Source organism: Marinomonas sp. HM11-D, assembly GCF_057626615.1.
Genome location: NZ_JBMMKT010000001.1, coordinates 1 through 57,671 on the forward strand (window position 1 = coordinate 1; position 57,671 = coordinate 57,671).

Here is a 57,671-nt window from a genome sequence, read left to right on the forward strand (position 1 = left end):
GCTGGTGCTGCCGTGTCCACTGTTACGCTCAACGCAGACGATGCCGTGGAGATATTGCCCGCGGCATCGGTCGCTTTGGCGGTCAGCGTATGAGTGCCATCCGCTAAGGTCGATGTGGTGATTGACCAGCTGCCACTACCATCGGCGGTCGTGCTGCCCAGAACCGTAGTGCCATCGGTATCGTACAGTGTGACACTGCTGTTGGCTTCCGCGGTGCCACTGATCGAAGGTGTGGTACTGCTAGTGAGGTTGTCAGAAGACGACTCTCCTGAGTCATTAGCAGAGGCCAAATCTAACGTCAGTGGGGCCGCTGGTGCTGCCGTGTCCACTGTCACGCTCAACGCAGACGAGGCTGTTGAGATATTGCCCGCGGCATCGGTCGTTTTGGCGGTCAACGTATGATCGCCATCCGCTAAGGTTGATGCGGTGATTGACCAGTTGCCTTGAGCATCGGCGGTCGTGCTGCCCAGAACCGTCGTGCCATCGGTATCGTACAGGGTCACAGTCGCATTGGCTTCTGCGGTGCCAGTTAAGGTTGGCGTATCGTCTTTGGTTAGATCATCCGTACTGGAGAAACCGTAGTCGGAGCTTTCCTTTAGGTCTAGAGTAGACGGAGCATCAGGGGATTGGCTATCAACTGTGGCATTATTTGTGCCATTAGTTGTAGTTGGGTTGCTAGCATTGTCGGTAGCCGTTACAGAAACATTGGCTGTGGTTGAGCTAATGCTACCTGCAACAATTGTGTAGGTTGCGGTCCAAGATCCGCTGCTATTACTAGCGGCTACGGCACTGCTACCGCCAAAGTCAGAGAAATCAACCGTGACAGAGGAAATTGTGTCACTGTTATTGTCGCCACTCGCAGTATTATCCCAAGTCGCAGTGACCGTATCGCCGATTTTAAAGGCTCCATTTGTACCTGTACCACCAGAGATACTGATGTGGTTTGCACTGACCGTCGGCGCGATGTCATCACTCACTGTAATCGTGAAGACTTCTTCATAAGTCTCACTGCCATCGTTGGTTTGCACACGTACGCTATAGCTGCCTTCGTTTAGTGTGCTGGCATCTTTTGCTTGTAGTGAGCTGCCACTGATACTGAAGGATGCGTTGTCTGTATCGCCTGTACCCGCTACGAGAGTGTAAGTGAAGCTACTGGAGTCCACATCGGTCGAGGACAGGGGACCAATCACCGCATTGGTGCCAGCGCTTTGGGCGACAGTCGTGCCGGATAAGCTAATATCGCTTGGCGCATCATTTACAGCGCTAAGGCTAACAACCGAAGCATTAGAAAGCGTCGCTGTTGCTACGCCGTTATTAGCTGTGCCGCCATTATCTGTTAGCGTGGTTAACGTGATAGTGCGGTTATTGGTATCGCTCGGATTCTCAGAGGTATTTTTGTACTTCAGTCCATCAATATAGCTTTGCCAATTAGTGCTAGAGTCCGTTTTGGTCAGTGTTACAGTGGCTGTGTTATTGCTCACTACAACCGAGTAGCCAACCGTGTTGGCAGACGTGGTTCCTGTATTAGCATCCGTCAGAGCGATAGTGTTACCATCGACCAGCAGTGATTCATCACTCCCATCTGTAACGTTGCTTACCGTTAACGTCATACCGGTAATATTTTGGCCGGATTCAATGGTATTGATAGCGGTACTGCTAAATAACGCTACTGCGCTACCGCCTTCGGTAAAGGTTGGCGTAGCAGTCGTGGTGGTTAAAGTAGGCGTATCATTTGTCGCTGAAATGGTCAGTGTGCCGGTTAAGGTATCGGTTAATGCACCGATGTCGGTGTCGGCATTGGCTTTATCATTAAAGGTTGCAGTAACCGTTCTATTGCCGGCGGTCGGATTGTCATTGCCATACATTACATAAGCAATCACCTCCATGACTGCTTCGATATCTGATTGACTCGCCGAGGTGTTAAATGTGATGGCAAGGTCAGTCATCCAGCCGCCACTAACGCTACCGATAGCCTCTCCTGAGACGCTGATGACTGCGGTATTCGGATCGTAAGTAACACTTCCGAGTGCAACTGGGAGTGAAATCAAATCACCTGTTTGATAGGAATTCAGTCCGACGGTTAATGTAGCGCCATTAAAATCTGTACTGGTATCACCATCTGTCAACGTTGGGTTATTAAAGAGGTAGACGGTGTCACCACTATAAATATTTGCCCCTGTTTGGGTGTTTTCAGTCCAAGTAGCATTGATAGTTCCGCCTAGCACTGGTGCGTCGTTTTGCGGTGTGATGGTGATATTAAAGGTTTGTCCAGTCAGCACTGCTATACTGTCTTCTCCTCCGTCCGCAAGACTAAAGCCAAAACTATCCAAAGTGGTTTCGCTGCCATCGTGCAGATATTTAACCTTGTTATCATTGATATCTTGCTGAGTGAAGGTGTCATCTTGTGCTAGCGCCTCGCCAGTATCAACTTCACCATCACTGTCAGCATCTAAGAATAGTTGGCCATAGCTAGGTGCGGTGGTAACTGTATAAGTGAGGCCAGCTCCTTCATCATCAGGATCGCCTTCATTTAATGCGGTATTGGCAATGGTCACCACCGCGCCTTCATTGACGGTGATACCGCCATTGGTCGCCACGGTTGGAGCATCGTTCACAGCCGTAATGTCAAGGTTAATCACAGGGTTACTGGCTAAACTGCCGCCGTTACCATCGCTCGCACTAATCGTGATGGTTGCCGCATCCTCACCATTAACGTTTGCTGCACCGGTATATTGGATATTGGTGGCCGTATTAAGGTAAGTATTAATATCTCCTGCCTTACCGACAAGGGTGATGACAGTGTTGCTTACCAAGGTTGCTGTGACGCCAGAGCCAGTCGTAGTACCATCAGCTGGCGTAGAGAAGGTGCCTGCAGACGCGGTTAGGGTAACTGTTAAGGTATCATTGTTGGTATCGGCAAAGGTAATGGCTGATAAATCAATATTGCTAGCCGTGTCTTCGGTAACCGCGATATCTGAAGGTGTACCAGAGACTTCGGGGGCCGCGTTTGCAAACACTAAATTGTCATAAACAAAGTTATCAACCGCAATATAGTTCTGTGTGCCTGATGTGACGAATTCAACCGTATCAATGTCGGTTGTCGCGAAGCCGGTTCCAGTCAGATCAATACGCTGCCAAGCTCCGCCTGTGGCAATTGGACTTTGACCATAATCGAAAGACGTAACCGTTGCCGTTACTACCTGTTGACCATTTAATTTACCGATCACGGTGATGGATTGACCTGCAGCTAAGACATGCTTGCCATCATCATTTGACGGCCAAACATCAAACATTAAGGCTTTAAATGTATAGCCCGAGGGCGCGGCAATACCGCCGATATTGGAGCTGCTCGCTGCCGAGCCAGTATTGTCAAAGTAGACGTTTGAGTTCCCAGTCTGTCCGGCTAAGTTAGAGCCATAATTGTCAAACTTCTGTGCCTTCATTGAGCCTGTTAGGCTGAAGGTCTGGCTTGATGAGGTGAAGCTCGTGGCGTTATGTGCGCTATCTTCAAAACGATAAGTAGCACCCGTACCATCATTTGTCAGATTGACCGTCACGGTTGCTGTGCTTGTATTATTGCTACTGCCACCGTCGTTCGCTTGAACCGTTAGTGAATAGCTGGTGGTGCCACTTTCGTAATCCAGATCACCAGTATCATTAACCCTAATCACACCAGTTGTCGAATTGATAGCAAAGGGTAAATTGCCATCTTTATCGGCGTCAGTATTACCTGCAGTAATCGAATAAGTGAGTCCCGTGTCAGTGCTGCCACTGTCGCCATTATTTGCGTCGACATCGAATACTGTTGCGTTATTGGCAATGTTCTCACTAATAGACACTGACTCAGAGGAATCGGAAAGGCTACCTTCAAAGACTGGTGGATTATTGGCAGGCGCTGCGGTAGTAATATCTAATTTAGTGTAGGAGCTTTGTAAATTAGGTGTTGTTTCATCATCTTCTGCCACCACATAAATATCGTATTCGGTATTACTGCTTAAACCACTGATATTGAAAGTGTGGGAAAAACTGCCGGAGGAAACAGATTGAGAGCCTGAGGCTACAACTGTCGCACTCCGTCCACCGCCCATATCGTAGTCCACTCCCGCTTTAATTTGCTCTGGAGAGGGAGCAAAGGCATTATTGGCGACAACGATATAGTAAAGCGTACCAGCTTCATCGATATCAGTGGTTAAATCCAGCGTCGTAGTGGAAATATTTGAGGTGGATGGTGTGCTATCAAAAGTTGGAGGTGTAATGTCAGACGACGAAACTGCTGCAGAAAAGTCCAGATTATCAACAACTAAGAAACTGTAGTTGTTGGTATCGGAGTTGGTAAAGCGGATCTCGTCAATATCTTGCCAATCACTACCAAAGGTAAGTGAGCCTCCTCGTTCAATTCCACTATACCCAGCGTCTTTTTTTAAATATGAGATTGAACCAGATGAGTCACTCGATGAAAAGTCAACATTCTCACTTACAATAAGTTGCCCATCTTTATAACCGGATACAGTATAGGATGTAGCCGCTGGTTGAGGCGTATGGATACCCGCATCGGCTTCCATTGAAACAAGTTTAAACTCTTCCCCTGCCACCGATTTTATTCTGAAATCTGCCGCACCTGGCGACATTACGCCAAGAACTGAGGGTGCTCCGTTAGTGTTGGTACCGAACATTAATACATTATCGGTATTAGAATCTTGGATAACGTAGTAATTGTTTAAATTGACCTGCGTAGCATTTACTATGGTAATAGCTGTTCCCCTGCCATTGCTTTGATCGAACTGCAAATCGCTAATAGTCGTAGTGTTTGCTAGGACCTGCGGGCTACTTATGCTGTTAAAGTCTTGATCTGTAGGTTCTAACAATACGTTATTGAAGCCGTTAGCTTTTATAGCAACAACAGTCTCGTCACCTGTCGATTGCTCCAACACCCAATCCCCACCAAGGCTCTCAGCTCCCGTTAAATCCTCCGAAGCAGCAATATCCGCACCTGTCATTTGAGCCAGCTTGCCAATAAAATCCACACCGGTTTGATCGGCGGCCACATTACAGCCATACAGCAAGATATCGCCATCTTCTGATAGTGATGCGCCAATCTGGGCCAGTTGCGTTTGGTATTGGCTTAGCGTTTCTGTCGAAAGTGTTGCACTGCCCAGTTGCTGAGCGCCATTAGCACCATGGCCCAATACATGAATCGCTTCATAATTGTTATGGGTTGCTGCCCATTCTGACATGACTTGTACACCATCTTGGTCTGGGCCGACTAAAACCACCTCCATGCCCTCAGGCAACCCATCAATTAGGGTTTGGTAGTCCGGTAGACTGGTGTCGATAAAGGCAACTTGCGTGGCACTAGGGATGACGGTGTTATCCGAAACAGACATGGAGCGATATCCTTATAAGATCAACCAATTATATTGAAAGAGATTGCGAGATTAGAGTCTAAGATAAATGTATAAAACCTGTCAGTGATTCTCTAGTATCTGTGTTCAATGTGGAAATATTTTTTAGTTCAGAAGTGTAACTATGTCTTCAATCTATCTGCCCAATGAGCCAAGCATTGCCAACCCTGAGCTACAAGAACGATTAACACAGTTTTACCTAGAGCCTGTAGTAGAAGAGCTTGAAGCGCTGTTCTTGATGGTGCGGCGCAAAATCGATCCTCATTTGGAGTCATTAAGACCGTTGAAATTAGGTAAACCCTATCCATTAGGTCAATGCCTAGAGATTTCGCAAGCCTTTGCGAAAACATTAGCTCAGTTGGACAAGGATGAGCTGAGTTCAGAGCCCTTACAGAAGGCTTTTTCTGCGCTACAAGAGTTTATAAAGTCAGGTGGTGAGTTGCGCCAAGTATGGGGCGATTTACGTGGCGAGTACTTTCAAAATGCCTTTATCTTGGGGAGTTGGTATGTAGATGTGGCCAACGATACGGTGAATCCGAATAAGCTCTCGGTTGAGATTTTGCCATTTTCGGAGTCTGGACTAAGGCCGATTCAAAATTTTGCCCACTTTGCGGTGATTGCGAAGCGCTATTGGAAAGCGGTATGTTTGCCGAATCTGACTTACCCAGAGTTAGCACCGTTTTTCCCATTGATTGTCTTGCAACCCAATGCTGCGCCTCAGTTACATGGCATGTTTGACTACATGATTGCCTTAACCATGCGCAGTGAATTTCGTATGAGTGAAGAGGCGCTTAAAGCATTGCCATTTCCTGATCACCTATTCCGAGCCTTGGCATCACAGCGGGGGGCTGATATTGAAACGGCTAGAAAGTTATCGCTGACAGCCTGTGCTCAAGCCAGAGCGCTTGGGCATCATACTTCTGACAACTCTCGCTACCAAGCTATAAGAAAGGCTCTTATAACCAATCAAGGGCTAAAAAGATTATCCGTTCACTGGAAAGGATAATTGCGTTTGTGGCGTGATTCTTATCGCGGCATAATAGTGACTGATTTTTAGTAGGGTTAAGGAGTTTGAACCATGCCAAACTGGCAAGCACTAAGTAAAGAGAAACATGCGCAGGCTGGTTGGGTATCACCCACTGGTTATCCACAAGCTAAGTCTGATGCAATCGCTCCTTTGCTGGTAGCTGAGTTAAGTCATGCATTAGCATATTACGCTATTGCCTTTGCACCATCTGATCATGGTGGTTTCCGTCTAAACGTATTGCAGTCTCTTGAAAGTGGAACCAATCTATTTATGAATGCTGCTAACCAGTGGATGGTGCCTTATGTACCAGCAGTATACCGCAGTTACCCGTTCAATATGATGCAGACTTCAGAGGGAAACCATCTGTTAGCAGTGGATCTTGATGCGCCTTTCTTTCATGAACAGTCTGAAAGCGGAGATCAAGCCGTTATAAATGAAGATGGGCAAGCCAGTGATTCATTAAAACCATTGATTAACTTTATGCAGCAACGCTTAGCGCAGCAGCAACAAACAGATATTCTCGTGGCTCAATTATCGGAGAAAGGTCTGATCGAAGAGTGGCCAATTGAATTAAAAGTGGGGCCTGCTGAAGAGGATGTGCGTCAGCTCAATGGTTTGTTCCGAATTAATGAGCGAAAACTGCAGGAATTACCCGAATCTGATCTTAGCGAATTAGCTAAATCGGGCGCCTTATCCATTGCCTATGCACAGTTGTTCTCTCAAGCTCGTTTGAAAGAGATGCAAGCACGCTTTATTCAGTTTAAGCAGCAAATACAAGTTGCAGCCCCAGTGGAGCAAGTGGATCTAGATAAGCTATTTGACGGCGAGTCTGATAGCGATGTCTTTTCCTTCTAACCTAGTCTTGGGATTTAATACCGGAGTGGTCAGAGACCTACTCCGGTATTACAACAAACCAGACTTCTTAATACCTTGCTAAGCTAGCTCGACAATCACTTCAGCAGACACTCCCACTGGCTCAATTTGCATACTGCTCATATCCGTGCTGGTAAGGCCTAGGCTGGTAAACAAGTCAGAGTAAATGCTCCAGTCGATGTTTTCCAATTGACTAACAATCATTTGAATATCCGTAACCGTGAGGCCAAACATGGCTAACGTTTCAGTGTAGACCGACCAATCAATAGCGCTGAAGTCGATGCTAGCTAATGCGTCATCTAAGTATTCGTCCAAGTTGTCTAGGTATTCGTCAACATCATCCCAAATCCAAGCTGAGCGATCGAATGTGGCATCAAAATCTGTGCCTGCAACGGCTTCATACCAATCTTCAAAGTCAGTCAGCCAGCTACTATCTGTGGCTAAAGAGTTCGCAATTTCTTGAATATTTTGCGCCCAAGCATCCCAGTCAAAGTTCATTAGCATCAGAGATAACTCATCACCGAATGTGCTCCAATCAAAGTTCTCAATGCTCGATTGGTATTCGGTCAGGATTTGATCCCAATCCTGTGAGGCAAAGGAAGTCGTATCTAGAGTCAAAATACTATCTAGATCGAAGCTGATGAGATCATCGGAAGAGTCATCTTCATTTGATGAATCATCAAGAGCGGGGGTATCTGTTGAGGTGTTAAAGCCTTGAACTGAAAAGAAAGATCTAACGGCCTCACCATCAATGCTGTCATCGCCGTAAATCTCGGCCAGCATGGCAAACGAAATATTATACTGGGCTGCGACGTTATAAATCGTTTGTGGTGTACCAATGTTGTCAATTAGAAACTGTCTGGCTTCACTTAAGCTAATGCCGTATTGCTGAAGTAGTTCTTGTGCTGTCATATCTATCTCCTTGCTTAAATAACGCAATAATTTAAAGGAAGTATAATAAATATGTATGAAATTTGAACAAGATTATTTTTTGGATATAAAAAAAAGCCAATCCAGATCATCTGGATTGGCTTTGAGTAGAGGGTTTTATCTCGTGCTTACAGCGTTTTAGCGGTAAACAGCTGATCAAAGCGATCTAATGTGTCGTCGTTTAGATGGCCTGTTTCAAGCAATAGATTCAGATCAGCTAGTAGGTAATCAGTAAGCGTTTTGGCAAACTCTAAGCGAACATCATACAAATCGGTACGAGCTTCCAGTACATCCACTTGACTACCTAGGCTCAAGTCAGCTTGACGTTCAGCCGCTTCTAGGTAAGCTTGGCTTGATTTACGTGACTCTTCAATAGCTTGTAGACGCTTATGGAAAGAGTTCAGTTGCGAATAGGCTAGCTTTACCGCCTGCTGCTTATCCGACAGAATCTTCTCATAGCGTACTTGAGCAGCATTGTAACTCTCTTCTGCTTGTCGTGCTCTGGCTGAGGTTCTACCGCCTGAGTAAATTGGCACTTCTAGGTTCAAAGAGGCAATGTAGCGAGAGCTTTCTACGTAAACGTCGTCTGAATTACGGTCGAGGTAAGTCAGTTGGAAGTTTAGAGTAGGGAGATGCTGAGCAGTTCCGGCTTCCGCTTCCAACTCTTTTGCCCTAACATTAGACATTTCAGCAAGCACTTGAGCATTATCTGCAACTTGTTGTAGCCATTGATCGCGTTCACCAGCCAGCAGATTAGGCAGTACTTGGTGACTGTTCTTCACCCAGTTCTCAGGTAGCTCAATGGTTTCACCGGTAATGTTTTCAAGAGCCGTTTTGGCATCATCTAGTTGGCTTTGGGCCTGTAATAAGTCACTTTTTGCCACATCTCTGCTTGAGCGCGCGCGTAGCACATTAAGACGATCGCCCACCCCTAGCTCATTCATACGTGTGGTTTGATCAAGTTTTAGCTGCAGTGACTCAAGTTTTTCCTGGGTGATGTAAACACGTTGGGCGGCTTGAAGTGCTTTCAGATACGCTTCGCTCACTCGGTAGATTAGTTCTTGCTCCGCACGGGTGTAGGTAAAGCTTGATTGACGCACTGTTTCCTTGGAACTGCTGTAAGCTTTCCATGCACCGACATTAATTAGGCTTTGTTGCACACTTAATTGAAAAGAGTAGTCATCTTGCGTTGCTTCAGTACGTTCTATATTTGGGTCATTAGCTTGTCCAGATAAAACTTGCTCTGGGTTTCGGACGTAGTAATCATCCACATCAGAATAGCGATAGGTTGACGTCAGGCTGACATTTGGCAGTAAGTTGGCACGACTGATATCGTCGGTTTCTTGTTCTGCTTTAAACGTGTGGTAAGCATACTTAAGCTCAGGGTCGTGCTGTTTCGCTAAATTTAAAGCGCCGCTAAAGCCTAGAGTATTGGTGTCTGCTAATGGTGTCACCTGCTCCTCAGCCATGGTGGCTGAGGTCAGACTTGAGCTGATGAGTGCAGCTAATAACTGTGGGGCAAAAGGAATTCGCATCTATTTCTCCGTTAGACTGCGTGCAAAGCTATCTGCAAGTGGCTTCACTATGTAGCTCATAAAGGTACGGTCACCGCGGCGAATCATTACTTCAGCCGGCATCCCTGGAATTAGCACCATATCGTCAGACATGTCTGTGCGACCTTGGTCAGTAATTTTAATTCGAGCTAAGTAGTACGGCGGCTCGTTACCTTGTTCTGCTTGAAGGCGGTCTGCAGAGACGTTAATGACTTCTCCCTGAATTACTTTAGTGGTGCGAGAGTTAAACGCAGAGAAGCGAATGTCAGCTAATTGGCCAATATGTACATCGTTAATGTCATTGGTCATAACACGGCTTTCAACGACAAAGCTGTCTTCCACTGGTACTAGATCCATTAGCGGGCGACCTGCATTAGCCACACTGCCAATGGTGTGGATTTTCATATCGACAATAGTGCCGTCTTCTGGAGCACGAACAATTGAACGCTCAACACGGTCCTGCGCTACTTGGTACTTTTCTAGAATATCGAAGTAGTTAGCTTGAGTTTGCTTAACTCGGTCACCCACATCTTTTAGGAAGTCTTGTTTGCGTGTGGCAATTTGATATTCCGTTTCAGTGTTTTGGATTTTCAAACGCGCCATATCTGACTTCAGCTTGTTGATGTCATTTTGAGTCGAGATAATCGAACGGTTCAACTCACGAGCACGGTTGTTATCACCTAAGCCTTCATTGTATAGGGTGGTGTAGGCTTGCTCTTCTTCTCTTAACAAATCGAGCTGTTTACCTAATCCCGAAATCTGTGCTTCCATGCCTTTGATTTGTTCATCGGTTTGTTCTAGACGAGTCTCAAGGGAATCGGCTTCTTGGCGATAAGCTGAGATACGTGCGTCTAGAAGATTCTGTTGCTGTTTAAGTGTGTCTGCAACATCCTGGTCTTGCTGAGCGGCTTGAAGTAAATCATCGGAAAACGTGAGTTCGTCAGTCAGTGCTTGCTCCGCATTTAGACGCTCTAATTCTGCTTTTGCAATCTGCAATCGCTTATAGCTATTTTCCAATTGCGCTTGGAATTGAGTGTTTTCCAACTGAATTAAAGGATCGCCAGCTTTCACGTGGTCGCCGTTACGTACGAAGATCTGATCAACAATGCCACCTTCAAAGTGTTGGATACTTTTACGGTAGGTATCGACCACGACTTCTCCTTGTGCGATCAAGGCACTGTTAAGTGGTGCTGTGGTTGCCCATAGAGCAAATGTACCCAGTGTGAGTAATAAAAAGAGTAAGCCAAATTTGATGTAGCGACCGTCGTTTGCGTCCACATCGACGTCGTCGATTACTGGTTGACTAGGTTCTTCTCGGCTAGGCTTTTCGCGCTTTACTTCAGAAGCTGGCTTTTTAACGGTCTCGATTTTCGCAAGAACCTGCCCAGTCTGAGCAGTACTTTGCTCGCTGTCTTTATCTGTTTGCTTTGTCATAATCGTGTCCAAAATCAGTGCGTAATGTTCAAAAATAAAAAGTGATGATTAAGCTCTAAGAGCCGTTTGTTCTTGCGCTTTTTGCTGCATTAATTTCTGCATCACTTCTTCTTTAGGTCCGAACATTTGCATTTGGCCTTCTTTAAGAACCATTAACTTATCGATGCTCTTAAGAATCGAAGTACGGTGACTAATCACAAAAGTGGTCACATTTTCTTGTTTTAAGATTTGCATGGTGTCACCCAGTGCTTTTTCACCTAGCTCATCCAAGTTTGAGTTCGGCTCATCTAACACTACGACCTTAGGCTCACCATAAAGTGCACGAGCAAGACCAATGCGTTGACGTTGACCACCAGACAATGCGCCAGAATCGTTACCGATACGGGTATCGTAAGCGTCTGGTAGCTGTAGGATCATTTCATGGACGCCGGCTTTCTTCGCTGCTGTAACGACTTTGTCCGCATCAAGATTGCCAAAGCGGGCAATGTTCTCGCTCACCGTGCCATCGAACAACTCAATGTCCTGAGGTAGGTAGCCAATGTAGGGGCCGATTTCATCACGGTTATAGTGTTGAACTTCTGCACCATCAATTCGTAAAGTGCCATTCATAGTCGGCCAAATACCAAGAATTGCTTTAGCTAAAGTCGATTTACCAGCAGCACTTGGACCAATGATGCCGACCAAGTCTCCTGGTTGAACGTTAAAGTTCACGCCTTTCAAAGTAGGTGTACGGCTGTTTGGCGGACCTACAAATAGGTTGACTGCTGTCAGTTGGCCTTCTGGCTTAGGCAGGCTCATATTGCGGTCTTCTTGCGGAAAGGCATTCAATAACTCTTGTAAACGAGTGCGTGCCGTACGCGCGTTGTTAAAGCCGGACCAGCTATTGATTAGCAAATCAAGCGGTGCCAGCGCACGACCCATAAGAATTGAGCCTGCGATCATCATACCTGGGGACATCTCATTAATAACAACGTAGTAAGCACCGAGGCCAAGAATCGCCGATTGGAAGATCATACGTAGCACTTTAGATAAGTTCGCAAACACGCCGGCTTTATCACTGGCTTCTGTTTGTTTATTCAAGAAGGATTTATGTTGTTTGCTCCAGCGCCCCATGATGCCTGGAAGCATACCCATTGCATGCAATACTTCAGAGTTACGAAGATTGCTTGATGCAAGGTTTTGCGCCTTCATGTTTTCGCCATTGGCCTCTGTCAGCGCTTTCTTAGTTAGCTTTTCATTAAGAATTGCAATGCAGAAAAGGATGGCACCAGCACCTAGTGCAAACCAGCCAAATGCTGGATGGAATAGGAATAAGATACCGATGTAGATTGGGAACCATGGAGCATCGAAAAATGCGAACAGACCATTCCCCGTCAGAAACTGTCGAATACTCGTTAGGTCGCTTAGGGGTTGAGCGGTACGGCGATTTGGCATTTTAACGCCCGCTTCAAACATAGCACCGTATACGCGGTGGCTTAGGAATTGATCGATTTGATTAGACACTCGAACCAGAATTCGAGATCGAACCCATTCCAAAACCCCGAGAACGGAGAACAAGAATACCATAATAAGCGTCAAGAAAAACAGTGTTTCAAGACTTCGTGAGGCCACAACGCGGTCATATACTTGTAGCATATAAAACGGAGCTGTTAGCATGAGAATGTTGATGAACAAGCTAAAGAAGCCTGCGGCCATAAAGCCACGTTTACTCGCCTTGAGTGCACTTCCTAGATCATCTATCACGTTTGACTTCTTCATAAATTTTTCGATCTTCTGATGCTGTTAAAGTTGGTTGCCGCAACAATCCTTATGTTGCGCCTTGTTTAATGCGAACATTTATTGATATTGCAACCCCAGTTTGAAAATTAAGCTTACCAAAGTGGTTTACTGAGAATGTGATTCTACTCACTTATCAAGCTCATCGGGTTAGCTAACCTATAGGCTTGTGATTTTTCTCCTTATTTATTCAATTTAACAAATTATCACTTTCTGTAATGTAACGGGATTTGTGTTAAATTAGCGCGAAATTTTATGGTTAATCTTGATTTAGAGGGGGCTATGGCGACACTAACCGTTGAAGGGAAGCAGTATGAGGTTGATTCATTGTCGGACGAAGCCAAGGCTTTGATGAACTCTGTAAGTTTCACTGATAGTAAAATTGCACAACTTGAGTCTGAACTTGCTATGGCTCGAACTGCCCGCAATGCCTATGTTCAGCAACTATTGATGGTGCTCCCTCAAAATGAGCACCCCATCAAAAAGGTGGCAACACGTAAATCTACAGCTACAACCAAATCCACTCCTAAAAAGACAGCAGCGACTCGTTCGCGAAAAAAAGCAGACTCTTAATGTCTTCTAGGGCGCTCGAATTGGATACTAAATCATTATGATTGAGCATGTTGTTCAAACCATTTCGTTGAGTTTTTCGGTCGTTGAAGACCGCTTGGAGCTGCGTTGCAAATCTGGTACACAGTCCTATCAGTTGTGGCTAACACAAAGAATGTGGCAGCAATTAACACCAGCCATCATTAAGTGGTTGGTAGATTCTGGTGTAGGTGCTCCTCATACGAAGGACTTTATTCAAGATTCCTTTTCTGAAAATAGGGCTGAGCCAGTTGAGTTACCTGAATCAGGTCATTTGGGCAACTCTATAGAAGATGAAGTTGAGGGCGACTCTTCTGAGATTGAGAGTCTAGATATCACAACAAAGTGGGTTCTGGAGCCTTGGTTATGTACAACGGCGAACTTACAGATGTCAGATCAAGCGATTCGTATTCGATTTGAGTCGGATCGTAGTCAGCATGTATTTATTTTTACTATGTCTGCGCTTGAGGCTTGCCACTTTTTACTGGCCCAAAGAAATGCCCTAAAAGATGCAGGATGGTATTTCGAGTGGCCTACTTGGCTATCGGACAGCGCAGGGCTTATTAGTAAGTCCGTTGAGACATCTTTGCACTGAGTACTGTTAATAGATATTAAATTGGATTTAACGCCTGAAAGTAGGTTAAAGAATATATGAAGTTATTAATTACAGGTGGCGCGGGCTTTATCGGAAGCGCAGTAGTGCGTCATGTCTTAGCAAACACAACCCATGAAGTAGTAAATCTAGATAAGTTAACCTATGCCGGTAACTTAGATTCTATTCCAGCGGAACTCACGCAATCTCGCTATGCCTTTGAGCAAGTAGATATCTGTGATGCATCAGAGTTAAAGCGAGTGTTCGCTGAACATCAACCTGATGCCGTGATGCACTTAGCCGCTGAGAGTCATGTGGATCGCTCTATCGATGGCCCGGGTGATTTTATTCAGACCAATATTGTTGGGACTTACACTTTATTAGAAGCGGCGCGTGGCTATTGGTCTCAGTTAGCGGAAGACAAGAAGTCAGCGTTTCGTTTTCACCATATTTCCACTGACGAAGTGTATGGAGATTTGCCGCATCCAGATGAATTTGACGGCGAAGCTAGTGAACTTCCGATGTTCACCGAAACGACCTCTTATGCGCCAAGTTCACCTTATTCCGCTAGTAAAGCCAGCTCTGACCATCTAGTTCGCGCGTGGCTACGAACCTATGGTTTCCCAACCATTGTGACCAACTGTTCCAATAACTATGGCCCGTACCATTTTCCCGAAAAACTGATCCCACATATGATTTTGAATGCCTTGGCAGGTAAGTCATTACCTGTGTATGGCGATGGCTCACAAATTCGTGATTGGCTGTATGTGGAAGATCATGCTCGCGCGTTAGTAAAAGTGGTGACCGAAGGTGTGGTGGGGGAAACCTACAATATTGGTGGTCACAACGAAAAGCGTAATATTGAAGTGGTACATACCCTGTGTGATTTGCTAGAAGAACTAGTACCACAAAAACCAGCCGGTGTGGCAGCGTATCGTGATTTGATTACCTATGTAAAAGATCGTCCTGGACACGATGTGCGTTATGCCATTGATGCCAGCAAAATTGCTGATGAACTAGGCTGGCAGCCAGAAGAAACCTTTACTTCAGGCATGCGTAAAACGGTGGAATGGTATTTAGCTAACGAAGCTTGGTGGCAGCGCGTTCTAAACGGCGCTTACAAACTAGATCGTTTAGGTGGACAGGAATCTTAATATGGCAAAGCGCAAAGGGATTATTTTGGCGGGGGGTAGCGGTACACGTTTGCACCCATTGACGCTGGGTTGCTCTAAGCAGCTGATGCCGGTGTACGATAAGCCGATGATTTATTACCCGTTATCGGTACTTATGCTGGCGGGTATTCGTGAAATTTTGATCATCACCACACCGGAAGACCAAGCTAGTTTTCAAAAGCTTTTAGGCGATGGTAGTTACTTTGGCATTGAGTTGACTTACGCGGTTCAGCCTTCACCAGATGGCTTGGCGCAAGCCTTTATCATCGGTGAAGACTTTATCGGTCATGACAATGTTGCCCTAGTGCTAGGGGATAATATTTTCTTCGGTCAGCACTTCTCAGATGAGCTGAAAAAGGCCTCTGCTCAAGAGTCTGGTGCAACGGTCTTTGGTTACCATGTTAACGACCCTGAGCGTTTTGGTGTGGTTGAGTTTGATCAAGATGGACGCGTGCTTAGTATTGAAGAAAAACCAGAAAAACCACGTTCTAATTATGCGGTAACGGGTTTGTACTTTTATGATAATGATGTGGTTGAAATCGCTAAGCAGATTAAACCGTCTGATCGTGGTGAATTAGAGATTACCGATGTCAATAAGGCGTACCTAGAGCGTGGCGATCTGCATACGTCCTTATTGGGGCGTGGCTTTGCTTGGTTGGATACGGGTACCCATGATTCCTTGCTAGAAGCAGGGCAGTTCGTGCAAACCGTTGAGCATCGCCAAGGTCTGAAAATTGCCTGTCTTGAAGAAATTGCTTACCGCCAGAAGTGGATTAGCAAACAGCAGTTGCAAGAAGCGGGACATAATTTGCGTAAAACAGGTTATGGCCAATATCTTTTAAAAGTCGCAGATGGTTACCAATAAGAAACTCTAAGGTTAGCGTTACATGAATGTTATTAAAACGAATATTGCGGATGTGGTGATCATCGAGCCAAAGGTGTTTGGTGATGAGCGCGGCTTTTTCTTAGAAACCTTTCAAGCTGAACGTTACCAAGAGCTCGCGGGCATTGATCTGCCATTTGTCCAAGACAACCACTCGCGCTCTTCTAAGGGGGTTTTGCGTGGTCTGCATTTCCAAAAAACTAAGCCACAGGGCAAGCTAGTACGAGTGGTGCGTGGTGAAGTGTTTGATGTCGCCGTCGATATTCGTAAAGACTCACCGACCTATGGTCAATGGGCGGGTGTGCTACTCAATGAAGACAATAAACGCCAGTTTTGGGTGCCACCTGGTTTGGCGCACGGCTTTGTGGTGTTGTCCGATGTGGCCGATTTTGAATACAAGTGCACCGACTATTACGACCCAACGGATGAAGGTTGCTTGATTTGGAACGATCCAACGGTCGCCATTGAGTGGCCAGAAGGCATCGAGCCACAACTATCCGATAAAGATAAGCTTGGCTTAACACTGGCTGAATTAGCGGCGGGTGTGTAATGCGCATACTTTTAACCGGTAAGAACGGTCAGCTGGGGCGTTGTTTTCAAGATGCCGCAGCGAACTCAAAGCATCAACTGTTTGCCTTTGATTCTGCTGAGCTAGATATCGCTTCTACACAGCAAGTATCTGCTATCTTCGCAGAGGTAAAGCCAGATATCGTGGTCAATGCGGCTGCTTATACGGCCGTGGATAAAGCCGAGACGGAGAGTGAAACTGCCTATGCGGTGAATGAACTGGGCGTTAAGCACCTTGCTCAAGCTGCGGAATCCTTGGCCATTCCCGTGATTCATGTCTCGACCGATTATGTTTTTGACGGATTGGCGGTTGAACCCTATAAGCCGAGTGACGACACGGCACCGCAAGGTGTCTATGGCGAGTCAAAACTAGCCGGTGAGAAAGCTTTGGCAGACGTTGCAACCCGTTATCTTGTGCTGCGTACCGCGTGGGTCTTCAGTGAATACGGTAATAACTTTGTGAAAACTATGTTGCGTTTGGCTTCTGAGCGTGATGCTTTAAGTGTGGTAGCGGATCAGTATGGTTGCCCAACCTATGCTGGGGACTTGGCGCAGGCGATCCTGTCTTTATGCGATCAATTTGATCAAACTGGCGAGTTGGCTTGGGGCATACACCATTATTGTGGTGATCTGCCAACTAGCTGGCATGGCTTTGCGCGCACGATTTTTACCAAAGGTCAGCAACATGGTTTACTAAACGCCTCACCTAAGTTGACGGCGATTAGTTCTGAGCAATACCCGACCCCAGCTAAACGCCCAGAGTATTCAGTACTGGATACCAGTACTCTAGCTGAGCTAGGAGTGCCGCCATCACACTGGCTAAAAGCGCTCGATACCGTGATGGGTAAGTTGCAGAATAATGCCTAAAACGCCACACATTGCCGTATTGTTAGCCGCCTATCAAGGTGCGCAATGGATCGAAGAGCAGGTGCAGAGCATCTTGCGACAGCAAGATGTTCAGATTGAGCTGTTTATTAGTGTCGATGCCTGTGATTCCAGTGTCGAAGATGATGGCACCTTAGCTTGGTGCCAAGCGCTTTGTGCTCAGCACTCGAATGTGAGCTTACTGCCTTATGGTGAGCGTTTTGGTGGGGCTGGGGCGAACTTCTTTCGTTTGATCAAAGAGGTAGACCTGAACGGCTTTGATGCCATGGCCTTCGCTGATCAGGATGATATTTGGCTACCGCAAAAGCTAGCACGCGCTTGGCAGTTTATCGGTAGCGGACAGTATCAGGTGTATTCCTCGAATGTAATGGCTTTTTGGCCAGATGGTCGCGAGCAGTTGATTAAAAAGTCCTTTGCGCAAAAGCGCTTAGACCATTTTTTTGAAGCGGCTGGCCCTGGCTGTACCTATGTCTTTAGTCGGTCAGCCGCCTTGTCATTACAAAACTGTGTCAGAAGTGCAGGGGATAAGCTCTCAGAGGTTGCGCTACATGATTGGTTTGCTTACGCCTATTGTCGTGAGCAAGGCTTTGCTTGGTTTATTGATGAGCAGGCTTGGATGCGTTATCGCCAACATGCCAACAATCAGGTTGGCGTCAATGAAGGCTGGCGTGCTTATGCTAAACGGATCAAACAGGTGGCGAATAAAAGCTATCGCCAACAAGTGATGGCGATTGTTGAGTTGGTTAACCCCAGTTTAGCGATGCCAATGTCGAACTTGTCCTTCCGTCTTACTCATATTTTGCAATTACGTAGGCGGCCAAGAGACCGTTTGGCGTTGCTAGTCATGTTTATTTTGTGTATCTATTAGTGTTCTGAAAACTGTATATATTTTTGATCTAGGTATTTGGTTAGTTGATGAAAAAGAGTCATGTTAAGCGATATCAAGATCGTAGAGTGCCTTTCACCTATGCGTTGGTAGACCTATGCACGCCTGCCATTCTTTTACTTCTGTCTTTTGCGTTATTTAGTCGAGGGCAGTGGGGCGATGAATATAACTGGATGATGCTACTGAGTGGTGTCTTCTATGCCACTTGTATCGGCGTCCAAGGCGGTTACAGCCGTTATAATCACCGTTCTTTTTCGGATAGATTGGCCATTACCTTTAAGACGTGGTTTTTTAACGTCTTTTTCCTGTTAGTGTTGCTGTTTATCTATCTGCCAGAGCTCGATTTTGATCGAGTGGTAGTGGCTATATGGGTGATTTTTACCCCCTTCTTTGCTATGGCCATTAAGCTGGCTATTCATCATTATTCCCGTCGCTATGCTCAGACCAAGATCCAAGTGGCAGTGTTAGGTCGCCATTACGAGTTTAATGAGTTTGAGTATGCCATGTTGGAGCAGCAGGGTATTGAGCTGACGTACTTTAGCTTAAATGATAGCCAAGATATTGAGTCTAGTATCATGAAGCTGTCTCCTGACTATCTTCTGTTGAACCTTGAAACGCCAGCCACCAATCAGCTGATTAAGGAACTGACTCACCTAGACCTTAAGGGCATCCGCTTAATTGTCTTGCACCGCTTTATGGAGACCTTCCTGCGCAAGTGCTACATCCCCTATGACGGTGAAGACTTAAGCTATTTAGAGAAGGTACGTCCATATACCCTTAGAAATCTTATTTTAAAGCGTGCTATTGATTGGCTTGCGGTGCTTTGTATTGGTGTTATTTGCTTGCCGTTAATTCTGTACGCCATGCTTAAAGTGCGCCTACAGTCCCCTGGAAGTGTACTGTTTCGTCAGAGTCGAGTGGGGCTGGCTGGAGAAAACTTTATTGCTTTGAAGTTCCGCAGTATGCACGAGAATGCTCATTTTAATCCCTACACGCAAAAGGAAGATCCGCGTATCTTTCCGTTTGGTCATGTGATGCGTAAGTTTCGCATTGATGAATTACCGCAGCTATGGAATGTGGTGCGTGGCGAAATGCATCTAGTGGGCCCGCGCACAGAATGGGATATCTTGGTTGAAAACTATGAGAAAGAGATCCCCTATTACCATGAACGACATCTCGTCCGTCCAGGTATTTCGGGGTGGGCGCAAGTTTGCTACCCCTATGGCGCGAACCTAGAAGATGCTCGTCAAAAGCTAATGTATGATCTTTATTACATTAAGCATTGGAGCGTTTGGCTAGAGTTGGAAACGCTCCTGCGAACCGTGGTAGTCGTCTTAGGGCGAAAGGGCCTATAACGCTATGTTTTCAACGCTTGGTTTTCTGCCCATCTAACCGCGGCCCAGAAAAACAAGATAAAGAAGATAAACACCATGATGCCAATGTTGTGGCTGAACATGGACTGAGTGAGAGCAAAGTCCATGTAGCTCATTGGGACCAAAGCGCCTGCTAAGGCGTACGCTTTGACATTCCAATTATTAGAATATTGCCTTGCTTTACTAATAAACAGTTTGAGGGGAACTAGGTAGAGCAAGATCAAGATCGCTAAACCAACTACGCCTTTTAGTGCCATCGTATTAAAGAACTCGTTGTGTAAATGGTCAAACTGAGTGGCTTCTAGACTCATGAGGCCTTGTTTCGCTAACTCTGCTTTCAGTGGACGACTGCCGTATTCCCCTACACCTAACATCGGTGCCTCAGAAAATAAATAGATCGCGCCTTTCCACATTTCAAAACGAAGTCCAACGGATGTATTGGTTTCACCTAAGAGGTAAAGCTGAATATCATCAACCGCTTTTGCAAAGCGAGCTTGAATCCCTGTTTGTGGAAGAGCGATTACAGAAGTGGCTCCGATCAAACCGACCAAGATAATGGCGCTAAGTTGCTTTCTGCCAATTAGATCCTTTGCCTGAATCAGGATGAATAAACCGATCAGAGGCACGGCAATCCAACCACCTCGGGAACCCGATAAGATAGATCCCGCGATACCACACAGAACGCCAGCTAACCCTAGAGCCAGCATAAACTTTTGTTTGTTCTGGTAAAAGTAAAAGCACGCCACGGCATTGATTAGGCCAAGGAGCATGCTGGTGTCACCGAACATAATGGCATTGGTATAGACCTGAGCTCTCGGTTCACCCTGAACAAAGACCTCGTAAGCTGCCAGAGAGGCCGCAGCTATAGCGCCAATGATAGAACTGTAAAAGATCAAAGGGGCTTTGGGCATTTTGCATTTGAGTAGCAGTAACAGTACTGGAAGCGCCAGAAGGAATCTTGAAGGGCGATCCAGCTCTCTAGTATGCCAACCGTCTAGATAAACAAAGCCAACACTGCTGATAGCGTAGAGGGCAAAGATGCCCATTAATAAGGCATCTTGCTTAGTAAGCGTTAGTCCCTGTTTACGAAGTAGGAAAGAGAACATCACGGCTAGTAAAAAAAGACTAAGCGTTGTATGAGATATGCCACTTGGGACAGAGAGCGCTAAGGCAAAGGTTGCCGCAGCTAACAGCCAGACAAAATAAGAGAAATAGCGATATAAGGAATTGCTGGAAGAGTTCAAGGTAAGGCCCATAACATAAAGTGTGCGCGTTAGGGTAAACCAGCTTGTCAAAGTGTTCCAGAGCCACCTAGCAAGACGTGGCTAGAGTGTGCCTTTCTAAGGGCTTTCCGCTGCATCCTTGCAGCTCGATATCATCCTGAAGAAAAAAGATAGGGCTCCCATCCTGGGAGCAAAAGTCATCCATGACTTCCTATCTTTCAAGGAGGGACAAAGGCAGTGTTTCTTCCTGAAACCATCATTGTCCTTAATGATCTGCCTTATGCCAGGCAAGATTCCTATCCTAGGAACTAGCGTTATCCCTAACGTCCTACCTTGAAAGTGACTATATCTGCTGCTGTTTAAAAAAACATCAATGAAGTTTTGTAATACTGTCATATGTCAAAAAATAAGGAAGAAAGGCTGTTTTTAGTCATGTCACAGCTTTTATTGGCCTGATTTAAGCTATCTGACTCATAGTAAATGCGTACTTCATTGGCATTACCAGAGGCTCGGATGTGCAAAATATCGCCGTTATTCAGCGTTGCTCGCACCCCATCGAGAGTATTAAGAGAGACTATTTGAGGCAGTGGCTTTAAGTAGATCTCCTGCAGAAGGGCATGCCAATTAGCTGGATCAATAAGCGTTTGCAGTCCCAGCAGGCATGCCGCAAGGTCGATGTTCTGGATGCGATTACTGGCGCTATAGCGTTTGGGTAATGTTTCTAGCAATGAACTCACTGTCTGTCTTTGCAGGGTAAACAGCACACTTAAGATCGGTAATAGAGCATCCCGGGTGGGGAGGGCTTTGAGCAAATGAGTGTCTGTACCCAGCAATACCCCGCCATTGGCTTCAAAGCCTAGACTTATCTCTTGCGCGCTGACTGGTGGCATGGCTTGGATCACAAAGGGCGAACCAATTTTCGTTCTGACGACGTTGGCGCTTGGGATGAACAGCTCCAGGCCGCTATTACTATTAATCGGTGTTGCAATGTGTGTCGCCTGCAGGAATTGGCAGGTCAGCATTCCGACCTGATCGCCACGCAGCCATTGGCCGGTTTCGTCTGCGATCAATGGCCGATCGCCATCGCCATCCGTCGTAACAATAGCATCTAGTTGGAATCTTTCTGCCCATTCACGAGCCAATGCTTGTTCCGTTTCGCCTACCGCTTCGGTATCGAGCGCAACAAAATGATTGGTTCGCCCAAGCTCAATGACCTCAGCGCCAAATGTTTGCAGTATGTCTGTCAGTAGATCGCGCGCGACGCTGCTATGTTGGTAAACACCGATGCGTTTGCCTGCTAGGTTAAGCTCAGCAAAGGCTTTCAAGTAACGCTCTTGATAGAGTCTAAGTGCTTGATCAGCACAGTCACAAGCTTGTCTTTTCTGAATTCCCATAGGTAAGTCATTGAGGCTGGCTGCTAAAATAGTTTGCTCATCGGCTTTGGTGATTTCACCCGTAGGTAGATAGAACTTCATCCCATTGCGATCAAAGGGAATATGGCTGCCCGTGATCATGATGGCGGGTAAACCTTGCTGCATTGCGTAAAACGCTAAGGCAGGGGTAGGAAGCGTGCCGCAGTGCAACACCTCAAAGCCCATGAGTTGAGCTTGCTCGATCACCCAATCCGTGATGATTGGACTGCTGGGACGAAGATCCAAACCAACGCACAGCGCTTGTTCATTACATAGGCGGTTTAGAAAGGCTTGCGTAAAGCCTTGGCACACTTCTTTAGTGAGCTCTGTTACCAGTCCACGCACACCGCTGGTGCCGAATTTAACACTACTGCCTGTGCAAAGCTTGAGAGGCGTTGTTGGCTTAGACATCGGCGATCCAATTCCCATATTGCTGCAAATGAAAACCTGAATCACTCGGAATCAATGTCAGATCTAACCCCGCATGGTGGGCGATGCCCTGCGGGTTCTTTGGCCAAAGCGCGTACAGTGCTCGCCAAGTGCCAAGATCACTCCAAGCGCTATCAAACTCGCACAAGGCTAGCTTTTGACTGTGCTCCATGACCGCGTAATCTATTGAAATAGCTGGAGATTGTGCCAATGCCATGGGTAGCTTCCAGACTTTGTCAGATAGCTCAACGAGGTGGCTCATTGCCGCTTTGCAGACAGCACTGATATTTGGTGTGAACTGAGAGATTTCTTCGAGCAGTAATTGGCTAGGGAGCAGGAAGAAACCGCTGTTCCAAAGGTGCTGGCCGGAGGCTAGGTAGCCTTGTGCGGTCTCTAAGTCCGGTTTTTCATGAAACTCGATAATCTGTTTATGATGATCCATTTCAATATAGCCATAGCCGGTTTCGGCTGAGCTTGGACGAATGCCAAAGAGCACCAACTTATCTTGGTTTGCTTGATGCGTGGCTTGGATGACCCTTTCACAAAAGTAATCCGTGTCGGCGATATAATGATCGGCTGCCAGCACAAGTAATTGGCAGGATTGAGCGCGGAGCTGCTCTGCAAACAAAGCCGCGCAGGCGATGGCCGGCGCTGTATTGCGTGCGCATGGTTCCAGCAGAATATGGGCTTCAAATTCGAGTTTTTTTAGGGAAGCTTGAATAAGTCCAAGATGCTCAAACGCCGCGATAATAATGGGACGCTCACTCGAGGTCTGTTTGGCGCGTAGCAGGGTTAACTCAAATAGCGAATGACCACAGTCCAACAGATCTAAAAAGGGTTTGGGATGATCTGGGGTGGAAATGGGAGCAAGGCGAGTGCCATGGCCGCCAGCGAGGATGACAGGTACGAGCATGATCAGGCTTTCTGGAAAAACACCGATTGTAGCACAAACAAAAACGCCCTCGTGAAGAGGGCGTTGCGTGACCGATACTAATCTATCGAACGGTTATTCTGCAGCTTCAATGCTTAGCAGTTCCACTTTGAACTCAAGTGCTGAATAAGGTGGGATTGGGCCAGTGCCGCCTGGGCCGTAAGCCAACTCTGATGGAATGTAGAACTCGTAAGTTGAACCAACTGGCATTAGTTGTACGCCTTCAGTCCAACCTGGAATGACTTGGTTCAATGGGAAAGAAATTGGCTCACCGCGCTCGTAAGAGCTATCAAAGACAGTGCCGTCAACCAGTTTACCTTCGTAATTCACTTTCACCGTGTCAGTGTCAGCAGGCTTTTTGCCGTCGCCTTTGCTAACAACCTTGTACATCAAACCTGATTCCGTTTTCACTACACCCTTTTCTTTGGCTTTTTTGTCTAGCCAAGCTTGAGAGTTAGCTTTGGCTTCTTCTGCCATCTTAGCTTGTTCACGCTGAGCTTTTTCCATTTGCTCTTGTTGGAAGGCTTGCATAGTCGCTTGCACATCTTCTAGAGACATTTGTGGATCTTTGCCTGAGAAAGAGTCTTCGAAGCCCGCTTTGAACGCTTCTAAATCCATGCCTTCAAAATCATTGGCCATGCGGCTACCGAACATAGTGCCGATTGAGTATCCAAGTTTCTGTTCTTTGCTTTCAAGCTCTACGTCCGCAGCGTATGCGAGTGAAACTGAAGAGGCAATCAATGCTGCGACTAATGTTTTTTTCATGTGAAAACGTTCCATTAAATGTGGTTCCAAGTTTAGATTTGGTTGGGGTGCGACACGAGAATTTCAAGCATCCGAGTGGAATTTGTCATGGAAGAGAGAATCACGCCTTGTGCCTCGCAAATCGATCCAAGGTATTGTTCTACCATAAGACGGCGCTCCAACGCCAACCTAGGTCGTAACACTTTACCAAAGTGACCCCTTCACCTGCACACCTTGTTAATGAACTTGGAGTGATATGCCAAGCACAAGACGCATTGGCAATGTATGCCTCGAAACATAGGGCGACAAGAGCCTTTACATAGGCCTTACGAATTTTGTCAATTTAGCGATCACACTGAATTTAAGTTCAATTTTAGTTTCGTCAAGCATGGTGTATTTTCAAAAGATTACAAATCGAGTAAAAACTATGAATCTGGGTCAATAATAGGTGCTATTTGTCGGATTAGGTTAAGTGCGGCAAATGGTTAACAGATACTATCTCTTAGTTAAGTAGGGCTTGTTGGATATATAAAGGCATTATGCAGAGACACGGACATTCTTGGACTTCATCAGGTTACCGCAAGCTTTTTATCACCATCGGGGTGCTCAGTGCCTTAGTTTTTTTGTGGGCACGCACGCCGCTAAACCACTATCAAGTGAACCTACTTGATATGGACGGTTTAAAAATTCTCCCTTTTGAAAGAACCGAGATGGTTAACGCTACTAGGCAAGGTCCTATGAAAGCACAGTGTGCATGGGATGGTGTCTCGCCAGCTTACCTATGTGGTATGCGTGTTGTACTGCCTAAAGATAAAGACGGCATGCCATTTTCCTTCAAGCAAGTGGATCAGGTGCATGTGGAAGCCTATGTGCAATCCAGCGCCAGTGACTACAGCAACCGTCTTGAGTTAAATATCACCAGTTTTTTAAACCCCCACTTTGAAGGTATTCCTGAGTATCAGGATACCAAGTTTCACTCGGTTCGTATTCGCAATGGCGTGTTTGATGTACCGATTAGCCGCTTTGATGTGGCGAGCTGGTGGCAGGACCTATACGGCATTAGTTTTGAAAGCGCCGATAAAGATTTCCGCCATGTATATTCGCTGGATTTAGTGGTGAATGACACGCCACTGCGTCATCCCGGGCAATATGATTTGACCTTGTCTGCCTTAAAAGTGGATGGCTTTTTGGTTGATATTCAACAGCTTAATAATTGGTTGCTGACATTTTGGCTAATGGTTGGTGTCGGCAGCTTGTTAAGTTTCTCTTGGCGTGGCCATGGCACGTTACAGCGTATGCGTCGTGCCGCCTTATATGACTCAACTACCGGATTGTTAAATGAGCAAGGGCTGAGAGATCATATGCGTGGCCTTGCCCCCGAGGCGGGTGGCGCACTGTATATTTTCCGCTTTGATAATGCCGCTATCTTAGAAAAACACTTTGGCGCAGAAGTATTTGGTCAGTTATTAGTGAAGACCAAACAGCGTTTGTTGTCAGTGTTTCAATCGCAATCGATTACCTTGGCGCGTATCAGTGATGCAGAATTTGCCATGTATTGTCCCGTGGGCAAACTCGCACGAGAGCAATTATTGGAACGTATTTTCAAGGAAGGCGTTGAGATGGTGGGGGTTGGCCATCTAAAGCTAGATGTTAGCGCCAGCTATGTGGTGGATGATGCCATGCCAAAACATCTGGATGAGGTGTTGGAAAAGTGCCGCTTCGTGCTAGATCAACCGCTGGAAACGACGGCTTTTGCCAGAGCCTACCTATCCCGCTACGATCAGCCGCTACGTCAAAAAGCATCGGTAGAAGATGCCTTGCGTCGGGCCCTTGCGGATGATGCTTTTTATCTGGTGTTTATGCCGCTTTATGATGCCACGAGTAACCGAGTAGTTGGTGCCGAAGCATTACTGCGATCGAATTCAGAAGTATTGAGCCGCCTGTCCCCTGAGGTCTACATCCCCGTGGCGGAGAAGGCAAACCTGATTCAAGAAATCGACATGATGGTATTGAAGAAAGCCTTGGCGACTCTTAAACAAGTGTCAGTACCAGAAGATTTTGTCTTGTCGATTAATATCTCGGCGCAGGAGTTATTAGACAGTGACTTTGCCCAACGTATTGCCGCCAGTTTGCATGTGGCGGGTGTATCCGCGACCAGTGTTTGTCTGGAAGTGACGGAAACCTATTTCGTGCATATGGATCAGGCCAAAGTAGAAGTGTTGGAGCAACTTCGTGCCATGGGGTGTCGTGTGTCCTTGGATGACTTTGGTACAGGCTATACGTCGTTTGCCCATTTGCAGCGTCTGTCTGTGGATGAAATCAAAATTGACCGCAGTTTTGTCAATCGTTTGGACGATCCGAAAGCGAGAGTGGTCGTGGAGTCCATGATTCACATTGCTCAAGCGCTTAACTATAAGTTGGTGGCTGAGGGGGTTGAAACCTTGGAGCAGTTGGAATATTTGAAAATGCTTGGTTGCCATTGTTTCCAAGGGTATTTGATCTCTCAACCGACTTCCTTAGAAGAGGCGGTAGACGCTAACATACCGACCATTGAAACCTACTATTTATAAGAAAAGGGGCGATCACCAGATCGCCCCTTTTGCTTAAATCAGATTAGTGCGTATGGGCTTGGTCGCCTAACTCACTGTCTAAGTCTTCTTTGAAGAATTCGTATTTCTCAGCACAGAATTGGCATTCGGCTTTAATGCTACCTTCCTCGCTGATAATTTCACGGATCTCTTCGGCACCCATGGATACGATGGCATCAAAGGTACGCTGACGAGAACACGAACAACCAAATTGCATGGTTTTGGCATCGTACAAACGTAGCTCTTCTTCGTGATACAAACGGTGCAATAGCTCTTCCGTTGCTAAGCCTAGCAACTCTTCATCCTTTACCGTAGACGCTAGGTGAACAAAACGATCCCATGCGTCTTCGTCGCCTACTTTCGCTTGTTCAGCTGGAAGGCGTTGTAGGAATAAGCCTGCTGCCTGGGTGCCATCCGCAGCTAGCCAGACACGGCTTGGGAGCTGTTCAGATTGGAAGAAGTATTGCTCTAGACACGCTGCTAGGTTGTCGCCGGCAATCTCAACAATCCCTTGGTAACGGTTACCGTTGCGCGGAGAGATGGTAATCACTAGGTAACCACCAGCTAACAACTCTTTTAATGAAACGACTTCAGGAAAAGCTTGTTCTTCGTCCCATTGGGCAATCGCACGCAGTGTTTGGTGCTCGTCACATTCTGCCATCAGGGTTTTCAATGGACCTTCGCCTTTACATTGCAGAGATAGCACGCCGTCGATTTTTACGATGTCACGCAGTAGCGCGATGGCCGCGACGAATTCACCTAATAATTGCTCAAGTGACTTAGGGTAGTGCTTACGGGCAATGATGTTTTGGTAGGCATCAGTTAGTAGGACGCGCTCGCCTCGAACATTGGTGTTATCGAAGGAGAAGCGTTGGATTTCATTGATGTTGTTCACAAGAATCACCGTTAAATTAAGTATGCGCTTATTTTAAAACTTGAGCGCCGATTTTGCACCTTATGTGGGGGTTGGAATTAAGGTTTAAAGGGGTATTCGCGAAGAGACTCGCCTGTGATTCTGGAATCCACTAGAATGCGCCTTTCGCTTCATTTATTACCGTTACAGACAGAGACGTTTTCATGATCCAGTTTTCCGAAGTCAGTTTACAGCGTGGTACGCAGTTTTTGCTTGAACAGGCCGATATGACCATTTTTGAAGGTCAGAAAGTCGGTTTGATCGGTGCCAATGGCGCTGGGAAATCCTCTCTGTTTGCCTTGGTACGTGGACAGTTGCATGCCGATACGGGTGAAGTCATTCTGCCAGGCCAACGTCGTATTTCCTTTATGGCGCAAGAAGTAGAAGACGTAGATCGCACGGCGTTGGAATACTGTCTCGATGGTGATGATCGATTACGCATGATTGAAGCCAAAATCGAAGAAGCCCAAGCCAAGGGAGACGATCATGGTCATGCGCATTGGCTAAGCGAATACGAAAACGCTCACGGTTACTCGGCGCAATCTCGTGGTGAAACCTTGCTGCAAGGCCTTGGCTTCAAAATGGCCGATATGAAAAAGAAAGTGGCGGACTTTTCCGGTGGTTGGCGTATCCGTTTGAACCTTGCCCGCGCCTTAATGTGTCCATCGGATATTTTGCTACTGGACGAACCGACCAACCACTTGGACTTGGATGCGGTGATGTGGTTAGAAAACTGGCTGCGCAATTACCCTGGCACCTTGCTGTTAATTTCCCACGACCGTGATTTCTTGGATGGCATCTGTAGTCATATCGTGCATTTGTACCAGAAGAAGTTGAACCTCTACAAAGGTAACTACAGCGACTACGAACGTCAGCGTGCCGAGCATTTAGCGCAGCAACAATCTATGTTCGAGCAGCAGCAGCGCAAGCGTGCTCACTTGCAAGAATACGTGGATCGTTTCCGCTACAAGGCGACCAAAGCCAAACAGGCACAAAGTCGTTTGAAAATGCTGGAGAAAATGGAGCAGATTGGTCCTGCGCACATTGATTCTCAATTTGAGTTTTCCATTCCGATGGCGGAGAAAACCTCACCACAGTTGGTCAGTTTGATTCAAGCGGATTTAGGTTATGTGTTAGAAGATGGCTCGCACAAGGTGCAACTGCCGCAGTCCAATTTCTCCATTCGTGACGGCCAGCGCATTGGTTTACTCGGGCCAAACGGTGCCGGTAAATCGACCTTGATTAAATCTTTAGTGCAAGAGCTGGATTTATTGGCTGGTGATCGTGTTTATGGTGAAAATACCAAAGTGGGTTACTTTTCCCAGCATCAATTAAGCGCCTTGGATTTAGAAGCCTCGCCAGTACTGCATATCCAGCGTATTACGCCTACAGCACTTGAGGCCGATGTGCGTAAATACTTGGGTGGCTTTGGCTTTATTGGTGATGATGCGTTGCGTGCGGTAAAAGGCTTTTCTGGTGGTGAAAAAGCTCGTTTGGCGCTGTCTTTGATTGCTTGGCGTAAGCCTAACCTATTGGTACTGGACGAGCCGACCAACCATTTGGACATCGAAATGCGCCAAGCGCTGACCGAAGCCTTGCAAGAGTTTGAAGGTGCTATCCTAGTGGTATCCCACGATCGTCACTTATTAAATAGTACGGTAGATGAGTTCTTCTTGGTGGCGGATCATAAGATCGAAGCCTTTGATGGCGACCTACATTCTTACCATCAGTGGCTGCAGGCGCGTCAACAGCAGGCCAACCAAGCGGAGCGTGCCTCGGCCAATGAAGCCAAAGTGGAAAAAGTCGACCGTAAAGAAGAGCGCCGCAAGGCGGCCGAGTTACGTGAAAAACTGCGCCCACTGCGCAAAGCCATTGAAAAATATGAGAAGACCATGCAGATCGCACAATCTCATTTAGAAACGATTGGCGAAGCCATGGCTGATAGTAGCCTCTATGAGGTTGCGAACAAAGATAAGCTGCAGACTCTATTAGCTGATGAGGCGAAGTGGAAAAAGTCATTAGAGGAAGCGGAAGAAGCATGGTTCGAAGCTCAGGATGAACTAGAGCAAGCGGAAGCTGAGTTGTCGTGAGGTTTACATGCTTTAGTGGAGAGTTTTACTAGTGTGTAAACTTTTTGTTTGATATAAATTTTAATTATAGTTCTTATATAAAGCACGCAGACCATTATCTTGGTTTGCGTGTTTTTTTATTTATGTCTCACATTTAAAATCTGGATTTATATTTAATAAGTTTTTAAAAAACATAGAAGATTAGTGTTTATTAATTTAGTTTTCTTTTAATAGTTATATGGCCAAAGTCTAAATTATTTTAAATAAATTAAAAACTAATCTGCTCTCAATCGAAGATTCTCCGTTCTACGCGCTCCACCTATTTTTATATTCGTCTATTTCATTAGGCTACACTCTGTTGTGAAGGACAATAACACTATGCTCATCCGATCTATCTCAATTGGGACACGTTCGACGATAGCCTTTGCTATCGTTGGTTTGATTGTTCTGTCTCTAGGGCTTTTCTCATTAAATCGAATTTCAAACTTATCTGATGAGTTTGATGTGATTACAGAAAAACGTATCCCTGCTTTAAGTTATGCGCAAAATATGATGGCGGCTTTATATGAGTTGCGTTTTGAAGTGACTAAAATTGTGCTGATTCCTAATTATGCGGATCAGAATGGCCATCTTTATACCGAAGCGGAGAATAAATTCTCTAAAGCTTTAGAAAATATGAAAGGTGTAGCGAGAGCAGAGGAAGCGTTAGATATTTTAAATAATATCTCTAGTAACTTTAGTCAGTATCAATCATTACAACGCCAAGTGATGACTATGGTTGCCAATGGCAATGAAGCTGCCAGCGCACCGCTGCAAGAACAATCCAAAATTGTTGGTGATCAATTAAGCTCTGCTTTGGCAGAGTTAGAAGCGTTTCAAACTCAGCGTGTGGTGGACAGTGACAATACGGTCGATGCGGCAGAATCTCAAACCACCATGATTATGTACAGTACGATTGTAGCGGCGTTATTGCTAGTGGTTCTGTTTTCTATCGTATTTACTCGAAGCCTAGTGCGTCCATTGCAAACGGCTATTGAAGCAGCGCAGACCATTGCTGACGGTGATTTGACCAAAGAGTTTAGCGATAACGGTAACGATGAGTCCGCCGCTATGATCAAGGCACTGTCTGCGATGCAAGTGAAACTGCGTAACACCATCAATGAGATCCAGTCCTCCGCATCGCAACTGGCGGCCACATCTGAAGAGTTGAGTATTGTCACTGAGCAGGCGACCAAATCTATCTACGATCAAAATATGCAGTTAGAGCAGGCAGTATCGTCTGTGACAGAGCTGTCCTCTGCAGTGGATGAAGTGGCGCGTAGTGCAGTGTCCACATCAGAAGAGTCTGAATTAGCAAATGAGCGTTCTGAGACAGGACGAAAAGAGGTAGAAGGGACGATTAAAACCGTTACCGGTCTACTAAGCGAACTGGACAGTACTATTACTGGTGTGACGCTGCTTGAAGAGCAGGTTGTCAAAATCGGAACGGTACTGGATGTGATTCGTGGTATTGCCGAACAAACGAACTTGTTGGCGTTGAATGCGGCGATTGAAGCAGCCCGTGCCGGTGAAACCGGACGTGGCTTTGCGGTGGTGGCAGATGAGGTGCGTGCCTTGGCCCATCGTACTCATGAATCGACCATTGAAATCGAGACCATGATTGGGGCCGTACAAGGTTCTACCGGACAAACGGTAAGTTCTATCCGCGCGAGCCATGAGCAAGCTAAGCATACTCTGGATATTGCCCATAAAGCGGGTGAAGCGCTGGCCGCGATCAAGCAAGCGGTTGCCAATATTAATGAACAAAACAGCACGATCGCTTCTGCCACAGAGCAGCAGGCCATTGTATCGCGTACCGTGGATGAGAATCTGGTGAATATCAGTGATATCGCTACCAGTACTGCGGCAGCGGCTGATCAGAGCAGTGCCTCGACTCAAGAATTGGCTCGCCTTGCGGAAGCATTAAGCCAATTAACGAATCAGTTTAAGGTTTAACACACTATCTCTTAGGTACTTCAAAAGGGTCGCATCTGCGACCCTTTTTGCGTTTTCAATGGCTTTCTATAAATTTCCTGAATGACATCAAGGTATTACCCATACTTTTGCTCTAGAATGATTAACATACAGAGCAATTGAAAGTTACCACTAACGTGCTTTCCCTTGTTTTATGAGGCAATTTTGTTTTCTGTAACCTAATTGTCACAATTTATTTATAGTTTACGACCCGTAAAGTAAGGAGCTGGTCATGACCTTTCCGTTTGTTCGTATGCGCCGTATGCGTAAAGATGATTTTTCTCGTCGTTTAATGCGTGAGCATCGCCTGAGCGCTGATGATCTAATTTATCCGATGTTTGTGATCGAAGGTCAGAACACTCGTGAAGCCGTGCCTTCGATGCCGGGAATTGAACGGGTGACCATCGACCTGTTGCTTAAAGAAGCGGCTGAGTTGGTACAGCTGGGTATCCCTATGGTGGCCTTGTTCCCTGTGGTGGGCGAAGCTAAGAAATCTCTACTTGCAGAAGAAGCCTACAATCCAGACGGACTAGCACAACGTGCCGTACGTGCATTGCGCCAGCACTTTCCAGAATTAGGCGTGATGACGGATGTGGCGTTGGACCCATTCACTACCCATGGACAAGACGGCATCATTGATGAAGATGGTTATGTACTAAACGACATTACTACGGAAGTCTTGGTGAAGCAGGCCTTGTCTCACGCAGAAGCTGGTGCGCAAGTGATTGCGCCGTCGGATATGATGGATGGCCGCATTGGCGCGATTCGTGAGGCTCTGGAGCTAGAGGGCCACATTAATACTCGCATCATGGCCTACTCTGCGAAATACGCTTCGGCTTACTATGGTCCATTTCGTGATGCAGTCGGTTCTTCAGGTAACCTTGGCAAAGGCAACAAATCCACTTACCAAATGGATCCTGCGAACAGCGATGAAGCGATTCGTGAAGTCATGCTGGATCTAGATGAAGGTGCAGATATGGTGATGGTGAAGCCTGGTATGCCCTATCTTGATGTGGTGCGCCGCGTGAAATCTGAACTGGGCGTGCCAACTTACGCTTACCAAGTGAGTGGTGAATATGCTATGCAAATGGCGGCTTTCCAAAACGGTTGGTTGGATAAGAACCAAGTCATGCTGGAATCGCTCTTGGCATTTAAACGTGCTGGTGCGGACGGTATTTTGACTTACTTTGCAAAAGACGCAGCTCGCCTGCTAAAGGGCTAGACTATTAGTGTTGTCGCGGCTTGTGCTAATTTTGAATAGCTGTTGAAAATTCAAATACAAGTCGTGACCCGAGAATTGCGTTAGTGTAATTTTTAAAAGTTGCTCTGCTTTGACTGAGAGTAGAGCAACATGGAACATAATGATGCCACGCTATTGGAGCTGACACGCAATGTCTGAACAGGCTGAAAAAGCAATCGAAGTTACTCAATCTTCAGAAGTCAAAAATGAGGAAGCTGCTTCTCATGAAGCAAAGAAAGCCACAGTGGATGCAGTGGAAGACTTAGTACTGGAGCCAATTCCAGAATTGCCGATTGACCCTAGTCGTTTGGCGATTGAAGAGCGTTTGCCAGAAGACATTGATCTGGCCGATCCTGAGCTGTATTTCAACCGTGAACTTAGCCATCTTCAGTTTAACGCACGCGTGTTAGAGCAAGCGATGGATGAAAACCATCCTGTTCTTAACCGTTTGATGTTCCTATGTATTTTTAGCTCTAACATGGACGAATTCTTTGAGATCCGTGTGGCAGGGCTTAAGAGTCAGATCGAATACAGCCGTGAAAAAAATGGTCCTGATGGCATGCACCCACGCAAGGTGTTGCAGCTCATCAGTGAGCACGCGCATCAATTGGTACGCCGTCAGTACCGTATTCTAAATGACATCATTTTCCCTAAGCTTGCCGAAGAAAATATTCACTTTATCCGTCGTTCAGATTGGACGGAGAAGCAAGCGGCTTGGGTGAAGCGCTACTTCCGCGACAACGTGTTGCCCATTATCAGCCCAGTAGGTCTAGACCCTGCGCACCCATTCCCACGTTTGGCGAACAAGACCTTTAACTTCGTAGTGGAGCTTGAAGGACGCGATGCCTTTGGTCGTGAAAATGGTCTAGCGATCGTTCCAGCGCCAAGTTCTTTGCCACGTCTGGTGAAGTTGCCTGACGATGTGTGTGAAGGCGGCGATAACATGGTGTTCCTATCGTCGATTATTCACGCCCATGCTGATCAGCTGTTCCCTGGTATGACGGTGAAAGGTTGTTTCCAGTTCCGTCTAACCCGTAACGCCGATCTAGAAGTAGATTCGGATGATATCGGTTTGGACTTGGCAGGGGCGCTGCGTACCGAGCTACAAAGCCGCCACTACGGTAGTTCTGTACGTCTTGAAATTGCCGACAATTGTCCCGCGCACATTGTCGATGCCCTGTTGGCGCAGTTTGATTTAACCGAACAAGACCTGTACTGCATCGATGGTCCAGTTAACTTAAGTCGTTTGATGGCGGTACTGGAACTAGTAGATCGCCCTGATTTGTCTTACCCGCCATTCTCTCCTGGCTTGCCAAATAAATTGGCCAAGTCCGGCGGTATCTTTGATGCGATTCGTCAACGCGATTACTTATTAATGCACCCGTTTGAGAGCTTCTCGCCGGTTATTGATATGCTTAGTGAAGCGGCGAAAGATCCCAGCGTTATCGCTATTCGCCAAACCCTATACCGTACAGGTGCCCGTTCACCAATTGCCAATGCCTTGGTTGAGGCCGCGCGAAATGGTAAAGAAGTGACCGTAGTTATCGAGCTGCGTGCACGCTTTGATGAAGCGGAAAACTTGGCGTTAGCGAGCCGTCTGCAAGATGCAGGTGCGATCGTGGTATACGGTGTCGTACGTCACAAGACTCACGCTAAGATGATCCTCATCGTGCGTCGTGAAGGAGCTGAGCTAACTCGTTACGTTCACTTGGGCACAGGTAACTACCACGCGGGTAATGCGCGTTTATACACTGACTACAGTTTCTTAACCTGCGATAAAGAAATTGGTGATGATGTGCATCGCGTATTCCAGCAATTGACGGGTATGAGCAAAGAGCTGAAGGTGAAGAAGTTGCTTCACGCGCCGTTCACGCTACGTGATCGCTTGTTGGATATGATTGCCCATGAAGCGGAAAACGCGAAAAAGGGTGAGCCAGCGCGAATCATTATTAAGGTGAACTCGTTAACGGAGCAGCGTCTGATCCAAGCCCTGTATAAAGCATCGCAAGCGGGCGTTAAGATTGATCTGATCGTGCGTGGTATTTGTACGCTACGTCCGGGGATTAAAGGCGTGTCTTCAAATATCCGTGTGCGTAGTATCATAGGTCGCTTCCTAGAGCATACTCGTGTGTACTACTTCTATAATAATCGTATGCCGATGGTTTACCTATCGAGTGCCGATGGTATGGATCGTAACTTGAACAACCGTGTGGAAGTGGCGTTCCCGATCCAAGACTACAAATTGGCACGCCGCGTGAAGCAGGAACTTGAGTATTACCTAAAAGACAATACGCAAAGTTGGCTACTGCAAAGCGACGGTTCTTACCAATTGTCGAAGCCGCGTAAAGATGAGTACCGCAGTGCTCAGCGTACGCTGCTAAATGATTTAGCGGATAACGCCCGCTAAGTTTTACCTCGCCAGTTAACTCTCACTACCAAGGCTACAATGTGTAGCGCTTGGTAGTGAATTCTTACATATCTTTTGTTGTTAAAGTGCTAACTTCACTTACTATTAAGCTAACGCAAAGAACTTTATTTTGTCGGCTTTGGGAGTGACTAATGAGCAATGCGACAGAGCTATTGGCAAGCTATGGGATTTCTTTCTCCGAAGGAAGAGACTTTATTTATGCCAATCTCAGTAACCCTCAAATTATCTACAGCACGGCGCTTCAATACGGCGTGACCTTTTCGATGCTGGCTGAACTTTATGGGCAGGGCGCTTCGGAAGCCGACGTGATTGGCTTTTTTAATGTTTTAGGCTTTAACACCTCTGATTCTCGCTTATTAGGAACGGATGCTGACACTCTCAATCTACTGGCTCAGAGTAATGCCGTGTCGGGTGTTTTTGCATTAGCTAACAGCAGCACGCCTTTCGTCAATAGTATTATCAGTGGTGATAGTTGGGATAATAGCTTTGTCACTTATGGCTTTCCTAGCTCGATGCCTGCATCTTACACGAGAGATATTGATCTCAGCTATGGTTGGCGAGCGCTGACCAACGAAGAAATCAGCTACTTTAGCGCTGTGGCGGAGTCTCAAAATCAATACATTAACACTGATTTGATTCGCTCCTACGGCAGTGCAGACATCAATGTCTCAGCGGTTTACCAATACTCTTCGGAAGCTTTTGCCTACTATCCGGGAGAGGATGTCGGTGGTGATGTTTTCTTGAACCGTGATGGTGGTGATGAAAACTACTATGGTGTCGGCGGTTATGGCGTGTTTACCATGATGCACGAACTTGGTCATGCCATGGGCTTAGATCACTCCTTTGAAGGCGTGCGACTTAATAGTGCCTATGACAATACCTATTACACTGCGATGAGTTATACCCTGTTGGGGGGTTATGAAGTCGAGGCTTTGAATCAAGGTTCCCGTTATTCCACTTACACAGTTGACGCTTACCGTACGGATTTAGGCATTATTGATGTGGCTGCACTTCAGGCCATCTATGGTGCTGATATGAGTACCAACGCAGGCGATACGGTCTATGTGTATAACGAAGCAGAGCGTGCTTTTACTACCGCTTCTGGACATTACCTGACCATTTGGGACGCAGGTGGCAACGACACCTTGGATCTTAGCGCGGCGGAATACGGCAGCAGCATCGACCTAAACGATTACACATTATCCTCTGTTTCGCAGCGGACGAGCTTTGAAGAAGCCGTAGAGGTTGGCTACGCAGCGGGCTTAACCAGCCGCTCCGCTATTGATTTTATTCAAGAGTTTATCGATGACTTGGGTGATGAAGCTTTCCTCAATCACAATAACTTAGGTATCGCCTACGGTGTGGTGATCGAGAATGTGATTACTGGCGTTGGTGATGACATTGTGATCGACAACGAAGTGGATAACCAAATCTACACAGGCGCAGGTAACGATAGTATTTACCTAGGGGCGGGTGGTTACGACTACGTCGATGGTGGTTTAGGTAATGATACCGTGGTGCTGAATGTTAACTACGCCGATGTGGAACGCTTTGTCGACAGTGCTGGCTATCATTTATTAGCCGATGATTTCGCGGCTACTTTGGTAGGTGTCGAGAACGTCCAATACTTGGATATGAATGAATCGATTGCTTAGTGACTAAGACCTTCTCAAAATCCAATAAAAAAGCATACCGAGGGCATGCTTTTTCGTTTTAACTTGTCGGAAAGTCTTTAACTAGTCTTTCTTAGGGCGTGGCGCGTAAGCAAACACGTCTGAATGGCAGTTAGCTTCTTGAATGCCTTTGGCTTCAAGCTGATCTAGTGTGCCGTAGACCATACCCACAGAGCCACTAATAAAGGCATGGCTGTCTTGCAGTTCTAGGTGGTCTTCAATGATGGCTTCGTACAACCAACCGGTACGGCCATCCCAGTCATCACTTTTCTCATTCACGACCACGTGGATATGGAAGTTTGCGGGTGATTGATGGCTGTTAATCCAATCCATCACAAAGGTATCCGCTGCTGTACGTAGACCCCAGTAAAAATGCACTGGGCCTTGGTAATCTTTGTGTACGAGGTCGTCAAAGATGCTTTTCATCTGTGCAAAGCCAGTACCACCTGCAATCAGCAGCAGTGGGGCATTTAGCTCAGCAGGGGCTTTCTCAATGTGTGCATCGCCGCCCGGTAGAACAAGATCAACGCTGTCGTTGTTCTTAATATGTTCTACAACTTTAAAGGCCAAGGATTCTTGGTCTGCGACCAGAATGTATAGGCTAAGCGTTGGTAGCTCGCATGGTGCACTACCGATTGAGTATGGGACTTTCTCGCCCGTTGGTAAGGCGATCATTAAATATTGCCCAGCGATGAATTGGCTGTCGTTGACTTCCAAATCCACCTTATACACTGTGCTATTTAGTGATTCGACTCGAATGACTTTAGCGTTAACGTCTTTCACCTAGATAACTCCGTTGTGCTCTCTAGTAGCTGTTGAAACAGCTTTTTAATAATTTTAGCGCATGAATCAGCGCGATGGGCGCCATTATATCGATGCTTTTTGCATAAAAAAAAGCCACTTTCACATAAAAGTGAGGAAGTGGCTTCTGTGTATCCGTTATGGAAACGCTTTGTTACTTGTTCTTGCCTTTCATGGACTCGAAGAACTCATCGTTGGTCTTGGTCACTTTTAGGCGATCGATCAAGAATTCTGTTGCGGCAACGTCTTCCATTGGGTTTAGCAATTTACGCAAGATCCACATACGTTGTAGTTCATCTTCCGTAGTCAGTAGGTCTTCACGACGTGTACCAGAGCGACGAATGTTGATCGCAGGGAAAGTACGTTTCTCAGCAATCTTACGGTCAAGGTGTAACTCAGAGTTACCGGTACCTTTAAATTCTTCGAAGATAACTTCGTCCATCTTAGAGCCTGTATCCACCAACGCTGTAGCGATGATGGTTAAGCTGCCACCTTCTTCAATGTTACGTGCGGCACCGAAGAAACGCTTAGGACGCTCAAGAGCGTTAGCATCCACACCACCGGTTAGTACTTTACCTGATGAAGGGATAACTGTGTTGTAGGCACGGGCTAGACGAGTGATCGAGTCCAACAAGATAACCACGTCTTTTTTGTGCTCAACTAGGCGTTTTGCTTTCTCGATTACCATTTCCGCCACTTGAACGTGACGCGCTGGTGGCTCGTCGAACGTAGAAGCGACTACTTCGCCGCGTACGGTACGCGACATCTCTGTTACTTCCTCAGGACGTTCGTCGATTAGTAGTACGATCATGTGACATTCTGGGTTGTTGCGGGTAATCGCGTTAGCGATGTTCTGCAACATGAAGGTTTTACCCGCTTTCGGCGGAGAAACGATCAAGGCTCGCTGACCTTTACCCATTGGCGCAACTAGGTCGATGATACGAGACGTCACGTCTTCAGTGGAGCCGTTACCAGCTTCCATTACCAAACGCTCATTAGCGAACAATGGCGTTAAGTTTTCAAATAGAATCTTGTTACGTACGCTGTCAGGCTTATCAAAGTTGATTTCGTTAACTTTTAATAGCGCGAAGTAACGCTCGCCGTCTTTTGGCGGACGAATCTTGCCGGCGATGGTATCGCCTGTGCGTAGGTTGAAACGACGAATCTGGCTAGGTGAAACGTAGATATCGTCTGGACCCGCTAGGTATGAGCTATCAGGAGAACGTAGGAAGCCAAAGCCGTCTTGCAAAATCTCAAGGATGCCGTCGCCGTAGATATCTTCACCACTTTTCGCGTGGCGTTTCAGAATCGCGAAGATAACATCTTGTTTTCGGGAGCGAGCAAGGCTTTCTAGCCCCATTTCCGCTGCGATATCTAATAGTTCAGGGACTGATTTCTGTTTTAGTTCGGTAAGGTTCATAGACGAATTTAGTTGTTAGCTCATAAGAGGAAAAATGACGGGACCATAGTGATGTAGCAACACGGCTATACATGATCTATGTCGGAAGTATTTAAACGTATAAAATGCTTTTCGACACCGAATACCGGCTACGGGCATAACCATGGCTGGAGTTCTATCATTCGCAATGGGCGAAGTCGAACAGCGTGTATCACTTGATTGGAGTCTTTTTAATTGCCGTTCTATAAATAGACAATTCATAAGACTGGTTAACTATAGTGCGACAAATTCCCGAGGTCTATAGTCAAAAAGGTTTAATAGCGCCTTTTTTGTTAGTTTTTTGACCGATTTCGGTAAAAATAATGTCTTGCGTTAGTCTGTACATCAAAAAAGTCCATGGAATTTGACCATGACAGATGCGGCCAAACCAGTTAATCTTCGGCTCATTAGTTGAATAATCGAAAAGGCGTTGATGGATGCAATCACTTTTAGTGCAACAATCGCATGATTTTCCATTCGAAAAAATTGCAGCGATAGACCTAGGATCAAACAGTTTCCATATGGTCGTCGCACAAGTTACGCATGGACAACTGCGTATTACGGGCCAGTACGGTGACAAAGTTCAGTTAGCCGCTGGTCTGCAAGAAGATGACACTTTAGATGAAGCATCGCAACAGCGAGGCATTGATTGTATCGCCCAGTTCGCACAAGTAATCGATGACTTGCCATTAGGGGCGGTGCGTATTGTGGGGACCAATGCCTTACGTGCGGCGAAAAACCGCTACGACTTTATTTCTAAAGCCATGGACGTGATTAGCCATCCAGTGGAAATCATTGCGGGTCGTGAAGAAGCCCGTCTGATTTATGTGGGCGTGGCGCGTACCATGGATCATGGCGATCAAAAACGCGTGGTGGTGGACATCGGTGGTGGTTCGACTGAATTCATCATTGGTCAGCAGCTTGAGCCGATTCTAACGGAAAGTCTGCATATGGGCTGTGTCAGCTACCGTCAACGCTTCTTTCCCGATGGTTTGATTACCAAATCCAACTTCCAAAAAGCCGTCACGGCAGCGCGTCTTGAACTATTGAGTATTCAAGACGACTACCTTGATGAAGGCTGGGACGTGGCGATTGGTTCCTCTGGTACCATCAAGGCTGCCTACAATATTGCTTTGGAAATGGGCTGGAGCAAGAAGGGTATTACGCCAAAAGTGCTGAAACAAATCCAAAAAGCGCTGTTTGATGCGGGCCATGCCGACAATATCGACCTGTTAGGGTTGAAACCGGAACGTAAGTCGACCATTGCTGCGGGGATTGCGATCCTAACGGCTGTGTTTGAGTGTTTTGGTATCAAGCAAATGGATTTCTCCAATGGTGCCCTGCGTGAAGGGGTGCTGTACGACATTATGGGCCGTTATGCGGACACTGACATCCGTGAGCGCACCGTTAACTACATGCTGAACCAGTACCATATCGATACGGAACAAGCGAAGTTGGTGACCCACACTTCTTTGTCCATGTTGGCGCAGGTGAAAGACGATTGGGGCTTAGCCTCTTTGTCGAGCGAAGACATCTTACGTTGGGCGAGCTTGTTGCACGAGTGTGGCATGGGTATCTCCCACAGCCGTTATCACAAACACGGTGCCTACATTATTAGCGAATCCGATATGCCAGGCTTCTCCCAGCAGGAGCAACAGGCATTAGCTTCTTTGGTATTACGCCACCGCCGTAAGTTTACTCAAGCCTTGGAGTATCGTTTTACCAAGAGCGATCAGCAGGACCTTGACCGTTTGGCGATCTTGCTACGTTTGGCGATCTTGCTACACATCGACCGTAAAGAAGGGGATATGCCGATCTTTACGCTGAAAGCCGATGATAAATCCTTACATGCAGAGTTCTTACCTGGCTGGTTGGATACGCGTCCTCTGACCGCCGCTAACTTGCAAAGTGAAGCCGATAATTTGGCAGTATCAGGTTACACACTGACTTTTAAATAAGCCTGCCTGTCAGCTAATTACAACGCCTCGTGTTGGTTTCTCCGATACGAGGCGTTTTGCTTTGCGACTCAGTTTTGATAGCGGCTATTTCGTAAGTTTATAGCACCGACCATTAACTGCTAGAAGAAGCGTATTTTCGATCTGTTTAACTTTCATATTTTCTTTTAAAAACATTGTCTTAAGAAATCCTCTTTGTTGCTAAAAGGTTGCACGATAGCGAACTAAAGATCGCTAAACTAATACCAAGGTATCAAGACATTAGCGTCAAAATCCGTATAATCTGCGACACACCTGCTTAAAACCCTTGCATGGTTGATCGCTTCCGTTCTAAACGGCGTATTTCCGTGATGAACAGCGCTCTCAGGGGAGTAACGAGGAAGTGCAATGATCTTTACCCAGATTGCAGAGGGACAGTCCGAATGCGTCTGTATCGGTTCGTATTCGCACCTTCCCTTATAGATGGTTAACAGCCCTTTTCCGAATTACTCTCAAACTACAAACTGGCTATGATACGGCGAACTCATATGACCTCAAACATTGTAGACGTACTACTCGTAGGCGGCGGTGCCATGAGCACCACCCTAGGCATGTTGCTTAAACAGCTCGATCCTTCACTATCTATCACCTTGGTTGAGCGTTTAGAAAAAGTCGCGCAAGAAAGTACCGATGGTTGGAACAACGCAGGTACCGGACACGCGGCATACTGTGAGCTTAACTACACTTCACCAAATCCTGACGGCACCACCAACATCGATAAAGCAGTAAACATCAACGCTGCCTTTGAAGTAAGCCTACAGTTCTGGTCTTACCTTGTTGAAAAAGGCCTATTGCCTGAGCCAGCACAATTTATTAACCGTGTACCACACCAAAGTTTTGTGTGGGGCGCGGACAACGTGAAAAAACTAAAATCACGTTTTGAAGCCATGAGTGCTCACCCTGCATTCCGTGAAATGCAATACACGGAAGATCACGAAAAAATGGCTGAGTGGATGCCATTGATCATGCAAAACCGCAAAGGCGATGAGCCCTTGGCAGCGACTCGTATTGATCACGGCTCGGATGTGAACTTTGGTGCCATTGCCCGTAATATGGCGAAGTTCCTTGAGACACAAGACGGTGTCAACATCGAACTTAGCGCTGAAGTTGAAGAGCTTAAGCAATTGTCTGATGGTACTTGGAAAGTCACGGTGGACCAAAAAGGTCAGCGTCGCGATATCCAAGCGAAATTTGTCTTCCTAGGGGCAGGCGGTGGTGCATTACCATTGCTACAAAAATCAGGCATCAAAGAAGGTAAAGGCTACGGCGGCTTCCCAGTAAGCGGTCAGTGGTTGGTCTGTGATAAGCCTGAGTTGGTTGAACAGCACCACGCGAAAGTCTACGGTGCCGCGCCAATCGGTGCGCCACCAATGTCTGTGCCACACTTGGACACGCGTATCATTGATGGCAAAAAAGCCATTCTGTTTGGTCCCTTTGCTGGCTTCACCACCAAGTTCCTAAAACAGGGTTCGGTATTTGACCTTGTAAAAAGTGTTCGCGCCGACAACCTTGGCAACATGCTAAGTGTCGGTAAAAACAATATGGATCTGACCAAGTACTTGATCAGTGAAGTGCGTCAGTCCCACAAAGACCGTTGTGAGTCATTGCGTAACTTCTTCCCTGATGCCCAAGACAAAGACTGGTCATTGGCTTACGCGGGTCAACGTGTGCAGATCATCAAGCAAGGTCCAGATGGTGCCGGTAAGCTTGAGTTTGGTACCGAAGCCATCGTGGCGGAAGACGGTTCGATTGCCGCACTGCTTGGTGCGTCACCTGGTGCATCAACGACGGTTAATACCATGATTGGCATCTTGGAGCGCAGCTTTGCTGATCGTATGCAGTCAGCAGAATGGCAAGCCAAAATGAAAGAAATGGTACCGTCTTACGGTCAGTCTTTAGTGAAAAACACCGATCTATTGTTAGAGATCCGTGCACGTACGCTTGAGACATTGAATCTTAAGCCGTAAGCTTAAGCACAACGCTTTTCAAAGCCGACCTCACCACAAGTGACGTCGGCTTTGTTATATTCTTAGGAAATGAACATGACAACCTACGCAGAACGCTCCGACGCTCTATGCGATACCCTTCGCGATTTAGAACACCAAGCCCAAGACGGCGATCAACTGTTTTACTGTGCTTACTTGCTAGGGCTACTGGGCCTGCACAGCGCCGCGGAAGGCGAGGGCGCGGATGAATTTGATGCTTACTTTGAAACGGAACTAAAAGCCACACTTGAGGCGGAAGGGGTTTCTGAGAAGGATCAAGAAGCGATCTTGGTACTTTGGAATCAGGTTAAATAACCTCTTTTGTACGACTCGATTCCATCGGGGACAGACGCTTCAAATCGCCATCAGGAGATGGCTCGTACGCCCCGACTCCGTCCGAGGAAGCTGGCTTTCAATCGCGGGGTACAATCCGCTCGTACGACCCGATTCTATCGGGGACCAGTGCTTCAAATCGCCATCAGGAGATGGCTCGTACGACCCGGCTCCGTCCGGGGAAGCAAGTTTGAATCGCAGGATGATTTCCTTCGCACAGCGAAGTCCTACAAAATGTCACTCGAATCCAAGCACATTGTTCGCTAAGCTCAATTTAATTTCCATATAAGAGTTCTGTTATGTCAGAAGATATTCGCTGGTTACAACGCTTTGATCACTTCAAGAAAGCCTATGCGCAGCTACAAGAAGCGCTCCAGCTGATGTCTGAGCGTGAGCTTAGCAACATTGAGAAACAAGGTTCTATTCAGGCATTTGAGTTCACTTATGAGCTGGCTTGGAATGTATTGCGTGACTATTTGATCTGGCAAGGGATTGAGTCTGTATCAGGCTCACGCGATGCTATACGCGAAGGCTTTAAGCGTGAACTCATTTCGGATGGTCATGCGTGGCTGGCGATGCTACAAGACCGCAACCGTACAGTGCACACTTATAATGAAGCCACTGCTAACCAAATTATCGAGCATTTGCGTACCCAGTACGCGCAGTTGTTTGCTGAGTTTGTTGTGACATTCCAGCTAAAAGCCGATGAAGAGCAGGTGGGTTTTTAGTGTCTGATCAATTTGGTTTAACGGTATCTGAAATACAGCAAATACGTTCGGTTTTCGCGCAATTTCTTGAAGTCACCCAGGTGTTAGTCTACGGCTCGCGAGTGAAAGGCAATTATCGAGCCGCTTCCGATATTGATATGACTATCATGGATGACATCGATTGGTCTTTATTTAACCGGATAGAGTCAGAGTTAGATGACTTGATGTTGCCGTATCAAATTGATTTATCTGTCTTTTCTCAAATTGAAAATGACAACTTGATTGATCATATCCAACGTATTGGCCAGCCGATTTATCAAAGACTATAGAGCTACTTTTTGTACGACCCGGCTCTGTCCGGGGAAGCAGGCTTTAATCGCGAGATACAACTCGCTCGTACGACCCGATTCTATCGGGGATGCAGGATCTTATCGGGGCGAGACGCCCCTCCCACAAGATTCCATCGGGGGTTCAGGATCTAATCGGGCTGGGACAGCCCTCCTACAAGTGCTCATTTGTGGGGTATCCTTACCCCGATTTCGACTCACATCCCCATAAATAGCGGAATCAATACCGGCACTAAAAAGCTCATAATAAAGCCGCTGGCGATGCAAACGGGGACGATCTCTGCACCATGCACTTTGCCAAGTAATGGCAGGGTGAAATCCATGGCGGTGGCGCCTGAGTAGCCAACCGATAAGTGGCTATTGATACGGGCAAACATGGGGATCAGCATTAGCGCGATGATTTCACGGCCAAGGTCGAGTAGAAAAGCGGTCGTGCCGAGCACGGGATCGCCAAGGCCAGTAATCAAGATACCCGATAAGCTGTACCAACCAAATCCCGATACCACGGCTAAGCTTTTATGCCATTCTAAATCGAGTAATGAGCCTGCGAGTAAGCCGGCTAATAGGGTCACGATCACTGTGGTGCACGCAATGGCGACGCCTTGCGTATTGAGGAAGAGTTTACGTAAGCGAAAATTACCATGACGTAGCTGACAGCCGACCAAAAATAGCAGTAGATACAACAGCCAAGTGACCAGCTCGTCCACGCTAGGAATCCAGTTTTTAAGCAGCCAGCCTGCCAATACCCCCGCCAATACCCAGCCTAATGTTTTGGCGGCATCTTTCAGAGCACTCTTAGTTGATGAATTATTATCCACATGCTCGAGCTTGCTGGCGCCAGCGTGGAAAACTTGGCCGCTTATCCACAAGGCTAATAAAGGCAGCACAGTGATAGCAATGAATAAGACCACCGCTTGATAGCCAGCAATCATGATCTTGCTGGCTAAATTATCCAGCGCACCAATGCTGTAGCCAATTAAGCCTAAAATCACATAAGTAAGTTGAGAAAGCCCTTTGGCGACACGCTCTGGGGTTGCTAGAGGGACGTTCACCCAGTAGCCGAATAGAAGCGCTGCTAGAAGTGGGCCTAGGGTCGAAAGAATGGTCATAATCCATTGATCCTAAAATATTTTTATGAATTGGAAACGGTTGGCTTAGGACAGTTTGATAAGACACTGAAAAGCACACAATTGGTGCAATTATACTGAGTTATCGTGCAAAGTTGACCACTTGGTGATAAATTCGCCGCACGCTTAATTGAATACCTTTCATAGACTTCAAAATCATGTTTACACAGTTTGCCAAACGCAACCCAGCATTGAGTGAAATCCTGCATTTGCTCTTTCCCATGATCCTCACCATGACCTTGGAATTATCCATCAGTCTTGTGGATACAATTATGCTGGGGCACTACGATTCACTGCATTTGGCGGCGGTAGGCTTGGCGTCGAGCCTCTGGAGTCCAGTCGCTTGTTTTATGATTGGCGTGACATTTGGCTTAACGCCATTGATTACCCGTCACCTGCATGGTCGTCAGAGAATGCTGGTGAATATGTACATGTCGCAAGCATTCGGATTATCGATCATCTTGGGAATAATCGGTGCAGCAATGAGCCTGACATTATTGCCTTGGGCGGCGAAAATGATGGCCAGCGAACCCGAAACTCAGCAAGTAGCGCAGCAATATTTGTATCTGTTCTCGCCGACCTTTATGGCGCTGGCGTTGATGACCTCTTACAAAAACCTGTTTGAAGCGGCGGGCAAGCCACGAGTGCCATTGATGGTGGCAACGCTTAGCTTGATTCTAAATGTCATCTTTAACTATATGCTGATCTACGGAAAGTTTGGCTTTCCTGAATTGGGTGCCAGCGGTGCGGCGATTGCCTCGGCGCTGTCTGTTTGGGTTTCGCTGACTGTCTTTGTGTTATTCGATTTGAAAGTGAACACGGATACCTTGTTTAGCAAGATCGACTGGTATTACGTGCGTAACTTCAAAATTCTCTTTGGTGTTGGTATGCCAGCAGGCTTTGCTTTCGCTTTTGAGATTGGCTTGTTCTCTTCGCTTACTTGGTTGATTTCTGCGTTTGGTGATTTAGCCTTGGGTGCGGGGCAGATCGTTATGTCTTACTCAACGATCCTGTTTACACCGTTAATGGCCATGAGTGCCGTGACGGCAATTGTCGTGGCCAAAGCCATGGCCACCCATGGTGTGGAAGAAGTACAACGTCGTATTCGTATCATCTTGATGCTCGGGGCGGGTTACGTGGCGGTGTGCTTTACCCTGACGCAAACCTTTAATGAGCAGATTCCATTGCTGTTTAGTTCTAATGAAGTGGTCGCGGCCATGGCGGCAGGTATTTTATTAATTACCTCAGCCTATCAGCCGCAAGATATGGTGCAGACAGTGTTTACGGGGGCTCTTCGAGGCTTCCGCGATACCCGTTCCAGCATGATTGCCATGGCGGTTTCTCTGTTTGGCTTAAGTATCCCTTTAAGCTACTGGCTAGCGCACCTTAGCCCGTGGGCCGACACACTGCATGTGCGTGGCTTGTACATTGGTCTGGGGATTGGCCTATTTGTCTTGGCTTCGATTCTAGTGACACGTTATCGCATGACGCTGAAGAAATTTCGCAATAAGAAACTGCCACATCCAGAGGAAGTGGCTTAAGCATCTTCGGATACTGTCGAAGCCAAATCCATTTTCCGCTCCACGCGCAAGCGCTAGAGTGCGCTGCAAATGGACATTAGCTTCTTTTGAAGTTGCCAATCAAAAGGGCAGATCTAGTACTCAGGTATTATCGAAGCCAAATCCATTTTTCGCTCCACGCGCAAGCGCTAGAGTGCGCTACAAATGGATATTGGCTTCTGAATATTGAGTCTTTTTGAGTACTAAAGTCTTTCAAAGCGTCCCATGCGTTTGCTGAGCGCTGACGCGTCGGTGTCGAAGAATGAGACGAGACAGGCGCAAGCGAAGGAAATTGCATGGGATGCCATATCCAGATGAAGCTTGGGTTGTTACTTATCTGCCTGAGGTAATCCGAAGCAAATTACGAACGCTCAGCCTAAAACGCTCGGCACTTCTCAATCAGTCCATCGATATCCATATGCTCATCACAGCTTTTCGCCAGACGAGCCACTTCCTGTTCGCGGTAGGCTTCGTAGTCGAAGTCTTGGCTGTCGACAGCCCCCGCCCAGCCGAGTAGGGCTTTTAAAGCGTGTTTGTCGTCGAACAGACCATGTAGGTAGGTGCCGATAATTTGTTTATCTTCTGACAAGTAACCTTCAAGCTCACCATTCTCAAGCGTGGCAAAGTGCTGAACTTCTTGGTTAAACTCTGATACACCGCTATGGATTTCATAGCCTTTCACACTGGCATCGCCCAAAGAGGAAATATTACCTGTGCGTTGTTTCAATTGTTTACCGTCTTTGAGTTCAGTACGCATCGGGATATAGCCCAAGCCTTTGGCGCTTGCTGGCTCAGCGTTTTCCATGCCCAGTGGGTCGTCTAAGAATTCCCCTAACATTTGAAAACCACCACAAATACCGAGCAGTTTGCCGCCATAGCGTAGGTGTCGGGCGATATAGTCTTCCCAGCCGAGTTCACGTAAGAAAGCGAGATCACTTTGCACGCTTTTACTGCCAGGCAGAATGACGAGATCCGCAGGTGGGATAGTTTCGTTTTTACGTACAAGAGTAACTTGAACGTTCGGGTGTAAACGCAGCGCGTCCCAATCCGTATGGTTACTGGTACGCGGTAATACTGGAATTACCACTTGCAGTTTGGTGTCAGAGCCTTCTTTAGTGGGGCTGGCAGCGACGGCGTCTTCGGACTCTAAGTGAAAGCCCATCAAGTAGGGCAACACGCCTAAAACGGGTTTTCCTGTGCGCTCTTCGAGCCAATCAAGGCCCGATTGCAGCAGGGCGATGTCACCACGAAAGCGGTTAATCACAAAGCCAATCACACGATCTTGCTCACTCTGTGAAAGCAGCTCTAAAGTGCCGACTAAGTGCGCAAACACACCACCTTTGTCGATGTCGGCGATGATAATCACCGGGCAATCAATGCTTTCGGCAAAGCCCATATTGGCAATATCGCGGGCACGCAGGTTGATCTCCGCGGGACTGCCGGCACCTTCGATTAGTACGCAGTCGTATTGATCGGCCAAACGTTGGTAAGAATCCAGTGCGGCGTTTTTGGCGATGGTTTTGTATTCGTGATAACCCACCGCATTCATATTACCCACCGAGTGGCCTTGGATAATGACTTGCGCACCGATATCGGTATTGGGCTTCAGCAAAATCGGGTTCATATGCACATCCGGCTCAAGGCCTGCGGCATAAGCTTGTACCGCTTGGGCGCGACCGATTTCTTTACCATCCGCGGTGACAGCGCTGTTAAGTGCCATATTTTGCGGTTTGAACGGTGCCACATTGATTCCGCGTTCTTTCATCAAGCGGCATAGGGCAGTGACCAAGGTACTTTTGCCAGCATCTGAAGTAGTGCCTTGCACCATAAGATTAAAAAAACGCATGTGGGTTTGTCCGTTCGATTGATTACAATGGGGCGATTTTAACGTATTTCACTTCCTTTTAATTGAATGATGTCGCGGATAACCTGATGGATTTTCTTTTTGAAACTGTTTCCAGTACCGCTTTAGCCTTGCTTGGTGCGTTGTTGCTAGATCGTTGGCTCGGGGAGCCGCAGTCTTGGCATCCGCTGATTTGGTTTGGTAACTGGGCCACACGCTGTCGTCAAGCTTGGCAATTGCATCCTAGCGCACCAAAAACGCTACAGCGCATTCATGGTGTGCTGGCTTGGAGTGTCGCGGTGCTGCCTTGTGTAATGGCGCTGACGATAGTGCTTTGGCTATTACCTAGCTGGCTGGAATGGTTGGTCGGTACGGTGATTTTGTATTTCACCGTGGGGTGGCAAAGCTTACGTGAACATGCCATCGCCATTGCCAAACCTTTGCATGAGCAAGATTTGCCGACAGCCCGTGAAGCGGTGGGGCGCATTGTCAGTCGTGATACCTCGACACTTGATGAAACCCAAATCGCCAAGGCGAGTATGGAATCGGTATTGGAAAATGGCAGTGATGCGATCTTTGCGCCGATCTTTTGGTTTTTGCTATTAGGGCCGTTTGGCGCGCTTCTTTACCGATTGTCGAACACCTTGGATGCTATGTGGGGGTATAAAACGCCAGCGCTTCTACATTTTGGTTGGTGTGCGGCGCGTATGGACGATGTATTGAATTTTATTCCAGCGCGCTTAGTGGTGCTGACTTATGCGGTGCTTGGTAATGCAAAACGTGCTTTGCACTGTGCTTGGTATCAAGGGCGTGGCTGGAAGAGCCCCAACGCAGGCCCTGTTATGGCGGCGGGCGCGGGCGCAATTCAAGTGTCTCTAGGCGGTGCGGCGGTCTACTTTGGTGAAACCCAGATGCGCCCAACATTAGGCGAAGGCCCTGAACCTAAAGTAAAAGATTTAGATCAAGCAGTGCGCTTGGTGGATAAAGGCGTCTATTTGTGGGCGTTGCTGATTTTGGTATTACTATAAATGATGAATTTTACATTAGAGCCCCCAAAGCACGGTGGCGATTTAGAACAGTGGCAACGCCAAGATCAAAATGCGGTTCACTGGTTGGATTTATCTTCTGCGTGCAATCGTGAGCCTTGGCCGATCCCTGAATCCTTCTTAGAAAATAGCGCTAAGCTTTGGTACGAACTGCCAGACTCGTTTGCTTTACAGCAAGCGGCCACCGATTATTTCGGCCAAGCGCCGTTAGCCATTGGCGCAGGTACCCAGCAGTTTATTGAAATACTGCCTGCCCTGTTGTTGGAACAAGGAGCACTTGAAAAAGTAGCGCGTAAAAAAGTGCTCGTACCAGCGGTTGGTTATCAGGAGCACGGCTACAGTTGGCGTAAATGGGGCTATAAGGTTAGCGAATACCAAAATGTGAGCGAGCTTTTGGGATCCGAGTGGGATATTGCGGTGGTGATCTCGCCCAACAACCCAACTGGTCAGTCTCTTTCTTCAGCAGAATCCGAGCAGCTAAAGCTAATGCTCGAAATCTCTGAGCGTTATTTGATTCTCGATGAAGCTTTTTTAGATGCGACACCAGAAGACAGTTGGCTCAATCAGTCTCTTCCACGTGGCTGTTTTGTTCTGCGTTCAGTCGGAAAGTTCTTTGGCTTAGCCGGTGCACGGGCTGGCTTTATCTTCGGACAGTCGTCGTTTCAGGCTTCGATTCAATCGTTAATTGGCCCTTGGCCAGTGGCAACACCGGCTTTGCATTTGGTAGTCGAAGCGCTCAAGGATAGTGCATGGCAAGCCGAGGCATTAGAGTCGTTAGCCGAGCGTCACGCTTATTTTATGGACAGTATCCTGCCAAAGCTTAATACCTTATTTGACTCCCAAGACATGCAACATAGCGCGCTGTTTTATACTTGGCAGTTGGACCAAGAGCAGGCAGCGAAAGCGTTTCAAGCGTTGCATACAGTAGGCATTCATATCCGCTTGGGCCAAGGCTGGGTGCGATTATCGCTGCCGGCAGGTCATGAAATGCAACGTTTGAACCATGGTTTGGTGAGATTATTGCAAGGACATCAACTAAAGGAGCTGGGATGAAGCATTTAGTCTTGGGGGGCGTTCGTAGTGGCAAAAGCCAATTTGCCGAGCGTTGGATCGCAGAGCAAGGTGAGCAAATCGTTTATATCGCCACCTCGCAAGTGTGGGATGGCAGCATGGCGGAGCGCGTGGCGAAGCATCAGTCGTACCGCCCTGAGCATTGGCAAACTATTGAAGAGCCGTTCAAGCTGGCAGCGACTCTGACCAAGATTGCCAATGAGCTGCCCGAAGTTGGTGTGATCGTCGAATGTTGCTCACTTTGGCTGACCAACTTGTTATGTGCCGAAGATGAGCCACAGCTTGAAGCCGAGCGTGAGAAGTTCCTCGAGGTGCTGGCCAACTATCCATTGCCAGTAATTTTGGTCAGTGCCGAAGTGGGTTTAGGCATTATGCCGATGAATGCTTTGGCGCGTCGTTATGGCGATGAAATTGGTGTATTGAACCAGCGTATGGCGCAACTATGTGAGCAAGTGACCTTTGTTACGGCGGGTTTGCCGATGCAATTAAAGTCGACACAGAGCAAGTGATCTCAATATTTGAATATGTTCGTCATAGTTTTTTATGGAAAAAACTTAACCGATTGGTCTAGAATACGCCGCTTAACCGATTAGGCCTTGTGATGCTCCTCAAAAAAGGGGGGATTGGCCCGACCAGAAAGCTTAGGAGCAAAGCATGAACCCCTACTCAAAAGATTTCCCCGTCTCTTGGCATGAACTGCACCGTGATGCCCGCGCGCTGTCTTGGCGTTTACTAGAGCAAGGTCCTTGGAAAGGCATTATTGCCATCACCCGTGGTGGTCTCGTGCCTGCCGCAATTCTATGCCGTGAAATGGATATTCGTCTGATCGATACCATCTGTGTGGTGAGTTACGACTCAACTCAAGAGGGCGGTACTGCAAATGTACAAGGCGATCTGCGTATTCTCAAAGGCGTGGAAGGCGATGGTGAGGGCTATATCTTGATTGATGATTTGGTGGATACCGGTAAGACCGCACGTGAAATCCGTAAGCTGCTACCGAAAGCACACTTTGCTACCATTTATGCCAAACCAGCTGGCAAACCACTGGTAGATACCTTTATTACAGAAGTGAGCCAAGACACTTGGATTCGCTTCCCATGGGACATGGAATACACCTTCTCTACACCGCTAGCGGACCGTCAAAAAAACTGAGATTTGTAAATGTCTTTGAGTTTTAGGGGGCGCCTTGTATACACTTGCGCCCTCGCTCAAACATTGCAATTTGCTACACAAAAAAGCGCGTGATTGGGTGAAAAATAAGCTAAATTAAAATGCTTGCGGCGTTCTCCCAATAGTTGGGGATTTGATCCCATTGACAGTGTAGGAATCATTATGCATCACACGCTTATTCGCTCCATGTTGCTTTCCCTAGGCTTTATTTCCGCCCCTGCCGTGATGGCTGAAGGCTCCGTCGCTCGTGCTGTATTTTCTTCGGACATCTTGGATCGTGAGCCGATTGATGAGCTTGGCGATGTGATCAAAGTTGAATACGGTGAAATTCAGCGCGTTTATTTCTTTACCGACCTGCGTGATATGGATGGCAGCCAAGTGTCCCATATATGGAAGCTGAATGGTGTGGTTGAGGCGGAAGTGCCTTTTGATATTGGCAGTGACCGTTGGCGAATTTGGTCGACCAAACGCTTAATGCCTGGATTTGATGGTAAATGGAGTGTCGACCTTGTAAAAGATGGTGAAGTACTGGAAAGCCGCTCGTTTGATTACGTGGATGAATGATAAGATAACCGCGTTATTTATTTCGATAGGTTGAATTTTATGCCACATATTCGTGTACGCGGTTTACCCTTAGAAGACCTTGAGTCGGTTTCTGATACCTTGGTTGAGACGCTTGCTGAGCTGACCGATACGCCCAATTCGCACTTTACCCTAGAGTATCAATCCTCAATCTACTTAGTGGTGGGCGGTGCATCACCAGCTTACCCATTTATTGAGATTCTTTGGTTTGATCGCGGTGCGGAAGTGAAAGCGAAAGTGGCACAGGCGATCGACGATCTGATCCGCCCCTTGATTGATGCGGGCCAAGATATCACCACCTTGTTCCGAGATCTTAAAGGCAGCGACTACTTTGAAAATGGTGAGCACTTCTAACTGCGCACAGAGCATTTTGCAGTTCTGATCTTATAAAAAACCGTATCTAGGTTCACTTGGATACGGTTTTTTTGTAACAGAGTGTTAGCTATTAGCCTTGCTGAAACTCGTAAATACTGCCCAATTGTAAAATCTGGGTGAGCTCATCTAAAGCTTGGCGAGATTCTATTAATAAGCTTGGATCGGCCAAATCTGCTTCTAGCAAACGATCACGGTAATGTTTTTCGACCCATTGATTAAGTGTGTTAAACAGTGACTCATTCATCAAGGTAGCAGGGTTTACGGCCGCTAGCTCTGCGGCAGTCATAGCGACACGCAGACGCAAACAGGCTGGACCGCCACCGTTACTCATACTTTGTTTTAGATCGAACACCTGCACCTCTTTAATCGGCGTCGATTGTTGCATCAAATCTTGCAGATAGCTCCAAACACGCTCATTTTGCTGTACTTCACCAGGCACGATTAGGGTCATAGTGCCATCTGCTCGACTCAATAACTGGCTGTTAAATAAGTAAGATTGTACACAATCCTCTACTGAGACCGCGCTGTCAGGCACTTCGACAAAATACAGTGACTTAGTTTGCTCGCCCCATGCTTGGCGCAGATCCTGCTGCATTTGCTGAGTGTTGAGGAAGGCTTTCTCATGGTAGAAGTGCACGTTGCCATTACCGACGGCTATCACATCGTTGTGGAACACACCGGCATCAATCACATCAGGGTGTTGCTGCACATAGACTGCTCGCTCGGGCGCTAAACCATGAATACGGGCAACGGCCTGTGATGCTTCTAGCGTGTGGCGTGCGGGAAAGCGTTGTGGACGTGGCGCCGCAGAATTAAACGCAGACATACCATAGACAAATAGCTCCACCCCAGCTTGACCGTAATCACTGCAGAAACGCGTGTGGTTCGCAGCGCCTTCATCTCCAAAATGATCGACACTCGGCAGTGCCCCGTGATGGGCAAAGTACTGCTCATCTGGGAACGTTGCTTTTAGAATTCGACCGGTCGTTTGATGCTCAATTGAGCGGTGAAATTTGTTTACTAGATTCGCAGGCGTAAAGTGTACGCGGCCATCTTGCGTATCGGCACTGGGAGAAACCGTAGCCGCGTTTGCGGTCCACATACACGAAGCGGAACTGACCGCTGCGAGTACTTTCGGCGCTTGCTTGGCCGCTTGTGCTAAGACTTGTGCATCGCTTCCGCTAAAGCCTAGTGCGCGCAAAGTCGGAATGTGTGGGCGCTCATGGGGTGCGAGTACGCCTTGCACAAAGCCCATGTCCGCGAGTGCTTTCATCTTGGTTAAGCCTTGCAGTGCTGCGGCTTTAGGGTTCGATGGCTTAGCCGAGTTAAGCGATGAGGCGACATTGCCGTAGGATAAACCACTGTAGTTATGGGTTGGCCCAACTAGACCATCAAAGTTTGCTTCGATTGCAGAATGCATGGGAGTTCCTCAAATTACAGGGTTAAGCCGTTCGGTAAAGTGTCTGGGACATGAAGCTGTTCCACTTCAATACTGGCCACTGGGTAAGCGCAGTAATCCGCCGCGTAGTAAGCGCTAGCTCTATGGTTGCCGCTGGCGCCAGTGCCGCCAAAAGGCGCCGCACTGGACGCACCGGTAGTTTGACGGTTCCAGTTAATGATGCCAGCACGGGAGTGCTGCAAGAACCACTCATACTCGGCGCGATCGTCGGACAAGATGCCCGCTGATAGACCAAAGCGGGTGTGGTTGGCAATCTTCATCGCTTGTTCTAAATCGTCGTAACGAATTACCGTCAGCAGCGGGCCAAAATACTCTTGGTCAGGTAGTTTGGCTTGAATATCCGTCGCATCAACGATGGCGGGTGAAACAAAGCCGGTATGGGCTTCGCCGCGTTCCATCGGCAGGATAGTCTGCGCCCCTAACAGTACGAGCTTAAGGTAATTCTGGAACAAGCCTTCTGCCGCTTGAGCTGAAACGACCGGGCCCATAAAAGGCTGCGGCTCAGCATCAAAGCGATCAACCTTGAGGGCTTTCGTCGCGGCAACCAGCTGACTCAGAATAGCATCGCCATGGGCGCCTTTGGGCAGCAACAAACGGCGCGCACAAGTACAGCGTTGACCAGCCGATAAGAATGCCGATTGGATGATTTCATACACGACGGCACGAATATCCTGTGTTTTTTCAGACACTAATAGCGGGTTATTGCCGCCCATTTCCAGTGCTAAAATTTTGCCAGGATGGCCAGAAAACTGTTGGTGCAGCACATGCCCCACGGCAGGGCTGCCGGTAAAGAACAGACCATCAATGCCATCGTGGTTGGCCAGTGCGATTCCCGTGTCGCGCTCCCCTTGAACAAGGTTTAACACGCCTGCAGGAAGGCCGGCCTGTTGCCACAATTGAATCACCAGATCCGAGGTCGCGGGGGCCAGTTCACTTGGCTTAAAGACGATGCTGTTACCGGCAATCAGTGCAGGCACAATGTGGCCGTTTGGTAGATGCGCAGGGAAATTGTAGGGACCAAATACCGCAACCACGCCATGGGGACGATGGCGCAACACAGCGGTGGCACCCGGCATATCCGTCGATTTAGTCCCCGTGCGCTCATTGTAGGCTTGTTTTGAAATGCCTACCTTGCCAATCATGGCGGCCACTTCGGTGCGTGTTTCCCAGATCGGTTTGCCGGTTTCACGGCTGATCAGAGTTGCGATGGCGTCAGTATTTTCTTTGACCAACTCAGCAAAGCGATCAATGATCGCTAGGCGCTCTTCGATCGGGCGATTGGCCCAAGCTGGAAAAGCAGCACGCGCACTTTGGATCGCCTGATCGACTTGCTCGGCGCTGGCGCTATGAGCCTGCCAAACTAGGCTGCCATCCGCAGGATCAATCGATTGAAAACTTGTCCCCTCGCCATTTAGCCAAGTGTTATTAATAAACTGTTGCTGTTTCATTGTCTTCTCCTGTGCTTAATGGCGGGTGTGCGGAAGTAGTTCGACGATACGAACCGGCTCTTTGTGGTTAACCAGTAAGGCATCGGCTTCGTCTTGGCTCAGCACCAAGCCACTTCCTGGTGGTGAAGAGCGTTGAATCAAAATACAGCGGAAGTCATTTAGCTTGGCATTGGACACTAGGTAATGCAGGCCGTCGCCCAAGTTTTTCGGTTGACCAATGGTGGCCAATACCAGACGACTGTCGCGCACGGCACGAATGTCTTCCACTCGGACTTCTAGCGTCGGGCCGCCATCAAAGATGTCGACGTAGTTTTCGTAGCGGAAACCTTCTTGTTCTAACAAGCGACGTGCCGGCTCCGTTTTAGGGTGTACCTTGCCCAGCACATCGCGGGCTTCCTGTGGCAGTAAGTTGACGTACACAGGGTTATTTGGCATCAGCTCAGCGATAAACTGTTTGTTGCCTTGTGCAGTCAGCTCATCGGCGTGCTCAAAGTCGATGGAGAAGAACTGGCGACCAAGGCTTTCCCACAGGGGCGAAACACCATTTTCATCACAGTAGCCACGCATCTCTGCGAAGATATTTTCATTGAAGCGCTCAGGAAATTGCGCCAAAAACATAAAACGGCATTTTGAGAGCAATTGACCGTTACGTGAATGACGGTAGTCCTCTTGCAAGAACAAGGTGCACACTTCGCTTAAGCCCGTGAAGTCATTGTTGAGAATCAGGGTTGGGTGAATCTTGTGTACGCCAAGCTCTCGTGAGGAGTGGGTGATGGTGCTGA

At 47.2% G+C, this 57,671-nt stretch carries 45 protein-coding genes (1 of these 45 running past the window's edge); 28 read left to right on the forward strand and 17 right to left on the reverse strand.

The window, feature by feature from the left end; all coding sequences use genetic code 11:
* Positions 1-5,384: DUF4347 domain-containing protein (locus tag ACOSVP_RS00005; RefSeq protein ID WP_487345461.1), on the reverse strand; the 5,384-nt coding region annotated here is incomplete at its 3' end.
* Positions 5,385-5,526: 142 nt separating this feature from the next.
* Here ACOSVP_RS00005 and ACOSVP_RS00010 point away from each other — a divergent pair.
* The gene (locus ACOSVP_RS00010; protein WP_487345462.1) at positions 5,527-6,408 is read left to right on the forward strand and encodes a hypothetical protein; all 882 of its coding nucleotides are present in this window, start codon (positions 5,527-5,529) and stop codon (positions 6,406-6,408) included.
* A 72-nt stretch (positions 6,409-6,480) separates the two neighbouring features.
* Positions 6,481-7,284, forward strand: a complete 804-nt coding sequence (locus ACOSVP_RS00015) for a SapC family protein (RefSeq protein ID WP_487345463.1) — start codon at positions 6,481-6,483, stop codon at positions 7,282-7,284.
* 78 nt (positions 7,285-7,362) lie between these two features.
* On the opposite strand, the gene ACOSVP_RS00020 is transcribed toward ACOSVP_RS00015, so the two are convergent.
* The 4 genes from ACOSVP_RS00020 to ACOSVP_RS00035 all read right to left on the reverse strand — a co-directional run bounded on the left by ACOSVP_RS00020 (position 7,363) and on the right by ACOSVP_RS00035 (position 12,977).
* Complete coding sequence (locus ACOSVP_RS00020; protein ID WP_487345464.1) at positions 7,363-8,214, reverse strand: hypothetical protein; 852 nt, start codon at positions 8,212-8,214, stop codon at positions 7,363-7,365.
* Positions 8,215-8,360: 146 nt separating this feature from the next.
* Entirely contained in the window at positions 8,361-9,767 is a 1,407-nt protein-coding gene (locus ACOSVP_RS00025) for a TolC family outer membrane protein (RefSeq protein ID WP_487345465.1), read from the reverse strand.
* Positions 9,768-11,219: an HlyD family type I secretion periplasmic adaptor subunit gene (locus ACOSVP_RS00030; protein WP_487345466.1), complete on the reverse strand. Its 1,452-nt coding sequence runs from the start codon at positions 11,217-11,219 to the stop codon at positions 9,768-9,770.
* 48 nt (positions 11,220-11,267) lie between these two features.
* Positions 11,268-12,977: a type I secretion system permease/ATPase gene (locus ACOSVP_RS00035; RefSeq protein ID WP_487345467.1), complete on the reverse strand. Its 1,710-nt coding sequence runs from the start codon at positions 12,975-12,977 to the stop codon at positions 11,268-11,270.
* Between the two features lie 300 nt (positions 12,978-13,277).
* Here ACOSVP_RS00035 and ACOSVP_RS00040 point away from each other — a divergent pair, with 300 nt between their 5' ends.
* Genes ACOSVP_RS00040 through ACOSVP_RS00075 form a run of 8 tightly spaced genes read left to right on the forward strand, consistent with a single transcriptional unit; the run spans position 13,278 to position 19,923 of the window.
* Positions 13,278-13,568 (forward strand): DUF6447 family protein, encoded by a 291-nt coding sequence (locus ACOSVP_RS00040; RefSeq protein WP_487345468.1) that lies wholly within the window; start codon positions 13,278-13,280, stop codon positions 13,566-13,568.
* Between the two features lie 37 nt (positions 13,569-13,605).
* The gene (locus ACOSVP_RS00045; protein WP_487345469.1) at positions 13,606-14,178 is read left to right on the forward strand and encodes a hypothetical protein; all 573 of its coding nucleotides are present in this window, start codon (positions 13,606-13,608) and stop codon (positions 14,176-14,178) included.
* 56 nt (positions 14,179-14,234) lie between these two features.
* Entirely contained in the window at positions 14,235-15,329 is a 1,095-nt protein-coding gene (gene rfbB, locus ACOSVP_RS00050; RefSeq protein WP_487345470.1) for a dTDP-glucose 4,6-dehydratase, read from the forward strand.
* Position 15,330: 1 nt separating this feature from the next.
* A complete protein-coding gene (rfbA, locus tag ACOSVP_RS00055) occupies positions 15,331-16,212 on the forward strand; it encodes a glucose-1-phosphate thymidylyltransferase RfbA (RefSeq protein ID WP_487345471.1) in 882 nt (293 codons plus the stop codon).
* A 22-nt stretch (positions 16,213-16,234) separates the two neighbouring features.
* The gene (gene rfbC / locus ACOSVP_RS00060; RefSeq protein ID WP_487345472.1) at positions 16,235-16,780 is read left to right on the forward strand and encodes a dTDP-4-dehydrorhamnose 3,5-epimerase; all 546 of its coding nucleotides are present in this window, start codon (positions 16,235-16,237) and stop codon (positions 16,778-16,780) included.
* Entirely contained in the window at positions 16,780-17,664 is an 885-nt protein-coding gene (rfbD, locus tag ACOSVP_RS00065; protein WP_487345473.1) for a dTDP-4-dehydrorhamnose reductase, read from the forward strand. Before rfbC ends, rfbD begins: the two co-directional genes overlap by 1 nt.
* Positions 17,657-18,550: a glycosyltransferase gene (locus ACOSVP_RS00070; protein WP_487345474.1), complete on the forward strand. Its 894-nt coding sequence runs from the start codon at positions 17,657-17,659 to the stop codon at positions 18,548-18,550. Before rfbD ends, ACOSVP_RS00070 begins: the two co-directional genes overlap by 8 nt.
* Before the next feature lie 47 nt (positions 18,551-18,597).
* Positions 18,598-19,923, forward strand: coding sequence for an exopolysaccharide biosynthesis polyprenyl glycosylphosphotransferase (locus ACOSVP_RS00075; protein WP_487345475.1), 1,326 nt, complete (start codon positions 18,598-18,600; stop codon positions 19,921-19,923).
* A 2-nt stretch (positions 19,924-19,925) separates the two neighbouring features.
* Here ACOSVP_RS00075 and ACOSVP_RS00080 read toward each other — a convergent pair whose 3' ends face one another.
* The 4 genes from ACOSVP_RS00080 to bamJ form a co-directional block, all read right to left on the reverse strand.
* The gene (locus ACOSVP_RS00080; RefSeq protein ID WP_487345476.1) at positions 19,926-21,185 is read right to left on the reverse strand and encodes an O-antigen ligase family protein; all 1,260 of its coding nucleotides are present in this window, start codon (positions 21,183-21,185) and stop codon (positions 19,926-19,928) included.
* Positions 21,186-21,556: 371 nt separating this feature from the next.
* Positions 21,557-22,987 (reverse strand): phosphohexomutase domain-containing protein, encoded by a 1,431-nt coding sequence (locus ACOSVP_RS00085; RefSeq protein WP_487345477.1) that lies wholly within the window; start codon positions 22,985-22,987, stop codon positions 21,557-21,559.
* Positions 22,980-23,918, reverse strand: a complete 939-nt coding sequence (locus ACOSVP_RS00090) for a mannose-1-phosphate guanylyltransferase (RefSeq protein WP_487345478.1) — start codon at positions 23,916-23,918, stop codon at positions 22,980-22,982. The genes ACOSVP_RS00085 and ACOSVP_RS00090 overlap by 8 nt, the downstream gene beginning before the upstream one ends.
* A 93-nt stretch (positions 23,919-24,011) precedes the next feature.
* Positions 24,012-24,701 carry a BamJ family beta-barrel-assembly machinery protein gene (gene bamJ / locus ACOSVP_RS00095; protein ID WP_487345479.1) on the reverse strand — a complete coding sequence of 230 codons (690 nt, stop codon included), beginning with the start codon at positions 24,699-24,701 and terminating at the stop codon, positions 24,012-24,014.
* Between the two features lie 716 nt (positions 24,702-25,417).
* On the opposite strand from bamJ, the gene ACOSVP_RS00100 reads away from it, so the two are divergent.
* A complete protein-coding gene (locus tag ACOSVP_RS00100; RefSeq protein ID WP_487345480.1) occupies positions 25,418-27,250 on the forward strand; it encodes an EAL domain-containing protein in 1,833 nt (610 codons plus the stop codon).
* Positions 27,251-27,293: 43 nt separating this feature from the next.
* On the opposite strand, the gene hslO is transcribed toward ACOSVP_RS00100, so the two are convergent.
* Entirely contained in the window at positions 27,294-28,163 is an 870-nt protein-coding gene (gene hslO / locus ACOSVP_RS00105) for an Hsp33 family molecular chaperone HslO (protein ID WP_487345481.1), read from the reverse strand.
* 182 nt (positions 28,164-28,345) lie between these two features.
* On the opposite strand from hslO, the gene ACOSVP_RS00110 reads away from it, so the two are divergent.
* From ACOSVP_RS00110 to ACOSVP_RS00130, 5 genes are all read left to right on the forward strand, one after another.
* On the forward strand, positions 28,346-30,271 hold the full coding sequence (locus tag ACOSVP_RS00110; protein WP_487345482.1) for an ABC-F family ATP-binding cassette domain-containing protein: 1,926 nt from the start codon (positions 28,346-28,348) through the stop codon (positions 30,269-30,271).
* A gap of 357 nt (positions 30,272-30,628) precedes the next feature.
* The gene (locus ACOSVP_RS00115; protein WP_487345483.1) at positions 30,629-32,245 is read left to right on the forward strand and encodes a methyl-accepting chemotaxis protein; all 1,617 of its coding nucleotides are present in this window, start codon (positions 30,629-30,631) and stop codon (positions 32,243-32,245) included.
* A 250-nt stretch (positions 32,246-32,495) separates the two neighbouring features.
* A complete protein-coding gene (gene hemB / locus ACOSVP_RS00120) occupies positions 32,496-33,485 on the forward strand; it encodes a porphobilinogen synthase (protein WP_487345484.1) in 990 nt (329 codons plus the stop codon).
* Between the two features lie 169 nt (positions 33,486-33,654).
* Entirely contained in the window at positions 33,655-35,910 is a 2,256-nt protein-coding gene (gene ppk1, locus ACOSVP_RS00125) for a polyphosphate kinase 1 (protein WP_487345485.1), read from the forward strand.
* Between the two features lie 152 nt (positions 35,911-36,062).
* Positions 36,063-37,586, forward strand: coding sequence for a M10 family metallopeptidase C-terminal domain-containing protein (locus ACOSVP_RS00130; RefSeq protein ID WP_487345486.1), 1,524 nt, complete (start codon positions 36,063-36,065; stop codon positions 37,584-37,586).
* 81 nt (positions 37,587-37,667) lie between these two features.
* Here the strand turns inward: ACOSVP_RS00130 and ACOSVP_RS00135 are convergent, their stop codons facing one another.
* Together ACOSVP_RS00135 and rho are read right to left on the reverse strand one after the other, a co-directional pair.
* Positions 37,668-38,387, reverse strand: a complete 720-nt coding sequence (locus ACOSVP_RS00135; RefSeq protein ID WP_487345487.1) for an NAD(P)H-flavin reductase — start codon at positions 38,385-38,387, stop codon at positions 37,668-37,670.
* Positions 38,388-38,559: 172 nt separating this feature from the next.
* Complete coding sequence (rho, locus tag ACOSVP_RS00140) at positions 38,560-39,825, reverse strand: transcription termination factor Rho (protein WP_487345488.1); 1,266 nt, start codon at positions 39,823-39,825, stop codon at positions 38,560-38,562.
* A gap of 455 nt (positions 39,826-40,280) precedes the next feature.
* On the opposite strand from rho, the gene ACOSVP_RS00145 reads away from it, so the two are divergent.
* From ACOSVP_RS00145 to ACOSVP_RS00165, 5 genes are all read left to right on the forward strand, one after another.
* Positions 40,281-41,801: a Ppx/GppA phosphatase family protein gene (locus ACOSVP_RS00145; RefSeq protein ID WP_487345489.1), complete on the forward strand. Its 1,521-nt coding sequence runs from the start codon at positions 40,281-40,283 to the stop codon at positions 41,799-41,801.
* A gap of 524 nt (positions 41,802-42,325) precedes the next feature.
* On the forward strand, positions 42,326-43,804 hold the full coding sequence (gene mqo / locus ACOSVP_RS00150; protein WP_487345490.1) for a malate dehydrogenase (quinone): 1,479 nt from the start codon (positions 42,326-42,328) through the stop codon (positions 43,802-43,804).
* A gap of 75 nt (positions 43,805-43,879) precedes the next feature.
* Positions 43,880-44,137 carry a YfcL family protein gene (locus tag ACOSVP_RS00155; RefSeq protein ID WP_487345491.1) on the forward strand — a complete coding sequence of 86 codons (258 nt, stop codon included), beginning with the start codon at positions 43,880-43,882 and terminating at the stop codon, positions 44,135-44,137.
* Positions 44,138-44,454: 317 nt separating this feature from the next.
* Positions 44,455-44,883 carry a nucleotidyltransferase substrate binding protein gene (locus ACOSVP_RS00160; protein WP_487345492.1) on the forward strand — a complete coding sequence of 143 codons (429 nt, stop codon included), beginning with the start codon at positions 44,455-44,457 and terminating at the stop codon, positions 44,881-44,883.
* On the forward strand, positions 44,883-45,191 hold the full coding sequence (locus ACOSVP_RS00165) for a nucleotidyltransferase domain-containing protein (RefSeq protein WP_487345493.1): 309 nt from the start codon (positions 44,883-44,885) through the stop codon (positions 45,189-45,191). The genes ACOSVP_RS00160 and ACOSVP_RS00165 overlap by 1 nt, the downstream gene beginning before the upstream one ends.
* Positions 45,192-45,406: 215 nt before the next feature.
* On the opposite strand, the gene ACOSVP_RS00170 is transcribed toward ACOSVP_RS00165, so the two are convergent.
* A complete protein-coding gene (locus ACOSVP_RS00170; protein WP_487345494.1) occupies positions 45,407-46,318 on the reverse strand; it encodes a LysO family transporter in 912 nt (303 codons plus the stop codon).
* A gap of 176 nt (positions 46,319-46,494) precedes the next feature.
* On the opposite strand from ACOSVP_RS00170, the gene ACOSVP_RS00175 reads away from it, so the two are divergent.
* The gene (locus tag ACOSVP_RS00175) at positions 46,495-47,877 is read left to right on the forward strand and encodes an MATE family efflux transporter (RefSeq protein ID WP_487345495.1); all 1,383 of its coding nucleotides are present in this window, start codon (positions 46,495-46,497) and stop codon (positions 47,875-47,877) included.
* A gap of 394 nt (positions 47,878-48,271) precedes the next feature.
* Here the strand turns inward: ACOSVP_RS00175 and ACOSVP_RS00180 are convergent, their stop codons facing one another.
* The gene (locus ACOSVP_RS00180) at positions 48,272-49,741 is read right to left on the reverse strand and encodes a cobyric acid synthase (protein ID WP_487345496.1); all 1,470 of its coding nucleotides are present in this window, start codon (positions 49,739-49,741) and stop codon (positions 48,272-48,274) included.
* Positions 49,742-49,827: 86 nt separating this feature from the next.
* Here ACOSVP_RS00180 and cbiB point away from each other — a divergent pair, with 86 nt between their 5' ends.
* The 6 genes from cbiB to ACOSVP_RS00210 all read left to right on the forward strand — a co-directional run bounded on the left by cbiB (position 49,828) and on the right by ACOSVP_RS00210 (position 53,961).
* The gene (cbiB, locus tag ACOSVP_RS00185; protein ID WP_487345497.1) at positions 49,828-50,766 is read left to right on the forward strand and encodes an adenosylcobinamide-phosphate synthase CbiB; all 939 of its coding nucleotides are present in this window, start codon (positions 49,828-49,830) and stop codon (positions 50,764-50,766) included.
* Positions 50,767-51,837, forward strand: a complete 1,071-nt coding sequence (locus ACOSVP_RS00190; protein ID WP_487345498.1) for an aminotransferase class I/II-fold pyridoxal phosphate-dependent enzyme — start codon at positions 50,767-50,769, stop codon at positions 51,835-51,837.
* Complete coding sequence (gene cobU, locus ACOSVP_RS00195) at positions 51,834-52,364, forward strand: bifunctional adenosylcobinamide kinase/adenosylcobinamide-phosphate guanylyltransferase (RefSeq protein WP_487345499.1); 531 nt, start codon at positions 51,834-51,836, stop codon at positions 52,362-52,364. The genes ACOSVP_RS00190 and cobU overlap by 4 nt, the downstream gene beginning before the upstream one ends.
* A 145-nt stretch (positions 52,365-52,509) precedes the next feature.
* On the forward strand, positions 52,510-53,007 hold the full coding sequence (gene gpt / locus ACOSVP_RS00200; RefSeq protein ID WP_487345500.1) for a xanthine phosphoribosyltransferase: 498 nt from the start codon (positions 52,510-52,512) through the stop codon (positions 53,005-53,007).
* A 180-nt stretch (positions 53,008-53,187) separates the two neighbouring features.
* Complete coding sequence (locus ACOSVP_RS00205) at positions 53,188-53,589, forward strand: DUF2914 domain-containing protein (RefSeq protein ID WP_487345501.1); 402 nt, start codon at positions 53,188-53,190, stop codon at positions 53,587-53,589.
* 39 nt (positions 53,590-53,628) lie between these two features.
* Positions 53,629-53,961 carry a DUF1904 family protein gene (locus ACOSVP_RS00210; protein WP_487345502.1) on the forward strand — a complete coding sequence of 111 codons (333 nt, stop codon included), beginning with the start codon at positions 53,629-53,631 and terminating at the stop codon, positions 53,959-53,961.
* A gap of 91 nt (positions 53,962-54,052) precedes the next feature.
* Here ACOSVP_RS00210 and astB read toward each other — a convergent pair whose 3' ends face one another.
* The 3 genes in view from astB to astA are tightly spaced (at most 15 nt apart) and all read right to left on the reverse strand, a layout consistent with a single transcriptional unit that may run on beyond the window.
* Entirely contained in the window at positions 54,053-55,402 is a 1,350-nt protein-coding gene (gene astB, locus ACOSVP_RS00215; RefSeq protein ID WP_487345503.1) for an N-succinylarginine dihydrolase, read from the reverse strand.
* Between the two features lie 14 nt (positions 55,403-55,416).
* Positions 55,417-56,889 (reverse strand): succinylglutamate-semialdehyde dehydrogenase, encoded by a 1,473-nt coding sequence (gene astD, locus ACOSVP_RS00220; protein ID WP_487345504.1) that lies wholly within the window; start codon positions 56,887-56,889, stop codon positions 55,417-55,419.
* 15 nt (positions 56,890-56,904) lie between these two features.
* A protein-coding gene (gene astA, locus ACOSVP_RS00225; protein WP_487345505.1) for an arginine N-succinyltransferase crosses the window boundary here: on the reverse strand, positions 56,905-57,671 show its 3' portion. 277 nt of this gene lie beyond the right edge of the window; the window shows 767 of its 1,044 coding nt (coding positions 278-1,044); its start codon lies off the right edge, out of view; the stop codon is at positions 56,905-56,907.

What these genes read in the sequence shown, in the direction of transcription:
- ACOSVP_RS00010 (WP_487345462.1), top strand. Translation starts at nt 5,527, where the DNA reads ATGTCTTCAATCTATCTGCCCAATGAGCCAAGCATTGCCAACCCTGAG.
- ACOSVP_RS00015 (WP_487345463.1), top strand. Translation starts at nt 6,481, where the DNA reads ATGCCAAACTGGCAAGCACTAAGTAAAGAGAAACATGCGCAGGCTGGT.
- ACOSVP_RS00020 (WP_487345464.1), bottom strand. Translation starts at nt 8,214, where the DNA reads ATGACAGCACAAGAACTACTTCAGCAATACGGCATTAGCTTAAGTGAA.
- ACOSVP_RS00025 (WP_487345465.1), bottom strand. Translation starts at nt 9,767, where the DNA reads ATGCGAATTCCTTTTGCCCCACAGTTATTAGCTGCACTCATCAGCTCA.
- ACOSVP_RS00030 (WP_487345466.1), bottom strand. Translation starts at nt 11,219, where the DNA reads ATGACAAAGCAAACAGATAAAGACAGCGAGCAAAGTACTGCTCAGACT.
- ACOSVP_RS00035 (WP_487345467.1), bottom strand. Translation starts at nt 12,977, where the DNA reads ATGAAGAAGTCAAACGTGATAGATGATCTAGGAAGTGCACTCAAGGCG.
- ACOSVP_RS00040 (WP_487345468.1), top strand. Translation starts at nt 13,278, where the DNA reads ATGGCGACACTAACCGTTGAAGGGAAGCAGTATGAGGTTGATTCATTG.
- ACOSVP_RS00045 (WP_487345469.1), top strand. Translation starts at nt 13,606, where the DNA reads ATGATTGAGCATGTTGTTCAAACCATTTCGTTGAGTTTTTCGGTCGTT.
- rfbB (WP_487345470.1), top strand. Translation starts at nt 14,235, where the DNA reads ATGAAGTTATTAATTACAGGTGGCGCGGGCTTTATCGGAAGCGCAGTA.
- rfbA (WP_487345471.1), top strand. Translation starts at nt 15,331, where the DNA reads ATGGCAAAGCGCAAAGGGATTATTTTGGCGGGGGGTAGCGGTACACGT.
- rfbC (WP_487345472.1), top strand. Translation starts at nt 16,235, where the DNA reads ATGAATGTTATTAAAACGAATATTGCGGATGTGGTGATCATCGAGCCA.
- rfbD (WP_487345473.1), top strand. Translation starts at nt 16,780, where the DNA reads ATGCGCATACTTTTAACCGGTAAGAACGGTCAGCTGGGGCGTTGTTTT.
- ACOSVP_RS00070 (WP_487345474.1), top strand. Translation starts at nt 17,657, where the DNA reads ATGCCTAAAACGCCACACATTGCCGTATTGTTAGCCGCCTATCAAGGT.
- ACOSVP_RS00075 (WP_487345475.1), top strand. Translation starts at nt 18,598, where the DNA reads ATGAAAAAGAGTCATGTTAAGCGATATCAAGATCGTAGAGTGCCTTTC.
- ACOSVP_RS00085 (WP_487345477.1), bottom strand. Translation starts at nt 22,987, where the DNA reads ATGTCTAAGCCAACAACGCCTCTCAAGCTTTGCACAGGCAGTAGTGTT.
- ACOSVP_RS00090 (WP_487345478.1), bottom strand. Translation starts at nt 23,918, where the DNA reads ATGCTCGTACCTGTCATCCTCGCTGGCGGCCATGGCACTCGCCTTGCT.
- bamJ (WP_487345479.1), bottom strand. Translation starts at nt 24,701, where the DNA reads ATGAAAAAAACATTAGTCGCAGCATTGATTGCCTCTTCAGTTTCACTC.
- ACOSVP_RS00100 (WP_487345480.1), top strand. Translation starts at nt 25,418, where the DNA reads ATGAAAGCACAGTGTGCATGGGATGGTGTCTCGCCAGCTTACCTATGT.
- ACOSVP_RS00110 (WP_487345482.1), top strand. Translation starts at nt 28,346, where the DNA reads ATGATCCAGTTTTCCGAAGTCAGTTTACAGCGTGGTACGCAGTTTTTG.
- ACOSVP_RS00115 (WP_487345483.1), top strand. Translation starts at nt 30,629, where the DNA reads ATGCTCATCCGATCTATCTCAATTGGGACACGTTCGACGATAGCCTTT.
- hemB (WP_487345484.1), top strand. Translation starts at nt 32,496, where the DNA reads ATGACCTTTCCGTTTGTTCGTATGCGCCGTATGCGTAAAGATGATTTT.
- ppk1 (WP_487345485.1), top strand. Translation starts at nt 33,655, where the DNA reads ATGTCTGAACAGGCTGAAAAAGCAATCGAAGTTACTCAATCTTCAGAA.
- ACOSVP_RS00130 (WP_487345486.1), top strand. Translation starts at nt 36,063, where the DNA reads ATGAGCAATGCGACAGAGCTATTGGCAAGCTATGGGATTTCTTTCTCC.
- rho (WP_487345488.1), bottom strand. Translation starts at nt 39,825, where the DNA reads ATGAACCTTACCGAACTAAAACAGAAATCAGTCCCTGAACTATTAGAT.
- ACOSVP_RS00145 (WP_487345489.1), top strand. Translation starts at nt 40,281, where the DNA reads ATGCAATCACTTTTAGTGCAACAATCGCATGATTTTCCATTCGAAAAA.
- mqo (WP_487345490.1), top strand. Translation starts at nt 42,326, where the DNA reads ATGACCTCAAACATTGTAGACGTACTACTCGTAGGCGGCGGTGCCATG.
- ACOSVP_RS00155 (WP_487345491.1), top strand. Translation starts at nt 43,880, where the DNA reads ATGACAACCTACGCAGAACGCTCCGACGCTCTATGCGATACCCTTCGC.
- ACOSVP_RS00160 (WP_487345492.1), top strand. Translation starts at nt 44,455, where the DNA reads ATGTCAGAAGATATTCGCTGGTTACAACGCTTTGATCACTTCAAGAAA.
- ACOSVP_RS00170 (WP_487345494.1), bottom strand. Translation starts at nt 46,318, where the DNA reads ATGACCATTCTTTCGACCCTAGGCCCACTTCTAGCAGCGCTTCTATTC.
- ACOSVP_RS00175 (WP_487345495.1), top strand. Translation starts at nt 46,495, where the DNA reads ATGTTTACACAGTTTGCCAAACGCAACCCAGCATTGAGTGAAATCCTG.
- ACOSVP_RS00180 (WP_487345496.1), bottom strand. Translation starts at nt 49,741, where the DNA reads ATGCGTTTTTTTAATCTTATGGTGCAAGGCACTACTTCAGATGCTGGC.
- cbiB (WP_487345497.1), top strand. Translation starts at nt 49,828, where the DNA reads ATGGATTTTCTTTTTGAAACTGTTTCCAGTACCGCTTTAGCCTTGCTT.
- ACOSVP_RS00190 (WP_487345498.1), top strand. Translation starts at nt 50,767, where the DNA reads ATGATGAATTTTACATTAGAGCCCCCAAAGCACGGTGGCGATTTAGAA.
- cobU (WP_487345499.1), top strand. Translation starts at nt 51,834, where the DNA reads ATGAAGCATTTAGTCTTGGGGGGCGTTCGTAGTGGCAAAAGCCAATTT.
- gpt (WP_487345500.1), top strand. Translation starts at nt 52,510, where the DNA reads ATGAACCCCTACTCAAAAGATTTCCCCGTCTCTTGGCATGAACTGCAC.
- ACOSVP_RS00205 (WP_487345501.1), top strand. Translation starts at nt 53,188, where the DNA reads ATGCATCACACGCTTATTCGCTCCATGTTGCTTTCCCTAGGCTTTATT.
- ACOSVP_RS00210 (WP_487345502.1), top strand. Translation starts at nt 53,629, where the DNA reads ATGCCACATATTCGTGTACGCGGTTTACCCTTAGAAGACCTTGAGTCG.
- astB (WP_487345503.1), bottom strand. Translation starts at nt 55,402, where the DNA reads ATGCATTCTGCAATCGAAGCAAACTTTGATGGTCTAGTTGGGCCAACC.
- astD (WP_487345504.1), bottom strand. Translation starts at nt 56,889, where the DNA reads ATGAAACAGCAACAGTTTATTAATAACACTTGGCTAAATGGCGAGGGG.